The sequence below is a fragment of the Spirillospora sp. NPDC052269 genome (genome assembly GCF_040679435.1).
Classification (GTDB): domain Bacteria; phylum Actinomycetota; class Actinomycetes; order Streptosporangiales; family Streptosporangiaceae; genus Spirillospora.
On the sequence record NZ_JBFAUU010000013.1, the window covers coordinates 57,282 to 114,952 of the forward strand.

Sequence of the window (57,671 nt, forward strand, 5' to 3'; positions counted from 1 at the left end):
TCATCGTCATGCCCATGCCCATGCCCATCACGAACAGCGCGCCGCCGAGGGCCCAGTACGAGGAGTCGACGGTCAGCTGGGTGGCGAACGCCGCAACGCCGACGATCACGGTGGTCAGGCCGACCAGCACGACCTTGCCCGGGCCGAGCTTGTCGGTCAGCTTGCCGCCGACCGGCATGGTGATCATCGCGCCGAAGCCCTGCGGGGCCAGCAGGAGGCCGGCGTGCAGCGCGTTCTGGTGGCGGATCGACTGGTAGTACAGCGGCAGGATCAGCATCGCGCCGAAGAACGCGCAGGCGAACAGCACCATCGTGCCGGCCGCCGCCGCCACCGAGCGGCGCTTGAACAGGCGCAGGTCGATCAGCGGGGAGGTGTTGCCCTTGCGCAGCGCGTGGAAGCCGAACGCCAGGACCAGGATCGCGCCGCCGATCGTGGTGGCCAGCACGTCCGGACGCGCGAAGTCGTTCTTCCCCGCGCCGGTCGCCAGACCGTAGATCAGCGCCGCGAGACCCGGCGACAGCAGGATCAGGCCGAGGAAGTCGAGCCTCTCGCCCGCGCCCGGCTCGTCCTTCTTCAGGATGCGGGCAGCGAGGTACACGGCCACGACACCGATCGGCACGTTGATGTAGAAGATCCAGCGCCAGGACACGTCGTCGACCAGGTAGCCGCCGAGGATCGGGCCGAGGATCGGGCCGAGCAGCATCGGGATGCCGACGATGCTCATCACCTGGCCGACCCGCTGCGGTCCGGCCGCCTGGGTCAGGATCGTCATGCCCGCGGGCATGATCATGCCGCCGCCGAGGCCCTGCAGGACGCGGAACGCGATCAGGGACGGCGCGTCCCACGCGGTGCCCGCGAGCGCGGAACCCGCGACGAACAGGATGATCGAGATGATGTAGAGCCGCTTGGTGCCGAACCGCGACGCGGCCCAGCCGGTGACCGGGATGACCGTGGCGAGCGCCAGCGTGTAGCCGGTCGCCACCCACTGGATCGTCCCCAGGTCGGTCTTGAAGCTTTCGGAGAGGTGTCGGAGTGCGACGTTGACGACGGTCACGTCCAGGATGGACATGATCGCGCCCAGGACGACGACCATGGCCACCGCGAGCACGCCTCGATCGAGACCTCCGCTCGAGGCGCCGGCCTCCGGGGGGCCGTCCGTCGTCTGGGGAGACGCGGGAGCGGTCAAGGAATCTTCCAATCGTTGGGGCCCGCGCGCACGGGCAGCGTGAACGGACACGGGGTGGTCCGGGATCGACCGCGCCAAAATAGTGCAGTCACTGACACTTTCGCGAACCATTAAACCCGGCCGGTTCCCGGAGTATTCCAGCGACCTACGACACTTCTGGCAGCTCTCCACGTCTGGGGACGTCCTGCCGCTCGCAGGTTGATGTGACCTTCGTAACACCGCACTCTCACCCTGCCGTGAGGGTGCCCGCATGCTCGCGGAGCGTGGCCGATCCGGCCCCACCTGAAACAACCGCCGCTCCCGCACCACTACCTGCTGATCGACGATCAGAGAGGAGCCCGGCCGATGAGGCGATGGGCCAGGGGTGCGGTTGCGCTCGCGGTGGTGGCGGCGGTGGCGCCGCCCGGTGGAGGGACGGCGGCGTTCGCCGGGGAGGCGGCGGATTCCGGCGGGCGGGACGCGGTCCTGACGCTGGTGACGGGCGACCGCGTGCACATGGTGACCGGATCGGACGGGAAGCGACTCGTCCGGGTGGAGGCGGGCGCGGGACGGGGGAAGATCGCCTTCTACCGGCAGGCCCGGGCGGGGGAGCTGTCGGTGATCCCGGCCGACGCGGCTCCGCTGATCACGGCGGGGCGACTGGACCCCGCGCTGTTCGAAGTCACCCGCCTGCTGAAGGACGGGTACGGGGACGCGGCCAGGAAGGACATCCCGCTGATCTTCGCCGGGACGTCCGGAGCGCGGGCCGCCGCCCCGGCGGGGACGGGCGACGCCCGACCGCTGGCGGCGCTGAACGGGACGGCGGTCACCGCCCGCAAGGATCGGGCGGCCTCCCTGTGGGCGTCCCTTACGGGCGGCGGACAAAAGATGGTCCCCGGCGTCGGCAAGGTCTGGCTGGACGGCAAGGTCCACGCGACGCTCGACAAGAGCGTCCCCCGGATCGGTGCGCCCGCGGCGTGGAAGGCCGGGTACACCGGCAAGGGCGTGACGGTGGGCATCCTGGACAGCGGCATCGACACGACCCATCCGGACCTGGCCGGTGCCGTGGCGGCGGAGCGCGACTTCACCGGTGGCGGGGACGTCCGTGACGGCAACGGGCACGGGACGCACGTCGCCTCGATCATCACCGGGGACGGTGTCGCCGACGCGAAGTACCGGGGCGTCGCGCCGGACGCCCGGCTGGTCGTGGGCAAGGTCCTCGACGCGGGCGGCTGGGGCAGCGTCTCGTCCCTGGTCGCGGGCATGGACTGGATCGCGCAGCAGCACGTCCGCGTGGTGAACATGAGCGTCGGCGCCTCCCTTCCCAGTGACGGGACCGATCCGCTCTCGGTGGCCGCGAACACGCTCACGGCCCGCACCGGCACGTTGTTCGTCGTCGCCGCCGGGAACGACGGTGCGGACCGGACGGTGCAGGCGCCCGGTCTCGCCGACGCGGCGCTGACCGTCGGGGCCGCCGACGGCGAGGACGCCGTCGCCGACTTCTCGAGCCGGGGGCCGCGCATCGGCGACGGCGCGATCAAACCCGACGTGATCGCTCCGGGTGTCGGCATCACCGCGGCGCGGGCGGCGGGCACCTCGCTGGGCGAGCCGGTGGACGAGCACTACACGAAGCTGGACGGCACCTCGATGGCCGCTCCGCACGTGGCGGGGGCCGTGGCCCTGCTGCTCCAGCAGCATCCCGGATGGACGCCTGCCCAGGTCAAGGCCGCGCTGATGGGCACGGCCAAGACGAAGGACGGCGTCTCGGCGTTCGCTCAGGGGACGGGCCGGATCGACGTGGGCCGGGCCGTGGCGTCCCGGGTCTTCGCCGATCAGGGCAGCGTCTCGTTCGACCTGACAGGGGCCACCCAGACCCGCCGTGTTCAGTTCCGCAACGAGGGCGACGCGCCGGTGCGGCTGGACCTGGCTCTGAAGATGACCGGTCCGGACGGTGGTGCCGCGCCGTCCGGGATGTTCGGCGTCAGCCCTGCCGCGCTGGATGTTCCCGCAGGTGGGACGGTTGAGGCCACGGTCTCTGCCGAGCCCGGAAAGGCCGGCCTGGGCCGGTACAGCGGCACGCTGACGGCCGCGCGTGGAGACGAGCAAGTGCTACACGTGGCCGTTGGCGGCGTCCGTGAAGCCCCGTCGCACCAGGTCCGACTGGCCGGGATCGACCGCAACGGAACCCCGGCCGGGACGACCTTGGAGACGCTGCCGTGGGTGTCCATGACCAACCTGACCACGGGTGAACCGGTCGATACCTACTACAGCGGCAACGGCGTGGTTGGGCGGGTGCCCGCCGGGAAGTACTCGCTGAACGCCATGGTTCCCACCGGGGACGAGGACATGGCGTTGTTCTCGTATCCCGAGGTGACCGTGGGCGACCGCGACGTGGCGATCATCGCCGACGCGCGCCGGGCCAAGCGGGTCGCGATTCGTGTGGACAGTCGGACGGCCGTGCGCGCGGGCGTCGACGAGATCGGCGTCACCCAGACGGTCGCCGGGGCGCAGGAGTCGTTCGGGGTGGGCGTCTCCGGCGCGACCGGCTTCTCCGCGATGCCCACCGAGAAGGTCGCCGGACGTCCTTTCGGCTTCTATCACGTGGAGAACCTGGTGGAGCCCGATGGTCCTCGGGCGTATCACCTGCAGCGCCTGGTCGACCAACGGATCCCGGAACGCCTGGACTACCGGGTCGGGGACGCTGAACTCGCGGCCGTCGACACGGTGTACCACGCCGACCGTCCGCTCACCCGGCAACGCACGACCATCGCGCAGGTGCCAGGTGTCCTCTTCGGGGCGGGCGACGGCGAGTACCCCGTCCAGATGCCAGGGCGGCGTACCGAGCTCTACACCCCGTCCCCCGATCTGCGTTGGATGCGCTTCCTGACCGGAGGAACGGACGAGGACGGTTTCTTCAGCTTGGGGACGGCGCCGTCCACCGACCGTCCGGGGCACACGGCCTACCACTGGAACGTCGCCGCGCTGGGCACGGTCGGCGGTGGGATCCGTAAGGCGAAGAACGGTCAGATGGCCTTCAACGCCTACCCCTTCGCGCCGGCCAACGCCCACAACGAACTGAGCGGCCCGATGACCGTGAAGACCGAAGTGTGGCGCAACGGTGAGCTGCTCGGTACGGAGGACTCCACCGGCCTCTGGGTGACCACGCCGCCCGGCGAGGGGCGCTACACCGTCCGCTCGACCGCTGATCGCAACGTGTCCTGGACTGGACTCGGCACTCATTCCGAGACCGAGTGGACGTTCCCCTACACCCCGACCATGGCGGCCATGGAGGAGCCGCCCCTGTTCGCGGTGCGCGCTGAGGGAGCCTTCGACCAGAACAACCGCGCCCCCTCCGGGACGGCGTTCGAGCTGGCTCTGCGCGTCACGGATGGGCGACTGGAGACGTCCGCCGCACCGCCGCGTCTGACCAGCGCCACCGTCGAGGCGTCCTACGACGACGGCAAGACCTGGCACCCCGCCAAGGTGACGCCGACCGGCGACGACCACTGGAAGGCGTCCCTGACCCACCCGTCCGGTTCGGGAGGTTACGTCTCGCTCCGCATCCAGGTGTCCAACGGCGAGGGAACCTCCCTCAAGCAAACGGTCATCCGCGCCTACGCCCTGGCCTGACGCGTGCGAGGGCGGCCGTGATCATGCACACGGTCGCCCTCACTTATGGCCAAGGGGATCTGCGTCCGTCAGAGCTTTGACAGGGGTACCCATCGTCTCAGCCGACGCCCCAGCTTCTTGCCGCCGATGACCTCCTGGCCTTCGGCGATGTAAACGGCCAGGGTGCGGTTCGATGCGAAAGGCGTCAGGTCGAGAGGCGGCCCGAGGTGACGACTCAGGTAGAGCTCGCGCAGGCGGGGGAGCGAGGCGAGCGGGGAGAGATCGCCGAGGTCGGGACAGCTTCGGAGCCAGAGGGTCTCGAGTCGATCGAGGCCGCGTGCCCAGCGAAAGTCGGCGACGCTCGTCTCCTCCAGGCTCAACATGGCCAGACCCTTGAGAGTGCCGAGGTGGTCGAAGTTCTCCAGGTGCTCACAACTGTCGAGCTCCAAGGAGTCCAGCGGTAGGTCCGCTAGGAAGTCCAGGTCTCTGAGCCAGGGGCAATCCATGAGCTGAAGGCTTTTCAGCTCTGGCGCCGCGGATATGGCGAACCGCGCCACCGACTCGTTCTGGACTCCGCTCAGCCCGAGGGTTCGAACCTTGTCGAGCGGAGGAAGCTGCGCGGGGTCCTGAAGCGCGTGCGCCTGCTGGAGGCACAGTTCACGCAGGTTGTCGTATTCATGCAGGGGCGAGTAGTCGCTGATGTTGGCGCAGTTCCAGAGGCGCAGGGCTTGGAGCGTCGGCATCCTCTCAAGGAAGTCGAGTGACGCCACAGGCACGTCGGACCCGAGGACGAAGTTCTCCAGCCTGGGCATGGGGAGGAGAAACTCCGGATTGGTCTTCTCGATCGACGGCCCATACAACAGCAGGTGAGTGAGCGTGCCGTTGTGATGTTGGAGGAGGTCGAGTTCGGAGCGGTCTCGCACGTAAGCGCTCAGTTTCCGGCGGGCCGGGAGGCTTCGGAGCGCGTGCAGCTGTTCCCGACCACGGACGTGGATCTGGAGGTCCGCAGCCAAACGCCGCACGACGTGATCCGCGAACTCCCAAGCGTCGAAGTAGCCCCAGGCGCGGGCGACCTCGTCTGCCACCTCCAGCCGCGTATCGCCGGCGTAGCGTCCCAGGACGGTCAGGGCCTTGGGGCCGTTGATCAGCCAGGCCGTTTTGATCGCCGCCTTGGCGAGTGTGAGTGACAGGGGCTCGACCGAGTCGGGGAGGGCCTCAAGGACGGCTTCGCCTGCTGTGGCCAGGGAGCGGGCGGCGGCTTCGTCTCTTGGGGGGACCAGGTCCTTCAGGGCCCTGTCGAAGGCTGGGCGTTGGTCGGGTGGGATGGACGGGAGGGTCTCCAGGCAGGCGATCAGGAGGAGTTTCAGGCGTCTGGCTTTGCGGGGTTCGGTGTCCATGCGGGCCAGGAGGCCGGTGACGAGGTCTCTGCGGAGGGGTTCGTTGGCGTGGCCTGCGGCCATGATGACGGTTTCGCGCCATTGGTCGCGGTGGGCCTCGCGGACGAGCAGGTCGATGTCACCGATGTCGGCCGCGTGCTGGGCGGTCAGGTACTCCTGGACGGTCCGGTGGACGAAGTCGATGCGCCCGGGGACGGGTTCGCGGAGGACGCCGCTGCGTTGGAGCAGGGCGTCCAGCACGTCGGGTGCGGTTGCTCCGACGTTGGGCATCGCGGCCAGGCGGTCGGCTATGAGGCGTTCGACCATGGGCTTGGGGAGCTCCACGCGGTTGCTGGTGGAAAGGCTCCAGGCCAGGTCGCGGAGGATGCGGATCTTTTGGTCTGTTTCCAGGGCGACGGTCTGGGCGCTGGTGACGCCTCGCTTGGCGTCGCGGGTTTCGAGGAGTAGGTCCAGCGCGGCCGAGTAGAGGCCCATGCGGTCGCGGGGGAGCGACTCGCGGTCGAGGTTCAGGGCGCAGAGCATGGCGGCCAGGAGGGGCGTGGACGCCAGGGTGCGCAGGTGCGGGGCCGCCTCGAAGCGGGCCAGGAGGCGGGACTCGTAGCCGGGGAGGCGTTCGGGTTCGCAGGGGAGATCCGCGCAGTCGCGAACAGCCGCGTGCCAGTGGCTGATGAGTTCGCGCAGGTCGGCGGGGCCGAGTTGTTCGAGGAAGGCGGTGCCGAAGCCTTCGGCCCGGAGCCAGTCCGCCGTTGCCGCTGCGGGGCGCGAGGTGACGATCACGCGGACGCCGGGGAAGTCGTTGGCAAGGCGGCCTACCCACTCGCGGACGGCTTGGCGCTGCGAGTTCGTGATCTCATCCACGCCGTCCACCAGGACGAGGGCTCGGCCGGACGTCAGGACGCGGTGGACCCAGCCACGCGGCATCAGTCCGGCGAGGTTGCCTGCCGTGTCGTCCAGGAACTCCTCGGGGGACGGGAGTTTGCCACCGGCGTGGCTGCGGAGCTTGATGAGGAAGGGGACGAGGCCGCGCCAGTCGGCGAGTTCGTCGGAGAAGGATCCGCGTGCGGCGGCTATGGCGAGCCAGCGGAGGAGGGTGCTTTTGCCGCCGCCCGCTTCCGCGCGCACGAGGAGGAGGCGGTGGTCCTTGAGGGCGGTCTCGATTCGGACGGTTCCGCCAGTGCGTTCCTCACGCCATTCGGAGCGCGGGACGGGTTCCTGCCTCTGCCGCGCCTTGTCGTGTTCCTGAGAGACGTTGAGGCTGATGTAGGCGACGCTGAGGCTCGTCCTGGGGCGGCTCATCCGTTCGAAGCGGACGCCGAACAATTCGAGGGTGTCGAGGCTTTCGCTGAGCGACGACAGGTAGCGGCGGGTGAACTCGTCGTCCTCGCCGATTCCCTCAGGGGCGGTCAGGGAACGGGCGGGCATACGGGCGAGGAGTGATTCGACCTGTTCGGCCAAGCCGGAGAGGCGGGACAACGTCTCGACGGAGGCGCGGGGTGCGAACTGGGGGAGGTGGGTGAGGACGCGCGCCAGGCAGTCGCAGCACTCGTCCAGCACGACTTCGTAGAGGCGTCCGCCTGCTTCGCCCAGTTGGAAGGACGCTTCGCGCGCGGGAAGGGTGCGGCGTAGTCGGCGGGCCAGTTTGACCGGGTCGGCGTCGTCGGCCATGAGGGCCGTGTCGGAGAGGTCGGCCTTGTCCAGAGTGAGGACGACCTGGGCCAGCACCGCTTCGCGGTCGTTGTCGGTGAGGCCGCGGTATTCGGCGCGGCAGAACTTCAGCAGGCGGTCGGCGACCGCGGTGGCGATGTCCTCGAACTGGGAGACGGCCTTGCGGCGTTTCAGCTCGTCCGCGTAGCCGACCCTGATCAGGTCGATCAGCTCGGCCGAGCGGTCGAGACGGGACGTCCGGCCGGAGAGCATGCGGCCGAGGACGAGTTTCGCTACGGATTTGCCGACGCCCACGGCGGCCAACTCGACGGACATTCGATCAGTATCGCCCGTCGAGTTGGGCCAGTGTGAGGTGTTCTGGGGTCAGAAGGAGGCGGGCAGGCCCAGGGCACGGGCGATCAGCATGCGCTGCACCTCGCTCGTCCCCTCGCCGACCTCCAGGATCTTCGCGTCGCGGTAGAAGCGGCCGACGGCGTACTCGTTCATGAAGCCGTAGCCGCCGAAGATCTGGGTGGCGTCGCGCGAGTTGTCCATCGCCGCGTTGGACGCCACGAGCTTGGCGATCGCGGCCTCCTTCTTGAACGGCTCGCCCTTGAGCAGCTTGGCCGCGGCCGCGTAGTAGGCGAGGCGGGCGGTGTGCGCGCGCATCTCCATGTCGGCGATCTTGAACTGGACCGCCTGGTACTTGCCGATCTCGCGGCCGAACGCCTCGCGCTCGCGGACGTAGCGCAGGCACTCGTCCACGCAGCCCTGGGCCAGGCCGACCGACAGCGCGGCGATGGCGATGCGGCCCTCGTCCAGGATGCGGAGGAACTGGGCGTAACCCCGGCCGCGCTCGCCGACGAGGTTTTCCGCCGGGACGCGCACGTCGTCGAACGACAGTTCGCGGGTGTCGGAGGCCGACCAGCCGACCTTGGAGTACTTGCGGCCGACGGTGAAGCCGGGCGTGCCGTTCGGGACGATGATCGTGGAGATCTCGTTCTCGCCGGTGAACGCCGTGACGGTCACGAACGCCGTGATGTCGGTGCCGGAGTTGGTGATGAACGCCTTGGAGCCGTTGATGACCCAGTGGTCACCGTCCAGGCGGGCGGTGGTGCGCATGCCGCCGGGGACGTCCGAGCCGCCGCCCGGCTCGGTCAGGCCGAACGCCGCGAGCCGCTCGGCCGTGACCAGCTTCGGCAGCCACTCCCGCTTCTGCTCCTCGGTGCCGAACCGGTAGATCGGCATCGCGCCGAGCGAGACGCCGGCCTCCAGCGTGATCGCGACGGACGAGTCGACGCGCGCGAGCTCCTCCAGGGCCAGGCAGAGCGTGAAGTAGTCGCCGCCCATGCCGCCGTACTCCTCCGGGAACGGCAGGCCGAACAGCCCCATCTTGCCCATCCCGTCGACGATCTCGTACGGGAACTCGCCGCGCTCGTACAGGTCGCCGATGACGGGGGCGACGGTCTGGCGGGCGAAGCGCTCGACGGTGCGGCGCAGCTCCTCCTGCTCGTCGGAGAGGGTGAAGTCGATCATCGTTACTCCTTGGGCGCGAGCGCCTGGACGACGCGGGACGGGGACGGGCGGCCGAGCCGGTCGGCCATCCAGAGACTCGTTTCGGCGAGTTTGCGCACGTCGACGCCGGTCTCGATGCCGAGGCCGTCGAGCATCCAGACCAGGTCCTCGGTGGCGAGGTTGCCGGTGGCCGACTCGGCGTACGGGCAGCCGCCGAGGCCGCCCGCCGACGCGTCCACGACGGTGACCCCGGCGCGCAGCGCGGCGAGCGTGTTCGACAGGGCCTGGCCGTAGGTGTCGTGGAAGTGGACGCCGATCCGGTCGAGCGGGATCCCGGCGCCGACGACCTCGCCGATCAGCGCGGTGACCTGGCCGGGCGTGCCGACGCCGATGGTGTCGCCGAGGCTCAGCGCGGAGCAGCCGAGGTCCATCATGCGGCGGGCGACGGACGCGACCTGGGCGAGCGGGACGTCGCCCTCCCAGGGGTCGCCGCACACCATGGACACGTAGGCGCGCACCCACAGGCCCTCGGCGCGGGCGCGCCGGACGACCGGCTCGAACATCGCCAGGGACTCGTCGATCGTGCGGTTCAGGTTGCGCCGGGCGAACGTCTCGGTCGCCGACCCGAAGATCGCGATCTCGGTGACGCCGTTGGCGAGCGCCCGGTCGAGCCCGCGCTCGTTCGGCACCAGCACCGGGTACCGGTTGAGCGGCGAGCGGGGCAGCACGCCGAGCAGCTCCTCGGCGTCGGCGAGCTGCGGGATCCACTTGGGATGGACGAACGAGGTGGTCTCGATCGTGGTCAGCCCGGCGTCCGCGAGCCGGGTGATGAACTCGGCCTTGACGTCGACCGGGACGATCACGCCCTCGTTCTGCAGCCCGTCGCGCGGGCCGACCTCGTACACGGTGACGCGCTCGGGAAGCCCGTCGAGCGGAACGCGCATCTGCCTCAGTCCTCCGACTCGATCACGGCCAGCACCTCGTCCAGGGCGACCTGGGACCCGGCGCGGACCGGCAGGGACGTCACCACTCCGGCACGCGGCGCGGTGACGGTGTGCTCCATCTTCATGGCCTCGACGACGACGAGCGGCTGGCCTTCCGCGACCTCGTCGCCTTCCGCGGCCTTCACGGCGAGGACCGTCCCGGGCATCGGGCTGCGCAGGACGCCGTCGCCGGTGACGGCGGTCGCGCCGGTGCTCTCGGCGCGTTCGTGTTCGGCCAGCGCCCAGGTCCGTCCGCCGCGTCCCAGCCACAGGGTGCTGTCATCGCGCGCGTACGAGAAACGGGTCGTCCGGCCGTTGTAGGTCAGAACCAGCTCGGAACCGGTGTGACGGAGGGATGCCCGTACGGGCTCGCCCCCGCCGACCGAGACCTGCGCGGAGGACGCACGGCCCTGGACGCGCACCTCGACCGGATCGGATCCGGCCGGGGTGATGAGCCACGGGGTCCAGGCCGGGCGTCCGGGACGCCAGCCGTCCGGGATGGCCCACGGATCCGGGTCGTCCGCCTCCAGGGCGAGCATCCGCTCCAGCGCGGCGGCGGCCAGGACCTCGTCCGGGACGTCGCGCAGGCCGGAGGTCAGCTCGTCCAGGGACCGCTCGACCAGGCCGGTGTCCAGATCGCCGGACGCGACGGACGGCTCCGCCAGCAGTTGCCGCAGGAACGCCACGTTCGTCCCGACGCCCAGCAGGTCGTACGAGCCGAGCGCCCGGTCGAGGCCGGTCAGCGCGGCGGCGCGGTCCGGCGCCCAGGCGATGACCTTGGACAGCATCGGGTCGAACGAGCCGCCGACGACCGTCCCGACCTCGATGCCGGAGTCGACGCGGGCGTCCGAGCCGGACGACAGCGCCAGGACGCGGCCGCCGGTCGGCAGGAAGCCGCGCGCCGGGTCCTCGGCGTACACGCGCGCCTCGACGGCGTGCCCGTTGAGCCCGACGTCCGGCTGGGTGAAGCCCAGTGGCTCGCCGGCGGCGGCGCGGAGCTGGAGTTCGACCAGGTCAAGGCCGGTGACCAGTTCGGTGACCGGGTGCTCGACCTGGAGCCGGGTGTTCATCTCCATGAAGTAGTACTCGTCCGGGCGGTCGGCCGGGACGATGTACTCGACCGTGCCCGCGCCGACGTAGCCGACCGAGCGGGCCGCCGCGACGGCGCTCTGGCCCATCCGCGCCCGGGCCTCGGGCGACAGCAGCGGCGACGGAGCCTCTTCGATGATCTTCTGGTGCCTCCGCTGCAGCGAGCACTCGCGTTCGCCCAGGTGGACGGCGTTCCCGTGCGCGTCGGCGAAGACCTGGATCTCGATGTGCCGGGGGTTCTCCACGAACCGCTCGGCGAGCAGCGTGTCGTCCCCGAAGGACGTGCGCGCCTCGCGCCGCGCGGACGCGATCGCCTCCGGCAGCTCCTCGGCCGTCCGGACGAGCCGCATGCCCTTGCCGCCGCCGCCGGCGGACGGCTTCAGCAGCACCGGCAGGCCGACCTCCAGAGCGGCGGCCTCCAGCTCCTCGTCCGACAGGCCCGGTTCGTTCCGTCCGGGGACGACCGGGACGCCCGCGGCCGCGACGGTCTGCTTCGCGCGGATCTTGTCGCCCATCGCGTCGATCGCCGACGCGGGCGGGCCCACGAAGACGATCCCGGCCTCCTCGCACGCGCGCGCGAAGGCGGTGTTCTCCGCGAGGAACCCGTAGCCCGGGTGGACCGCGGACGCCCCGCTCGCGCGCGCCGCGTCGAGCACGGCCTCGATGGACAGGTAGGACGGGATCTCGACGGCCTCGTCCGCGTAGGCCGTGTGGAAGGTGTCGCCCGCCGTGTGGACCGCGACCGTGCGCAGCCCGAGCCGCCGCGCGGTGCGGAACACCCGGACGGCGATCTCGCCCCGGTTGGCGACCAGAACGCTTTCGAACATCAAGTCCCTCACATCCGGAAGACGCCGTAGCCGACCGGCTCCAGCGGCGCGTTCGCCGCGGCCGACAGCGCGAGACCCAGCACCCGGCGCGTGTCGCGCGGGTCGATGACGCCGTCGTCCCACAGCCGGGCCGTGGAGTAGTACGGGTTGCCCTGGTCCTCGTACTGCTCGCGGATCGGCGCCTTGAACTCCTCTTCGTCCTCGGCCGACCAGGCGTCGCCGAGCTGGTCGCGCCGGACGGTCGCCAGCACGCTCGCGGCCTGCTCGCCGCCCATCACCGAGATCCGGGCGTTCGGCCACATCCAGAGGAAGCGGGGGGAGTAGGCCCGTCCGCACATCGCGTAGTTGCCCGCGCCGAACGAGCCGCCGATGACGACGGTGAACTTCGGCACGCGCGCGCACGAGACGGCCGTGACCATCTTCGCGCCGTGCTTGGCGATGCCGCCCGCCTCGTACTCGCGGCCGACCATGAACCCGGTGATGTTCTGCAGGAACACCAGCGGGATGCTGCGCTGGTCGCACAGCTCGATGAAGTGCGCGCCCTTCTGCGCCGACTCGGCGAACAGGATGCCGTTGTTGGCGATGATCCCGACCGGGTGCCCGTGGATGTGGGCGAACCCGGTGACCAGGGTCGTCCCGAACTCCTTCTTGAACTCCTGGAACCGGGAGCCGTCCACGACGCGGGCGATGACCTCGCGCACGTCGTAGGGGGTGCGGGCGTCCGGCGGGACGACGCCGTACAGCTCGCCGGTGGAGAACAGCGGCTCGGCCGGTTCGGCGCCCGTCCAAGGGCGCGCCTCGCGCGGGCCGAGCGTGCCGACGATGTTCCGGACGATCGACAGCGCGTGCGCGTCGTTCTCGGCGAGGTGGTCGGTCACGCCGGAGATCCGCGAGTGCAGCTCGCCGCCGCCCAGCTCCTCGGCCGTGACGACCTCGCCGGTCGCCGCCTTCACCAGCGGCGGGCCGCCGAGGAAGATCGTCCCCTGGTTCCGGACGATCACCGCCTCGTCGCTCATCGCCGGGACGTACGCGCCGCCCGCCGTGCAGGACCCGAGCACCGCCGCGATCTGCGGGATGCCGCGCCCGGACATGGTCGCCTGGTTGTAGAAGATGCGGCCGAAGTGCTCGCGGTCGGGGAAGACCTCGTCCTGCTTCGGCAGGAACGCGCCGCCCGAGTCGACCAGGTAGACGCACGGGAGGCGGTTGTGGAGGGCGACCTCCTGCGCGCGCAGGTGCTTCTTGACCGTCATCGGGTAGTAGGTGCCGCCCTTGACGGTCGCGTCGTTCGCGACGACCACGCACTCGCGCCCGGAGATCCGCCCGACGCCGGTGATGATGCCCGCGCCCGGCGCGTCGTCCCCGTACATGCCGGTCGCGGCGAGCGGCGACAGCTCCAGGAACGGCGAGCCCGGGTCGAGCAGCGTGTCCACCCGGTCGCGGGGCAGCAGCTTGCCGCGCTTGACGTGCCGCTCGCGGGCCCGCTCCGGCCCTCCGCGCGCGGTGGCGTCCAGCCGGTCGCGCAGCTCGGCGGCCAGGGCCTCGTTGTGCGCGGTGTTGGCCTTGAAGGCCTCGCCCGCCGGATCGGCGCGCGTGCCCAGCACAGGCCCGGATCCGGTTCCGCTCCCGCTCACCCGGTCATCACCCGCCCTCGTCGACAGTTAATGAGTATTAACAAGTGCGATGTTAACGCTCATTAACAAGATTCGTCTACACTCCCATCATGACCGACGCGCGCCAGGCCAGCCCCCGCAGGGCCGAGATCCTCGCGGCGGCCGCCGACCTGTTCGCGCGGCGCGGCTTCCACGGCACGTCCATCGGCGACCTCGGCGGCGCCCTGGGCCTCACCGGGCCCGCCCTCTACCGGCACTTCCGGGGCAAGGAGGCCGTCCTCGCCGAGATGCTCGTCGACATCAGCGAGCGCCTGCGCGACGAGGGGGTCCGCCGGGCCGCCGCGTCCGACCCGTCCGCGGCCCTGGACGCCCTGCTCGACTGGCACATCTCCTTCGCGCTCGACAATCCGGCGCTGATCACCGTGCACGAGCGCGAACTCGACAACGTGCCCGAGCCGCAGCGCCACCAGGTCCGGCGCGTCCAGCGCGCCTACGTCGAAGAATGGGTCGCCGTGCTGCGCCGCCTGCGTCCGGACGAGCCGGAGACGCGCATCCGCGCCGCCGTCCACGCCTGCTTCGGCCTGCTCAACTCCACCCCGTACAGCGCGGCCGGGCTCGACCGTCCCGCCATGGCCGGGCTGCTGCACGCCATGGCCCGCGCCGCCCTCTGCTGCTAGACGGGCCGTCAGCACGAGGACGGACGGCCCTTGAGCGCCTCGGCGACGTCGTGGGCGAACGTGTCCGCGTCGGCGGCCGTCCCGTCGAAGATCTTGTTCGAGCACTCGCGGAACGCCGCGGAGAAGGTCGGGTAGTGCTCGGTCTCCGGACGCGGCTGGGCACGTCCGAGCGCCGTCACGACGGCCTGGCCGAGCTCGGTGAGCTGCTGCTGGTTCGGCAGGTCCGGATCACCGGGCGCAGGCGGAAGGCCCATCAGACTCGAACACGACCGTGCCTGGACGTCGGAGGGCGAACGCTTGGCGGGCGTCAGGCCGAGCGCCGAATACCGCGCGGGCGCGAAGCCGCCGCAGGAGAACAGCTGGCGCTGGGCGGCCGTCCCAGAGAGGAAGCGCACCAGGTCGGCACTGGGGCCAGGGCTGGGGGAATGGGCCGAGACCGCGAGATTCTGGCCGCCGAGCACGGTGTGCCCGGGAAGCGGCGCGACATGGAACAACAGCCGGTCGTCGCTCGCGCGCATACGCGGCTCCGTGGCAAGGGACGAGAACGCGTAGGGCCAGTTCCGCATCAGCTTGTCGCCCGAGGCGAACGCGTTGATGGCGTCCTGCTCCTGGTACTGGCGTGACGCCTTGAGGGACTCCTGGACCTTCGTCCTGAGACGGCGGATCGCGGGGAAGACGCGAGAACTGAGGGCCTTCTCGTCCGCGCGCGCGTTGCCGGTGAGGACGTCCGCGGCGCCGTCGTTCCACACGTCCTCCAGGACGTTGACGGTCAGGCCCTCATAGTCGGCGAGCTGCGCGTCGTACCCCTGGTCGAGGAGGGCGGACCAGGACGCGGGCGGTGTCGTGCCGTCGCGGTAGTAGAGGAGGCCGACGTCCAGGTTGAACGGCACGGCGTACTGGGCGCCGTTCCAGCGGCCGGTGCGCAGCGCGGCCGGGATGAAGTCGGCGGTGTCGGACAGGCCGTGGAGCTCCTTGAGGTATCCGGCCTCGGCGAACTGCGCCGTCCACGTGTTGTCCATGATCAGCACGTCGTAGGCGCAGCCGTCCGACTGCTCGACCGCGGCGAGCTGGCTGTGCTGCAGGTCGGTCGAGTCCGACACCTCAACGAGCCGCGCGTGCCGGTGCGGGCGTCCGTCCGGGTAGGACGAGGCGTTCCACTGCTTGATCAGCGCCCGCCGCTGCGCCTTGAGGCTCACGTCCGTCCCGCCCGCGACGACCAGGTCGCCGCGCCCGCAGTCGGCGGCGACCGCGTGGTACGGCGCGCTCGGATGGATCTGCGACACCAGACCCGCCGCCAGGACGGCCAACGCCCCCACCGAGGCGCACAGCAGTACGGCTCGCCGTGAGAAGTGCGTGCCGTGGTGTCGTCCCTCGTGCGTGCGCGGTGCCGGAGGCGGGGGCACGTCTGGGATCCGCCGTTCGGATCCGGCAGCGTTCTTCTGGTCTCCAGGGCTCAGGTCGGGGTCGCCTGCGCTCTTCTGCTCGGGACCGTCGGGGTTTCGCTGTTCGGGCTCGGATGCTTTGGGTTCGGGTGCTTCGGGCTTGGGTGTTTCGGGCTGGGACGCGTCCGGAGGGTCGCCGTCACGGGACGGGGACCGGGCGGGGCGGTTGCGGTCGTCGTCTTCGGTGGTCATCGCAGTCCCGAGAGGAATTGGGCGGCCTGCTCCTGTTCCGGGGCGCCGGTCAGGGCGACGCACCGGCCACGGCCAGGGCCCATCGCGGACGTGAGCTGCTTGATGTGCGCGGTGTCGCAGCCCGCCGGACCGGTGAGGACGACCGTGAGGCGCACGTTCGGATTGGCCGAGCGGAACGGACCGGCCAGCCAGGACGCCGTCCCGGCGGGATTGCTGCCCGTGCTCTCGCCGTCCGTCACGAGGACCAGGTCCTCCCGGCCGCTGGTCAGGCTCGCTCCGGACAGCGCGGCGCGGAACGCCATGTCACCGCCGGTCGTGGTGATCGCCTGGAGCTGGTTCGCGACCGCGTCCTTCTGGTCGGACTGCGCTTCCCGGGCCTGGACGTTCCCGAACGTGTTCGGGCTGCGTGGATCGGCGGACGAGGAGAACACCTGAAGCCCGAGGCGGTCGGAGCCCTGGAGCTGTTCGGTGAGGCTCTGCAGGAACGTCACCGCGCGATTGAGGCGGGTGCCTCCCGAGGCCGGTCCCGTCGGGGCCGCGCGGGCCGTCGGAGCCGACCCGGCCGTCGGAGCCGACCCGGCCGCCTGGTCCATCGAGCCCGAGACGTCCAGCATCAAGGCCGCCGCGACCTTCGGACGCGCGGCCGCGAGCCGGTCCAGCGCGGTCTGCACCGGGGGCGTGCCGTTCAGCCGGACGCCCGGCGGCACCGCGCGCTCGCCCACCATGCCCTGGAGCCGCGACAGGTAGAAGTGCGAGGAGTCGCCCTCCGGCGGCGCGGGGAACGCGCCGTTGCCGTCCCGGAGCCCCTGCTCGGTCAGCGGATGCGCCGTCAGCCAGGACCGCAGGTCGCCGATCGCGTCGCTGCGTGCGCGCGTGTCCTGCCCGCGCCAGGTCAGCTGGACGAAGGGGTAGTCCATGGTCGGCAGGTCGACCGCGTAGTACGGGTGCAGCCGCCAGTGTCCGGCCGGGTCGGTCGTCGGTTCGGCCGGGCCGCAGCGGTCGCCGAGGGCGCGTCCGGCGTCGTAGTCGGCGAGCGCCTGCTCGGGGACGGCCACCGCGACGTCCGACGGCGGCTCGGCGCCCTGCAAGGCCTGCGCCCGGAACCGGCACAGCAGCGTCACCGCGTCGGGCGCGACGAGGTCGGGCGGGCTCGCGAACTTCTCGTCCGCGGCCGGGGACGTCCCGGGCTGCGCGTCGTACAGCGTGGGCGTGACCTCCAGCGCGGTCGACGACGTGTCCGGAACCGGACGGGCGATCCCGCGCAGCTTCACGCCGGACTGCGCGATCTGGGTCAGCAGCGCGCCCGTGCTCGCCTTGAGCGGCGCGCTGTAGGGGCTCGAGACCGCCGCGTCCGCCTTGGTGAACAGCGCGAGCACCATCGGCGAGGTGCCGAGCGAACGGTTCAGCTGCCGGAAGCGCGGATCCCCGCCGGCGCCGACGCCCGTGCTGGCTCCGGCCTGGCCTCCGCCCGAGGCCGGGAGGCCGCCGATGCCCGGCCGGCCGCCGTTGGTGTCGGTCTGGCCGCTGTGCGGGACGAAGTCGAGTTCGGCGCTGGTCGCCGGGATCCACACGTCCGGCTGCGGGCCGAGAAGCTGCTGGTCGTCACCCGTGTCGTTGCGTCGCCAGAGCCGGCTGAACGCGTCGTAGAGCGAGACCGGGCCCGGCTCCGGGACGACCGTGACCGTGTACCGGCGGCATCCGCCGTCGGTGCGGTCGGCGACGAACTCCGACGCGGCCGCGCGCAGCGGCGTCAGCATCTCCGGAGCGGTCAGCACGCGCACCTCCAGCGGCTGCCCGCACGGCTGGGCCGCGTCCCGCAGCGCCAGCACGCCCAGGACCGCGAGCAGCACGAGCACCATCGCCGCCGCCCCCGCGAGCAGGCACGCCAGCCCCTTCGCCGCCCACGCCAGCGACGTCGTCGCACCCGCGAGGACGTTGTGGACCACATCCGGACGCGACCGCCAGACCAGCACCGACACGGCGGCCAGCACCGCGAGCGTGACGATCGAGTTGAGCCAGAGGTACCCGTGGAAGAGGGTCACCAGCAGGCCGACCAGGATGGACGAGCACAGCTCGAACGCCATCACCTCGGTGAGCCGCCGCAGGGGCGTGCGGCCCTCTTCCGTCGCCGGCGGGCCGTGCTCGCCGGGGGGCTGGGTGCTCTCGGTCTCCGGACCGTTCATCCTGGCCTCGTCGTCGCGTGCCGTCCTCGCGGCACGTGCTGCCGGTGACCGCGGGGCGCGGATGCGTCGGACCGGTCACCACGCCCGATCCGTCACCGCGCCGTCAGTCACCGCTTGCTGTCGCGGAATCGCTCCCAGCGTAGTGAGCCCGATGGGGTCGTGGACCGAAAACCCGCGACCATGATCGGCCGTTTGTCACGGCCTGGCCGGTTCAGGCCGCCGCGCCGCGCGGAAGTCCGGAGCCGGACCTCCGCGCGGGCTCGTTGAGAGCGGCCGAGGGTCAGCGGGCGGCCTCGCGGCGGGCTTCGAGGAGGCGGGTGTAGTCGTGCGCGCCGGTCAGGACGGCCCGGTGAACGGCCCGGGCGATGCGCGCGCCCCAGACCGAGCGCGGCCCGGCGAACGGCTCCGCCTCGCTCGTGCCGCTGAGGTAGGACGTGCCCTCGCCCTTGGGCGCGGGCACGTCCACGCCGCCGGGGGCGGGGACGCCAACGCCGCTCGGGTCGGGCGCGGCCACGCAGATCGCGTCGGACGCGGTGCCGGTGCCCTCGTATCCGGCTTTGAGCAGCGCCTGGGACTTGGCCTCGGTCGCCGTCATCACCGCGTTGACCAGCGCCGCGTCCGTCAGCGGGACGGGCACGGACACCACGATGTTGATCGTCCCCGGTCGCAGGACGGCGCCGTCCAGCCGGATCGGGGCGAGTTCGGGGTCGTCCGCGTCGGCGGGGGCCGCGGCCCAGGTCGGCACGCGCAGGCCGACGGTCGCGGACACCTCCACACCGCCGTCCTCGGCACGCTGCGTCCGCTCGACGGACGCGGCCGTGAGCATCCCGACGCCCGGCCCTTCGAGCCCGTACCCGGCGGCGAGTTCGAGAAGGTGGTCGATCGGGTCCATGCGCGAGTACCCGCCCGCGACCTGCGCGTTCAGCACCCAGTGCGCGGACGTGATGCCGCCGCCGAGCATGGCCGACGAGATCATCCGGCGGCCTGGGCCGGGGCGCCAGACCGTGGACGCCAGGCGTGCGCCGTCCTCCTCACGCCAGTGCAGGTCGACTCTCACCCGGCGGCTCCCTCGGCAGGACGGTTCGGACGTTCCGGACGCAGCCCCTCGGGACGCGGATCCCCCGGACGCGGATCCGCCTCCCGCGGGTCCTCCGGACGCGGACGTTCGAGCGCCAGCAACGGGCGCCCCTCCGCATCATGGGCCACGCTGACGTGCGCGTCGAAATGGGCCGCGATCGTCTCGCGCGTCAGGACGTCCGCGGGCGGGCCGGACGCGGCGACGCGACCGTCCGAAAGCAGCACCAGGCGTTCCGCGTACTGCGCCGCTAGCGTCAGGTCGTGGATCGTCGAGACGACGGTCAGGCCGTCCGCGAGGCGCAGCCGGTCGACCAGCTCCATGACCTGCTGCTGGTGGCCGATGTCGAGCGCGGTGGTCGGCTCGTCCAGGAGCAGGACGGGCGTCTGCTGGGCCAGCGCCCGCGCCAGGACGACCCGCTGCCGCTCGCCGCCCGACAGCTGGTCGAGCGTCCGCGCCGCCAGCCCGGCGAGGTCGAGTCGCTCGAGCACCTCGGCGGTCACCGAGCGGTCGTGCGCGCTCTCACGTCCGAAATGCGGGATGTAGGGGGAGCGCCCGAGCAGGGCGTAGTCGAACACCGTCATCGCGGGCGGCAGTTGGGGGCTTTGCGGGGCGTAGGCGACCAGCCGTGCCCGCTGCCGGGGACGCATCGACCGCAGGTCCCGTCCGGACACCTCGACCGAGCCGTGACCATCGCGCAGGCCCAGCACGGCCCGCAGCAGTGTCGACTTCCCGGCGCCGTTCGGGCCGATCACCGCCGTCCAGGAACCGCCCGCGACCTCCATGGAGACCGACCGCAGGACCCGCCGTCCGCCCAGCTCGACGTCCAGGTCGCGCACCGAGACCGTCATACGTCCACCTGCCTGCGGGTCGCGCGGAGGACGAGCACGAAGAAGGGGCCGCCGACGAACGCGGTGACCACGCCGAGCGGCAGTTCGGCGGGTGCGACGACCGTCCGCGCGACCAGGTCGGCGAGTTCCAGGAAGGCGCCGCCGACCAGCAGTGACAGCGGCAGGACGATCCGGTAGGACCCGCCCGCCATCCGCCGCACCAGGTGCGGGACGACGATCCCGACGAACGCGATCAGGCCGCTCACGGCGACCGCGCAAGCGGTGGCGAGCGACGCGGCGAGCAGAACCAGGAGCCGCACTCGCGCCGCTGACATCCCGAGCGTCGTGGCCTCCTCGTCGCCCACGGCGAGGACGTCGAGCAACCGGCCGTGAGTGAGCAGGACGATGACCGCCATCAGCGCGTACGGCGCGACCATCCGCAGCTGGCCCCAGTCGGCCGTGCCCACGCCCCCGAGGATCCACGCGAAGATCCGCTGGAGCTGCTGCGAGTTCGCCTGCTGCAGGAACGTCTGGACGGCCGACAGGAAGTTCGCCACCGCGACCCCCGCGAGGACGAGCGTGCCCGTCCCGCCTCCGGGGCCGCCGCGCGACGCCACCCGGCCCAGGCCGTAGGCCATCAGCACGCCGGTGATGGCGCCCGTGAACGCCGCGACGGGCACGGCGAAACCGGGCGCCCCGGGCAGCGCGACGATCGCGAGCGTCGCCCCGACCCCGGCGCCGGCTGCCGCGCCCAGCAGGTAGGGGTCGGCGAGCGGGTTGCGGAACACGCCCTGGTATCCGGCGCCCGCGATCGCGAGCAGCCCGCCGACCAGCGCCGCCATCAGGACGCGCGGGAGCCGCAGCTGGAAGAGCACGTTGTGCTCGACCGTGCTGAGCCCCGAGTCGACGTGGACGAACGGGATCGTGTCGGCGAGCGCCTTCAGGACCCCGGACACGGGCAGGTCGGCCGCCCCGACCAGCAGCGCGCCCGCCATCGTCGCCAGGAGCCCGGCGACCGCGACCGCGAGCTGGACGGGCCGGAGCCGCGCCCGCTGCTCACGGCGGACGCGGGGAACGAGCCCGCGCGACCGTGAGCGCGGGCCGGCGGACGTCACGTCGAGGCCGCTGTCACGTGGTGACGCAGCCAGGCCGGTGCCGCTGAGCAGCGGCGCCGGGCGGCCGGTGCCGCGCCGGGGAGCTTCGAGGCCGGTGCCGCGGGACGGCGGGCCGGGGTCGAAGCCGGTGCCGGCACGCGGCACCTCGGGGCCGAGGTCACTTGGAGGCCGACGCCTTCTGCACGGCGGCGGCGATGGACTTGACGAACTCGGGCAGCCTCGGGCCCCAGCGGGACGCGATGTCGTCGTCGAGCGCGACCGTGTTCTGCTTCTTCACGGCGCTCAGGTCCGACCAGCCGGGACGCTTCCCGACGGCCACCGGCGACTGGCCGCAGCACTTGGTGTCGGCGAGGAAGATCATGTTGGGGTCGCGCTTCAGCAGGTACTCCTGCGACAGCTGCGGATAGCCGCCGGACGCCTTGTCCGCGCCGTCGGCGATGTTCTCCAGCCCGAACAGCCCGTACACCTGGCCGATGAAGGTCTTCGAGGTCACCGTGTGGAGCTGGTCGTCGAGCTCGTGGTAGTAGCTCAGCTTGTTCCCGCCGGTGGCCTTGCCGGCGCTCGCCACCGTCTTCTGGATCTCGTCGCGCATCTGGCCGGTCAGCTTGGTCGCCTCGGCGGTGTGCCCGGTGGCCTTGCCGAGGTCCTGGATCTCGTCGTACACCTGGTCCAGCTTGGTCGCGGCGGGCTCCAGCAGGACCGGGACCTTCACCTTGGCCAGCGCGTCGACGATGCCGTCCATGTCGTCGGACAGGACGACCAGGTCGGGCTTGGCCGCGATGATCGCCTCGGCGTTCGGCTTGAAGCCGCTGAGCTTGGAACGCGGCGCGTCCGCCGGGTAGTCGGACAGCTCGTCCACGGCGGTCACCTGCTTGCCCGCGCCGATCGCGAACAGCGTCTCGGTGTGCGTGGGGGAGAGCGACACGATGTGCTGCGGCGTCGACGGGATGGTGACGCTGCCGTTGGCCGCCTGGACGACCACCGGTCCGCCGCCGGAGGCCTTGCCCTTGTCCTTGGCCGAGTCGCCGGAACCGCCGCAGGCGGACGCCAGCGCCATGACGCCGATCACGAGGGACGCGCCGAGCGCGCGCACGGGTCTCACAGCCTGCCTCCAGGGGGCGAGGGGCGGCACGCGGCCCGCGGGGACGGACCGGCCCTACCGCGGGGTCGAAGTCGTCGGCGTGCGGCAAGGCGACCTGGCTCGACCTCGGGGGAGGCCATCACAGTTGCGGGACAGCGCCGGGATCTCACCGGACTTCGCTCAGCGCACGCTGATCTGCAACGTTATCAGCAGGCGGACGATCCGGGACACGCCCGGCGCTTGACGGAGTGAGTACTCACTCCGTAGCGTGGAGGTGGTTCGGATCCTCACCTTGGGAGATGCGCCGTGACCATCAGGCTCAACCACACGATCGTTCCCGCCGCCGACAACGAGGCCGCCGCGCGCTACCTCGCCGACGTGCTCGGCCTGGAGTACGGCGGCCTCCATCCCGTCGCCAGGCACTTCGCACAGCTCCGGATCAACGACGAGCTGACGCTCGACTACATGACCATCCCGGACGCGCCCGGCCACCACCTGGCCTTCGACGTCGACACCGCCACCTTCGAGACGGCCGTGGCCTACCTGCGCGCGCACGATCTGCCGCATGGCGCCGGCCCTGGCACCCACACGAACGGCCAGGTGGACGAGCATCGCCCCGGGGGCGGCCGAGGCGTCTACTTCGCCGACCCGTCCGGCAACCTCTACGAACTCATCACCACGGCCTGACCCGGATTCAGCAGGGGGCGCACGCGCGCGCAGAACGCCTCGACGGCGGCCGGATCGGGTTGCTCGTTCTTGGCGAACATCGCCCTTTGCAGAGCCGGGCCGAACGCGTCGAACCGCTCCATGTCCGTCCTGCGGACGGGCTGCACCACGAAGTGGATGTGGCCCGGCTCCCCGCGCGCGTGCGACCACAGGCACACGTACACCTGCTCCGGCCGGACGAGTTCGGTGACCGCGGCCGAAACCCGGCGGAGCAGTGGCCCGAGCGCTGCGCTTTCCTCGTCGTCCAGGTCGGCGACGTGCAGGACGTGGCGCAGCGGCTTGACGACGAGCGTTCCGACGCCCAACGGGCCGACGGCATGTTCGACCACCCACCCGGCATGCTCGGCGACGCGTCCACCGGGAAGGGGGCGCCTGCCGGACGCCAGATCACAGGCCAGGCATCCCTCGTGCGCGTGCGCCCTGCTCACGGCTCGCGGACGGGGTCGGAGGCCACCCGGTCGCGAGCCTCGCTGAAGAAGTCGTGGATGGCCGTCGCGCCGGGCAGCAGCCGCAGCGGACGCGCCGACCCGAAGGGCGCGTTCCAGAACGTTCCGACCCGCGTTCGCCAGGGCCCCGCATAGGCGTAGGGCTCGGACAGGTAGCCGTCTCCGGGGGAGACGCCGTAGTTGACCTCGTCCACGGTGACGGCGATGTCGAAGTGCTCGGGCCACAGGATCGGCCGATCTCCCGGCGCGAGCCTCTGCAGTGCCTCCAGGCCCCAGGCGAAGGCGCGCTCGATGATGGCGGCCTCGCCCACCTCCAATCCGATGGTGTCGTCAGGGTCGAGCCCGCTGCCCTCCTTGTAGACGCCCTCGGGGCGCCCGACCTCCACGTCCGCGGCCGAGGCCACTTCGCGGAACGTCAGCCCGTTCATCGGCACCGCTCGCTCGCCCACGAGGAGCTCCGTCCCGCGCACGCGCAGGAAGGGCCGGGCCACCGTGCCGAAACCCGCGTCCGTCACGGACAGCTCAATCGATCCGCTCGTCCGGAACTGCGGTCCCGCGAGAACCATCTCGGCGACGCCGTGCAGTGCGCGTCGCGTAGTTTCCGCCATCATTCCCGTCATCTCTCCGCCGTCCTCTGCCCGTGGCTCCGCAAGTCCATGTCCATGGCTCCGCCCTGCGGACCGGGTCCAACCTCACGCCCTGGCTATTGGCAACCGCCCGGATACAACGCTAAGGCCCAGGCACCTCGACCACTCGGTCATTGATGTGTTCACCATAGAAAGCCACCTGCCCGGCCATGATTTCTCGCATGGTCGCGCCCCTGGGCACCCCGTAGACGACCCCTGGAAAGTCCATCTGTTGTTGAATTTCCCAAATGTCGCTATGGCGATCTGGCGAGAAGATCCGCGCCGGCACGCCGACCGCCACCCAGTGACCCCTAGGCCCGCGCACGAGGGCGTTCTCCATCACCACGACGTCGGAGCCCAGAGTCACCTCGCCGTCCTCGGCGCTGAGCACCGCGCCATGCAGCACCTGGGCGTTCTCCCCGAGCGTGACCGCTCCGCACAACACCGCGGTCGGTGCGACGTACGCCGATGCGGGGACGACAGGACGGCGGCCCTGATGCTCGATCAGCATGCGAATCCTCCCTGACGTTCGGGTTATCCACAGTTGCGCGGGTGACTTTCGATCGGGGCCCGGGTGCCGTGACGATGGATGGCATGACCGCTCTGACCTGGACGAGAACGTCCGACCACACGATCCGTCCGCTCCTCGACGGCCGGCCCAGCCGGCTCTCCGATGTCCTTCCCGCCGGAGCCGTGATCGCACGCGGCACGGCCGCCTGGCTCTGGGGACTGGACGTCCTGGCCCACGGCATCCGCCGGGACGAATGGGAACTCGACCTCATCCTGCCGCCGGAGACCGCGCCGCCCGATGCCGAGCCCGACCCCCGCTGGGTGCCGCTGCCGTCGGGACACATGACCACACGTGGGGACGTCCGGCTGACCACGCTCACACGCACCGCCCTGGACTGCGCGCGCTGGCTGCCCCGCCTGGACGCCGTCGCCGCCGTGGATCAGTTTCTCCGGGCCGGCGTCCGGGAGCCCGAGATGCGGGCGATGGCTCGCGATCTGCCCGGCTACCACGGCGTCCGGCGGCTGTCCGAGGTCCTCCGCCTCAGCGACCGGGGCGCGGCCTCTCCCGGTGAGAGCCGGATCCGCGTCCTGATGATCCGCGCGGGCTTCCCCCGTCCGCGCACGCAGATCCCCGTTCCAGGCCCGCACGGCGAACGGCTCTACATCGACCTCGGCTACGAGCAGTGGCGCGTGGGCATCGAGTACGACGGCGAGCGCCATCACACCGGCCGACACGCCCGCGCCCACGACGACCACCGCCGCCGCTGGCTCCGCAGCCGGGGCTGGCAGATCATCCCCGTCACCAAGGACGTCGTGCCGCGCCCCGGGCCCTATCTCGAAGCGCTCCTCACCGCGCTTCTCGACCACGGCTGGCAGCCGGACGACAACACCATGGACCGCCTGGCCACCCACCTGGCCCGCCTCCGCAACGGCACCTCCCGCCGCGCCCAGGCAGCCCACCTGTCCGAGCCGCCGTCCGTCCCGAGCATGAAGCCGCCGTCAGTTCCGAGCCTGGAGCCGCCGAACGACATGAGTCTGGAGCCGCCGTCGCTGTCCATCCCGGGCCTGAAACCGCCGTCCAGGGAGTCAACGTCATGAAGGACCGTCCCCTGACCGGTGCCGTCGTGCCCACACCACTCAAAATTCTCCACAAGCGGTGAAACGCAGGGAACGGGCGGGGTTCGCGCCAACCGCCTTCGCGGGCAACCCGGGAAGGGGTAGGGGAGGGGCTCTGGGAAGGGTGACAACTCCTGGCGATCAGATCGCGGGCGCCGCGACGGGCAGGCGAAGAGCGCGGTAGGCGATGAGGCCGATGGGAACGGGAGCCCAGTAGGTGATGGCGCGAAAGAGGAGCACGGCCTGGAGAGCCGGAGTGGTGGGGGTGTCGAGCGCCGCCAGCGCGGTCAGCAAGGCGGCCTCGGTGGTTCCCATGCTGCCGGGGAGGGGGATCGCCGCGCCCGCGGCTGCTCCCAGGAGGTAGGCGGTGAGCAGGGGGAGCGTGTCCTCGGCGCTGGCCATCGTGCCGGGCACGGCCTGGACGCTCAGCGCGAACGCCACGGCCAGGACCAGGGTGGTGCCGGCCGAGCAGAAGAGCGTGAGGGCCAGGTCGACCGGACGGCGACACAGGTCGCTCAGGCCCGTCAGGGTCCGGACGACGGCAGGCGAGCGGACGGCGCGACGCCCCCAGCGAAGCGCGACCGGCAGCAGAACCAACACGACCGGAACCAGCAGAAGTGCGAACGGCCAAAGGAGGTGCGGGTTGAGATGATCGCCGCCACCCAGCGCGAGGACGCCCGCAATGAGCAGGAGGTCGGCGGGGGCGCCGGCGGCTTGAAGGACGGCGACGGCCACGAGCGCGCCCGCCAGAGGCATGCCGCGAGTCACCAGGTAGCGGGTGTTCACAGCGGCGCCGCCGAGCCCGCCTGGAGTGACCCGGTTGGCGGCGGCCGCGGTGAACTGGGCCAGGAGCGTCCGGTGCAGGGGGAGCGCCGTCCCGGCCGCGCCCCTCAGTGCGACCGCGGCGAAGACGTAGTGCAGAACCGAGAGCACCGCGAGAGGAGGGAGGAATTCCCAGCGCGCGTCGCCGAGTGCCACGAACGCGTTGAGGGCATGGCTGACGCCCTGGGTGAGAACCAGTGCGGTGATGATCCCGGCCAGGGGCACGAGCGCGAGCGCTATCCGGATCCAGCGGGACTGGTCGACGGCCGTCCGCACCCGAAGGAACAGCGCGATCGTCGCGCCGGGCCTGGGGGCGGCGTCACCGGCCGGGGCGGGGATCCCGGTGGGCGTCGCGGACGCGGCGCCGGCGGCGATGTTCTCCACACTGGTGTTGTCGGCGATTTCGGTGACATTCATGCGGCGACTGGATTCACTTTGGGAAAACGGTGGCCACAGAATGGGAATGATCGCCGGAGGGTGCCGCTATGCGGCGGGTTGATACCGGTCTTCGCGTGTTTGTGCGCCGATGTAGCGGAGCATCCGCCGCAGGGCGCGGTGGTTGAGGCCGCTCGGGACCATCCGGTACCCCTGCCGGTGGGCGAGCGCGAGCGCGCCGAACCGCGCCTGGTCGAGTGGCGTCCAGGGGATGTCGAAGCGGTCGCGGACGAGCGTCGGCAGGCAGCCGAAGGTGATGAGGCGCAGCGGACGCTCGGCGACGAACCGTCCGGCACGCTCGAGCCTCGCCCCGCCGACCGGCATCAGCGTGACCGTGTCCGATCCGTACTGCGCGATCTCCAGCGCGCGCGCCGCGGCGGGCGTGAGCTCGAGGCGCTCGGCGCAGACGCGCCAGAACTTCGCCCGGAAGGCGGCGTGGTCGGGCGGTACGGGACGCATGCTCACCCCGTACCGCGAATACCAGGCGACGGTCTCGGCATAGAGGCGCTCGCGGCACTCGGCCGTGAGGGTCTCCGGGTGGAACATCTCGACCGACCTGAAGATCTCCCAGGTGAACGTCGCGTGCGCCCACCAGAAGGTCTCGGGCTCGAGCGCGTGGTACCGCCGGTTCCGCTCGTCCACGCCGCCGATGGCGCGGTGCAGGTCCCGGATGCCCCGGGCGCGCTCCGGACCGTCCGGCGCGAGGATCGTCGCCCAGATCTGCGGCACCGACCGGTGGATGCGGTCGAACGGCGCGTCGAAGAACGCCGAGTGCTCCGACACGCCCGCACCGATACCGGGATGCATGAGCTGCATCAGCCCGGCCGCCGCACCCGGCAACAGCGACCGCAGGTCACCGGCGTAGTGCCGCAGCAAGGACGGGGTCTCGGCGCCTCCGTTCCCGAACGGGCTCGCCATCGCACCTCCCGGTAACCATCCACTTATCAGACTGGAGCCCCTTGAGACGAAAGTCAATATTTGTCTCACCCCCACCCCGACCTGCCACCAGCCCACCCCCCATCCCCCGACGCCCGACGCCCGACGTCCGGTGCCCGGTGCCTGGCGTCCGAGGGCCGACGCTCGACGCTCGACGCTCGGCGTCCGGTGCCCGGTGCCCGGTGCCCGGCGTCCGGTGCCCGGCGCCCGAGGGCCGACGCTCGACTTCCGGCACTCGGCGTCTGAGGTTCGGCGTCTGAGGGGGGACGTCCGAAGCTCGGCGCTCGATGTTGCGGTTTCGAGGCTCAGCGCTCGGCGTTCGAGGCCTGGACTTTGGGGCCGGGTTCGAAGCTTGGCGGCTGGCGCTTGGTGTTCGACGCTGGCAGTGGGATGACGTCTGGCGCGGAGCGACTTCGGCGGTCGCGGGCCAGGTCGGCGCGGCCGGGTTGGCTGTTGGTGGTGTGGCTGGCTACCAGGGCCAGGCGGCTTCTTCGCAGGTGACGATGGCGCAGGGCCGGATCTCGGATCTGGCGTTGCGAAGGTAGGCGACACCGCGTTCCGCGACCTGTGCGAGTCGGAGGCGATCGAGGCCGAGGATGCCGGGTGGGGTCCGGAGTTCCTGGCGGAGCGGGCGCAGCGAGTCGGTAGTCCTGCCGTTCGACAAGTCGCTGCTGTTCCCCCCGGTTGGGGGTGGGGTGTCGCGCTGCCGTGCTGGCGGACGTCGGCCAGTGCCGTCCGGAGGAGCGGGGCGCGGTTCGGGTGCTGGGGATGGTGCTCGGATGGCGGGGCGTGCCGTCCGGCGAGGGGGTGGGGACCGGACGGCACGCGCTCGGGGGGGGGTGTTCGGAGGTGCGAGTGCTCACTCGGCCTGCTAGGTACCAAGGCTGTCTGATCGGCAGCTCGGCGGTTCCCGCTAGGAGGCTGGTTTGTAGATGGCTACGGCGCAGGCGCTGCCTAGGCCGATGTTGTGTTGGAGGGCGACGCGGGCGTTCTCGACTTGGCGGGCGTCGGCTTTGCCTCGGAGTTGCCAGGTGAGTTCGGCGCACTGGGCTAGGCCGGTGGCGCCCAAGGGGTGGCCCTTGGAGATGAGGCCGCCGGATGGGTTGACGACCCAGCGGCCGCCGTAGGTGGTGTCGGCGGCGTCGACGAGTTTGTGGCCTTCGCCGGTCGGGGCCATGCCGAGGGCCTCGTAGGTGATGAGTTCGTTGGCGCTGAAGCAGTCGTGGAGTTCGATGACGTCGACGTCCTCGATGGCGACCTCGGCTTCGGTCAGGGCCCGGGCGGCCGCGCGTTGGGTGCAGCCGAAGCCGACGACCTCGATGGACGAGTTGTCCTCGAAGGAGTCGGCCGTGTCGGTGGCAATGTGATGTCCGGCGATCTCGACGGCCTGGTCCCAGAGGTCGTGCTCGTCCACGAAGCGCTCGGAGGCGATGACGGCGGCGGCCGCGCCGTCTGAGGTGGGGGAGCACTGGAGCCTGGTGAGCGGGTCGAAGATCATCGGCGCGTTCTTCACGTCGTCCAGGGAGTACTCGGTCTGGAACTGCGCGTACGGGTTGTTCGCCGAGTGCTTGTGGTTCTTCCAGCCGATCCACGCGTAGTGCTCGGGCGTGGAACCGTACTTCTCCATGTGCTCGCGTCCGGCGTTGCCGAACATCTGGGGCATGGGCGCCTTGTCCATCTCCCAGGGGCGTCCCGCGGTCATGGAGCGCAGGTGATGGTCGATGATCGTCACGGACGAACTGCCCACGCCCGCGCCCAGCGATCCCTTCTGCATCTTCTCCATGCCGAGGGCCAGGACGCAGTCGGCGAGCCCGCCGCGCACCGACTGCCGCGCCAGGTACAGCGCGCTCGAGCCGGTGGCGCACGCGTTGGAGACGGTCATGACAGGAATTCCGGTCATGCCCACTTCGTACAGGGCGCGTTGGCCCATCGCCCCGTACACCGACCCCGCGTAGGCCTGCTCGACCAGGCCGTAGGCGACGCCCGCGTCGGCGAGCGCCTTGGTCACGGCCTCCTTGGCCATGTCCGGGTACTCCCAGTCGCGGGAACCGGGCTTCTCGAACTTGGTCATGCCCACGCCGACGACGAAGCTGCGGTTGGCCATCGGGCTCGCCTCCAGATGCCGAATCGGGTTCGGGAACACGATAACCCGAACGACCAATCGAGCGCTCGCTTGGGTCTAGGGGCCCTTCGTGGATCCGCGCGTTGCCCACGTCGACGGCCGAGGGTGTGCGGACGGCGAAGGGGGCGCGAGGTGGTGGCCGTTCGCGGGTTGGCGGTGGTGCTGACCCGCGAACGGTGGGGTGGGGTCAGGTGTTCATGGACTCGCGGAGGGCGGTGGTGAAGGCGGTGACGTCGGCTTCGGTGGTGTCGAAGGCGCACATCCAGCGGACCTCGTCAGAGGGGTCGCCGTGGTAGAAGAACTGTTCGCGCAGGAGTTCGGCGGGCTTTTCGGGGAGCCGCGCGAAGACGGCGTTCGCGTCGACGGGGCGGACGATCTCGACCCCCGGGACGTCCCGCACCTGGTCGGCGAGGAGCCGTGCCATCGCGTTCGCATGACGGGCGTTGCGCTGCCACAGGTCGCCGTCGAGGAGCGCGACGAACTGGGCCGAGAGGAATCGCATCTTCGACGCGAGCTGCATGCTCGACTTGCGCAGGTAGTCCGGGCCGCGCACCGCGTCCTGGTTCAGGACGACGACCATCTCGCCGAGCATCATGCCGTTCTTGGTGCCGCCGAACGACAGGACGTCCACGCCCACGTCGGTGGTGATCGCGCGGAGCGGGACGTCCAGGGACGCGGCCGCGTTCGCGAGGCGGGCGCCGTCCATGTGCAGGAACATGCCGCGCTCGTGCGCGCACGAAGCGAGTGCGGCGATCTCGTCCGGTGTGTAGACGGTGCCGACCTCGGTGACCTGGGTGATGGACACGACGGCGGGCTGGGAGTGCTGCACGTTCCCGAAGCCCGTCGCGCGGCGGGCGACCGCCTCCGGCGTCAGCTTCCCGTCCTCGGCGGGCACCGGCACCAGCTTCAGGCCGCCGACATGCTCGGCCGCGCCGCACTCGTCCTGGTTGATGTGCGCGGACTCGGCGCAGATCACCGAGCTCCACCGTTCGCACATCGCCTGCAGGCCGACGACGTTCGCTCCGGTTCCGTTGAAGACCGGGAACGCGGTGGCGTGCGGGCCGAAGTGGCGTCCGACGACACGGTCGAGGCGCTCGGTCCACGCGTCCGATCCGTAGGCGACCTGGTAGCCGGTGTTGGCCTCGGCGAGCGCGGCCATCACCTCCGGGTGGACGCCCGCGTGGTTGTCGCTGCCGAAGCCGTGGTGGACGTCAGAAGAGCTCAAGGCGGGATCCGTTCACTTCGGAGGCAGGCCGGTTCCAGAGGCCGCAGACGGTCTCGGCGAGGTCGTCCACCGTCGTGAGACCCGGCTTGGCCTCACCGACCAGCGCCTTCACGACGAGGATCGTGGCGGCGCCGCCGCCCGCGGAAGCGGCCTCGTTCGCGGACGTGAAGGAGGCGGCCATCGCGAGGGTCCAGGTCTCGGCCGCGGCCTTGGCCGCGCCGTAGGCCGCCGAGCGCGCGTCGGGGCGGCGGGCGGCGGGCTGGGACACCATCGCGAAGCGTCCGGCGGGCGCGTCGCGCAGCGCGTCGTGGAAGGCGAGCGTGGTGTGCTGGAGCGTCCGGACGACCTGGTCGTGCAGGAACGTCCAGTCCGCGAGGTCGGTCCCCTCGAAGGACGGCGCGCCGCGCCAGCCGCCGACCAGGTGGATCAGCCCGTCCACGCGTCCGTGCCCGGAGATCACGTCGTCGGCGAAGCGGCGGGTCGCGTCCGGATCGAGCAGGTCGACGGCCGTGGGGACGACCTGCGGGGAGTCCCATGGGTGGACGCTGCGTCCGGCGGCGATGACGAGCGCGCCGTCCTTGGCGAGCCGCTCGGTCACGGCACGGCCCGCGGCGCCGTTCGCCCCGGTCACGACGATCACTCGGCCGTCAGCACTGGAGGTTTCGGTCATGACCGCATTCTGCCCGTCCGGCGGACCGCCTGACGGATCCCGGGTCGTGCGGACGGACGCGCCGGAACCCCGGGGTCAGCTGGCGGCGGGCATCTCGGAGAGGTGGGCGACGTCGTTGTAGACGACCGGGGTGAGGCGGTCGCCGCCGCGCCGCCAGCGGGTCATCGAGGCGTTGGCGATCGAGTCCTTCTCGATCTCCAGGACCTCCTGCTCGGTGAGGCCCTCCACCAGGTAGCGCGTGGTCACGACGATCGCGTCGTGCGCGACGACCAGGACGCGCTCGCCCGCCGCCTCCTGGTCGAGATCGCGGTAGAAGGAGCGGAGCCGCAGTGCCAGGTCGGCCCAGGACTCGCCGGCGGGCGGCCGGTAGTAGAACTTGCCGAGCTTGAGCTTGCGCTCGAACTCCTCGGGGTGGCGCCGCCGGATGCCCGCGCCGGTCAGGCCCTCGAGGATGCCCTGGTCCCGGTCGCGCAGCCGCTCGTCGATCTGGACGGGCAGGTCGAACGGCGTCTCGTCCAGGGCGATGCGGGCGGTGTCGAGCGCGCGCTTGAACGGGGACGAGTAGACCAGCGTGGGGCGCTCGTCGGCGGGACGGGCGGCGAGCCAGCGTCCGAGGTTGGCGGCCTGGGCGCGTCCGAGGTCGGACAGGGGCACGTCCGCGTCGCGCTCGGCGACGCCGCTCTCCTCGAGCCCGTGCGCGTGCGCGTCGCGCCAGGCGATGTTGGCGGTGCTCTCACCGTGCCGGGTCAGGTTCAGCCATTCCAGCGCCTTCACAGGCGCCATGATTCCACGTCCGATCCGTCCGTCTCGACCCCGGTTCCGCGCCGTTCCGCGCGCCGCCTCCTTCCACCGACGTCCGGACGCGCCGCGCCGGGACCTCCGGAACGGCTCGCGGCCGGGATGTTCTACAGCGCGTAGTACCCTTGGCCCCCTATGACGAACGCCCTGGCCACCGTGATCATCGTGGTGTCGCTGCTCGCCGCCGCCTACAGCCTGTGGAGCGCCTGGCGGGACAAGGCGATGGGCGTGCCGCACCTGGTCGCCCTCGGGGTGCTGGAAGTGCTCCTCATCACACAGGCGGTGGTGGGGTTCGTGAAGGTGTCGGGCGGCGAGGGCCCGCACAGTTCGGCGACCTTCGTGGGCTACCTGCTGGCCATCCTGCTGATCCCGCCCGCGGGCGCGGGCTGGGGGCTGCTCGAACGGTCCCGGTACGGGCCCGGCGTCATCGTCGTGGCCTGCCTGGCCGTCGCCATCATGATCGTACGTATGCAGCAGCTGTGGCAGGGGACCAATGTCTGACCGTGCGGAAGCGACCACGCGGAGCGGCCCCGGGCGGCTGCTCGTCGCCGTCTACGCGCTGTTCGCGCTGGCGGCCGGCGCGCGCGCCGGGGTCCAGATCGGCACCAAGTTCTCCGAGGCCCCGGTCGCCTACCTGCTGTCGGCCGTCGCCGCGGTCATCTACGTCCTGGCGACGGTGGCGCTCGCGCTCGGCGGGCGGACGTCGCGGCGGGTCGCCGTCGCCGCGTGCTCGGTGGAGCTGCTCGGCGTGCTCGTCGTCGGAACGCTGAGCCTCGCCGACGCGTCCGCGTTCCCGGACGCGACCGTCTGGTCCGGCTTCGGCCGCGGCTACGGATACGTACCGCTCGTCCTGCCGATCGTCGGGCTCGTCTGGCTGTGGCGCACCTCCCGGACGGACGGCCAGGCCTCCGCTCCCACCGCCGCCAAGGACACGGCCCCCGACACCGGGTCCACCTCCGCCTGACCCGAACGCACCAGGTCCGCGTGCATCAGCTCCATGTGCACCCGGTCCGCGTGCGTCAGTCTCATGTTCGCCTGGTTCGCGTTCGCGTGACCTGCGTTCGTCCGCCGGACGGGGTGCCACGTGTGGCGTGTGGGCGGTGTGCGGGGCGGCCCGACCCGGGAGGTCGTCCGGATCGAAGCGGTCGCCCCGCACACCGCGAACCCCCTCCCCGGGGTCCTCGCCGGCGCCGCTCGGACGGGGTCCGGCGGCGTCCGGACGGCGGTGACTCACGCGTTCCTCACGCGGCGGTCATCGGGCTGCGGCCGACGGGCAGCGCGTGCACGGTGGCGCGGGCCAGCTTCTCGACCTGCTCGTGGGAGTACTCGGCGGTGGGGTGTTTGCGGATCCAGCGGAGCATGCGGAACGGCGTGGCGAACACGACGCCGTCGGCTTCGAACGGTGAGCGGGCGAGGCGTCCGCCGTGCACGATCAGCAGCGGCCGGACGACGACCTTCTCGCCGGTCTCCTCGGTGAGCAGCCGCTCGATGGTCTCGGCGGAGCCGTTCAGTGTGGCCATCAGCTTGGTCATCGTGCGGCCGTCGACGAAGACCTTGCCGCCGTAGGGGGCGATCTCGGTCTCCGGGTGCCACGCCTCGTTGTGGATCAGCCAGATCCCGCCCGGGCCGACCAGGACCTCGTCGGCCTGCTCGTGGTCCGGGACGGTCCGCGCGTGCAGCACACGGTGGCCGCGCCGTTCCAGGGTGTACCGGAGCAGCCGGTCGGTGCGCTGGTCGCCGCGCAGTCCGCGCCGCCACACGCTCGAGGCGTTGTATCCGCGCCAGTGGAAGTAGAAGTCCAGAAGTGAAACCACGGCGGCCATCACGATGCCGAACACGGCGTTCACGAGGGCCCCGCACAGAATGAGCGTCAGCGCCGCGAATATGATGCGGTTCCGAAGCCTGGTCTTTCGTCCGCGTTCCCAAAGCTCCGCGTACACGGCCTGTGGCGTTCCGCCAGTGAACGCCGTCCTGTCGCGTAGATAGATGGAGCTGCCGCCCATCGCCCGTCCCTCCCTCGCACCTGCGGTGACGACTCCGATTATGGAGATACCCGCGAGATTGGGACAGCCCGTCATGGGGTGACGGAACTGAGGCCGAAACGCTACCGAAGCGCAAGAGATATTGCTATGGGGGAGTTCCGCCGAAGGTTCTCCTGTGTGCTCTTGACCTTGGGTTTAGAACGTTCTACGCCGGAATGGCGAAATGCTCGGTGAAACTATCGCCGCAAGGGTCGGTTCCGGTTTCGCGGTCGTGATCTTGCTCACAGTAGGCGCACGGTGCCCGGTTCGCGGCGCTCCGTAGGGCCCGCCACACTGGACGGATGCACGCCGACCGCCGCGCCGCCCTCGCCGGACTGCCCGTCCGGACCGTCGTCCCCGCCCTCCGACGGGCGCTCGGCGAGCGGGGCGTCGCCGTGCTCGCGGCCCCGCCCGGCACCGGCAAGACGACCTACGTTCCGCTCGCGCTCGCCGGGCTCCTCGACGGCCCTGAGCAGGCCGGACGCGTCGTCGTTCTCGAGCCGCGCCGCCTCGCCGCCCGTGCCGCCGCGCGCCGCATGGCCTGGCTGCTGGGGGAGAGGGTCGGCGAACGCGTCGGGGTGACCGTCCGGGGTGAGCGGCGGCCCGGCTCGGCCGTCGAGGTCCTGACGACCGGCGTGCTGCTCCAGTGGCTGCAGAACGACCCCGAGCTGGAAGGGGTCGGCACGGTCATCCTGGACGAGTGCCACGAGCGGCACCTGGACGCGGACACGACGCTCGCGTTCCTCCTGGACGTCCGCGCGACGCTCCGCCCCGACCTGCGGATCGTCGTCGCGTCCGCGACCGCGGACACGGGCCCCTGGGCGGACCTGCTCGGCCGTGAGGACGACGCCCCCGCGCCCGTCGTCGAGGCCGAAGCCGTCCTGCATCCCGTTGAGGTCGTGTGGGCGCCGCCGGAGCGTCCCGTCCGGCCGCCGCACGGGATGCGCGTCGACCCGGCGCTGCTCGCGCACGTCGCCGAGACCGTCCGGCGGGCGCTGGCCGAACGCGACGGCGACGTGCTCTGCTTCCTGCCGGGCGTCGGCGAGATCGCGCGGGTCTCCGGGATGCTCGGCGGGGTCGCCGCGGACGTCCTCCAGGTGCACGGGCAGGCCCCGGCGGCCGTGCAGGACGCCGTGCTCGCCCCTGCGGACGGACGGCGGCGCGTGGTGCTGGCGACGTCGGTGGCCGAGTCGAGCCTGACCGTCCCCGGGGTCCGGATCGTGGTGGACGCCGGGCTGGCCCGCGAGCCGCGCACCGACCACGCGCGCGGACTCGGCGCGCTGACCACCGTCCGGGTGTCGCGCGCCGCCGCCGACCAGCGCGCCGGACGCGCCGGACGCGAGGCCCCCGGTGCCGTCTACCGCTGCTGGACGCAGGCCGAGCACGACCGGCTGGCGGCCCGTCCGCGTCCGGAGATCGAACTCGCCGACCTCACCGCGTTCGCGCTGCACGCGGCGAGCTGGGGCGATCCGTCCGCGGCCGGGCTGGCGCTGCTCGACCCGCCGCCCGAAGCGGCGATGTCGGCGGCCCGCGCGACGCTCGTCGCACTCGGCGCGACCGACGGCGACGGCCGGGTGACCGATCGCGGAGAGCGGCTCGCGGGGCTCGGCGTCCATCCGCGGCTGGCCCGCGCCCTGCTGGACGGGGCGTCCGCCGTGGGCGCGCGGACGGCCGCGCAGGTCGTGGCGCTGCTGTCCGAGCCTCCGCCGCCCGGCGCGTCCGACGACCTGACCGCCGTCTGGCGGCGGCTGCGGCGCGAGGGCCCGCCCGCCGACGCGCACGCCGCCCGGTGGCGTGACGAGTTCCGCCGTCTGGAGCGCGCGATCCCGGCGACGAACGCCCGGGGAGGCGGGGACGACGCGTCCGCCGGGCTCGTGGTGGCGCTCGCGTTCCCGGAGCGGGTGGCCCGGCGGCGGGGCGGCGGGTACCTGATGGCGTCGGGGACCGGGGCCGATCTGGCGGACGGCTCGGCGCTGACCGGCGCGCGGGCGGAGTGGCTGGCGGTCGCGGTGGCGGACCGTCCGACCGGGGCGGCGTCGGCGCGCGTCCGCCAGGCCGTCGTGATCGACGAGGACGTCGCCCGCCGCGCCGCCGCGCCGATGCTCCACTCGGGCGAGGAGGTGGCCTGGCGGGACGGCGACGTCGTCGCGCGCCGGGTCGAGCGGCTCGGCGCGATCGAGCTGTCGGCGCGTCCGCTCCGCGACCCCGACTCCGAGCTGGTGCGCGGCGCGCTGCAGGACGGCCTGCGCGCCCAGGGCTCCGCCTTGCTCCGCTGGACCGAGGCGGCGAACGCCCTGCGCGAGCGGCTCGCCTTCCTCCACCGCGAGCTGGGCGAACCCTGGCCCGCCATGGACGACGCCGCGCTGGCCGAGCACGCCGGAAGGTGGATCGACGCGTCCGGGGCGCGTCGCCGCGCCGACCTGGCGAAGATCGACGTGACGTCGGCGCTGCGCGGACTCCTGCCATGGGAGTGCGCCGCACGGCTGGACGAGTTCGCTCCCGAACGCGTCGAGGTGCCGTCCGGCTCGCGCGTGCGCGTGGACTACTCGGGCGAGCACCCGGTACTGGCCGTCAAGCTGCAGGAACTGTTCGGCTGGGACGCCACGCCCCGCATCGCGGGCGGCCGTGTCCCGCTGGTCGTGCACCTGCTCTCGCCCGCCGGACGCCCCGCCGCCGTGACGTCCGACCTCGCCTCGTTCTGGCAGGAGGGGTACAAGGCCGTCCGCGCCGAGCTGCGCGGCCGCTACCCGCGTCACCCCTGGCCGGACGATCCGACCCAGGCGACCGCGACCCGCCGCGCCAATCCCCGCCGCTAAGACGTCTCAAAGCCGCCTGCCCCACTGCGCGACCCACCGGCTGAGACACGCCCTGGTCGGCGTCAGCCCTCGGCCTGGTCTCGGCGGGTGGTGATCAGGGCCTCGATGCCGTCCAGGATGCGGGCGAGGCCGAACTCGAAGGCGTGCTCGGGCCCGACGGCCCCGTCGTACACCTCGGCCGCCGCCGGGCCGACACGGTCGCCGAGGGGGTAGCGGCCCGGGGGGACGTGCTCCTCCAGGAACGGCGCGGTCGCCTCCCACCACTCCCGGTCGGTCAGGCCGGTGCGGCGCTCGGCCCGCGCGCGGTTCACCGAGATTCGCGCGGTGCTCTCGGCGAGGGCGTTGATCAGGGTGACTGCCGAGTCCATCTCCAGGTCGGTCAGGCCGATGCCTTCGATGGCGCGCAGCTCGTCCTCGTACTTGTCGAGCAGGTGGGGGCCGAGCGGCGGACGCGCCGTCGCGACCTGGAGCAGCCACGGATGCGCGTGGTAGAGCCGCCAGTTCTCGCGCGCGACGTGGGCGACCCGGTCGCGCCACCCCGCCGCTCCATCCCCCGCCGCCCGGCCGCCGGGAGCCTTGTCGCCGGGCGGGACGATCTCGCCCATCGCCCGGTCGAGCATGGCGTCCAGCAGCTCGGCCTTGCCGGGCACATAGGTGTAGACCGACATGGGGGAGACGCCGAGGTCGTCGGCGATCCGGCGGATCGACACCGCCTCCAGGCCGTCCGCGTCGGCGATCTCGATCGCCCGGCCGACGAGCCGCTCGGGCGTCAGCTTCGGACGCGGCCCGCGGCGCGGCCTCTCCCGCACGCCCCAGAGCAGCTCCAGGCTGCGGCGCGGGTCGCCGGCGCCGGTGTACTCGGTCGTCACGTCCCCATCCTCGCAGAGATCGCCGGAGGTTCCCGAAAAACTTTGTACAGCGTACGGAAATCTGTGGCAGTCTTAACTCTGTACGACGTACAGAGTTGGAGGCCGAATGACGACCGCTGTGGTGGCCAAGTCCCTGAGCAAGCGCTATGGCGACACCGCCGCCCTGGACGGGCTGTACCTGGCCGTCCGCACCGGGACCGTGCACGGGTTGCTCGGGCCGAACGGCGCGGGCAAGTCGACGACCGTCCGGATCCTCGCCACGCTCGCCCGCCCCGACGGCGGCCGGGCCGAGGTCGACGGGCACGACGTGGTCCGCGACGCCGCCCGCGTCCGCGCCCGGATCGGGCTGGTAGGGCAGCACACCGCCGTGGACGAGGTGCTGACCGGACGCCGCAACCTCGTGATGTTCGGGCGGCTCGCCCACCTGACCAGCCGCGCCGCGCGCCGCCGCGCGGACGAGCTGCTGGAGTCCTTCGGCCTCGCGGACGCCGCCGACCGCCCCGCCGGGACCTACTCCGGCGGGATGCGCCGCCGCCTCGACCTCGCCGCCGGAATGCTGCTCGCTCCCGCCGTCCTCTTCCTGGACGAGCCGACCACCGGGCTCGACCCGCGCGCCCGAGCGGAGGTCTGGCGGGCCGTCCGCGACCTGGCGGACCGCGGCACCACCGTCCTGCTGACCACGCAGTACCTGGAGGAGGCCGACCGGCTCGCCGACGACATCTCGGTGATCGACCGCGGCCGGGTGATCGCGTCCGGCACCCCGGAGGGGCTGAAGGCCGAGCTCGGAGGCGACCGCTTGGACGTGGTGATCGCCGACCCCGGGGACCTGGCCGCCGCGTCCGCCGCCGTCGAGCGGGTCACCGGCTTCCGGCCCGAGGCCGACGAGGACGCGCTGCGGGTGTCGTCGCCGGTCGCCGACCGGGTCGGCGCGCTGTCCGGGACGCTCCGCGCCCTGGACGACGTGCACGTCACCGTCGCCGACATCGCCGTCCGCCGCCCGACCCTCGACGAGGTCTTCCTCCGCCTCACCGACCGCCCCGAGAAGCCGATCATGAAGGAGACCGCCCGATGAGCGCCGCGACGCTGCGCTGGACCGTGCTGGACGCCTGGACGATGACCGTCCGCGAGCTGGAGCGCCGGGTGCGGCGCCCGGGCGCGCTGATCGCCGCCCTCGCCTTCCCGATCATGGTCGTGCTGATGATGGGCTACCTGTTCGGCGGCCAGATGGACGCGCCGGGCGGGAACTACCGCGAGTTCATCATGCCGGGGATGTTCGCGCTGACCATGGCGTTCGGCCTGGAGGGCACGTTCACCGCGATCGCCGCCGACGCGTCCCGCGGGATCACCGACCGGTTCCGCGCGCTGCCGCTGTCGGCGTCCGCGCCGGTCGCCGGGCGCTGCGCGGCCGACCTGGTGGACGCCGTGCTCGGCCTCGCGGTGATGGCGCTCTGCGGCCTGGCGATCGGCTGGCGCTGGCACGACGGGGCCGTCCGGGCGCTGGCGGCGTTCGGGCTGCTGCTCCTGCTGCGCGCCTCGCTGGTGTGGGCGGGCGTCTGGCTCGGCCTGATCGCCAAGGGCCCGGAGTCGGTGATGGTCATCCAGGTGCTGGTCTGGCCGGTCGGCTTCCTGTCGAGCGCGATGGTCGACCCGTCCACGATGCCGGGCTGGCTGGGCGCGATCGCCGAGTGGAACCCGCTGTCGACGACGGTCACCGCGTGCCGCGACCTGTTCGGCCAGCCGGGCTGGGAGGCCCACTCCTGGCCCGGACGGCACGCGCTCGCGCTGGCCCTCGCGTGGCCGCTGGTGATCACGGCGGTCTCGCTGCCGCTGGCCGTCCGCCGCTACCGGCGGCTCAGCTAGGGCGGCAGGGGCCGCTAGGGGAGGAGTGAGACCCGGTGCCGGGCGAGGGCGAGTGCCGGGTAGCACTCGTCCGGCACCGTCTGCGCGCCGCCGAGGACGGCGCGCAGGCGCTCGCCCACGGCGGCGGGCGAGAACGGCTGGACGGTGCACAGTTCGGCCTGCATGGCCTGGCGGGCCGCGGTCATCAGCGCCGGGACGTCCCCGACCGGGACGATCTCGGTCGGCGTGTCCCCGTAGCCCAGCCGGACGGCGATCGCGTGCAGGTCGCGGCCGTCCGGGTAGCGGAACTCGCAGACGATCCGGTCGCCGTCGAGCGGGCCCTCCTGGATCAGCCAGACCTGGCCGGGCGCGACCGCGCCGAGGTCCCGCGCCCAGGACGGTTCGTCCGCGTCCATCCCGTCCGCGGCCTTCGCGGCGATCTTGCGGACCTCAGCCGGGCCGATCGCGGCGAGCCCGCGCAGGAACGTCCGCGCGCCCGGGGTTCCCGCGGCGCGGAGGGACGTGACCAGGTCGCCCAGCGCGGCCCGGCGGCCCTCGGCGTGCGGGGCGGCGGCCTCCAGCGTGCCGAGCTGCGCCGACACCCACACCTCGGCGGGCAGGGCGGCGGGCAGCGCGGGCAGCTCGCCGGCGGCCCGCACGAACACCTCGTACACCTCGCGCAGGCCGGGCAGCAGCAGTCGGGGTCCCTGGACGGGTCGGGTCGCGGTCACGGCCCCAGCGTACGGTCCGCGCTCTACCGGTCGGTAACCCGGCCAGGCGGGGACCCTTGCCTTTTGGATAGGTCTTACTGACTTCATGGCTCCGACCGGCGCTTTGTAGCGTCCAAACCGGCAACGGAGGCATCAGAAGAGAGCGGAGGCGCCACCTATCCCTGACGTCACAGAGCGCTCCTCCACAGAAGGCGACACTCACTCCAGCGTGGAGCGATTGTGGGCGACCGCCCCACGCGCACGGAGGAACGAAGGCGGGATGGGCGTGAATCTGGAGGAAGTCCTGGTCTACCGACTGTTGCTCGCGGTGGACATCCAGGGCTACAGCAGGCTCGACGCGCGCCGGCAGCTGGCCGCGCAGCACGACCTGGCCGACGTGCTGGACAAGGCGGCGGCCGCCGCCGGGCTGAGCCGGTCCGACTGGACCGAGCAGGTCGGCGGGGACGGCGAGCTGGCCCTGCTGCCCGCCGGGACCGCCCCGGCCGTGGTGGCGGGCGATCTCGTGATCGGCTTCGAGTCCGCGCTGCGGGAGGTGAACACCGCCCGCGACGGCGCCGGGCCGCTCGACAGCGAGCGCGGCGGAGGGCGGCTGCGGGTCCGGCTCGCGCTGCACCACGGCACGCTGACCCCCGGCCCGTTCGGCCCCGCCGGAGACGCTCCGGTCGTGGTCCAGCGGCTGCTCGACTCGACACCGCTGCGCCGCCTGCTGGACGACCCGCGCCGCGACCTGGCCGTGGTGGTCTCGGACGCGATGTTCGACGACGTGGTGCGCTCGGGCTTCTGCGCTCTGCCCCAGTCGGCGTTCGAGGCCGTCCGGATCACCGCCAAGGGCGCGGTGTTCCACGGGCACCTGCTGACCCGCCCGCCGGAGCCGCGCGTCCGGCCGCTCCGGGAGCGTCCGGTCCGCGCGGCCGAGGGCGACCCGCCCGTCCGGCTGACGGACCTGACGCTGCTCACCGGGGTCGGCGGACGCGGCGACGGCCTCAACTGACAGCCTGGAGGGGACGTCCCGGAAAGTGCCCGCCCCGCGCCGGGAAGCGCGGGGCGGGCCCGGGGGTTGTCGCAGGAGACCATCGGAGCGAGGACGGCGGAGGCCGACATGGCGGACGAGACGGGGCTGCGGAAGCTGCTCGGGGAGCGCAGTCTGGGCGCCCTGGTGACGCTCAAGAAGGACGGGCGGCCCCAGCTGTCCAACATCGTCTTCCAGTACGACCCGGACCGGGACCTGGTCCGGATCTCGGTCACCGACGACCGGGCCAAGACCCGCAACCTGCGCCGCGACCCGCGTGCGAGCCTGCACGTGAGCAGCGAGGACGGCTGGTCCTGGACGGTCGCCGAGGGCACCGCCGAGCTGTCGGAGGTCGCCGCGGACGTCCACGACGCCACCGTCGAGGAGCTGGTCGACCTGTACCGCTCCATCCGGGGCGAGCACCCGGACTGGGACGAGTACCGCCGGGTGATGGTCGAGGAGCGGAGGGTCGTCGTGCGGCTGCCCGTCGAGCACGTCTACGGGCAGCCGCTCCGCTGAAGGTTCGCCGGACGGCGTCTACTCGGAGAGCAGGGCGGCGAGCACCCTGCTGTCGCCCCGCTGCCAGACCGTCCCGACCTCGCCGAAGCCCGCCTCGTTCAGCACCCGGACGTGCGTGGACAGCAGGTGCGACTCCGAGCCGTGGTGCGCGGCGGCCGAGTCGTCGCGGGCGGTCTTCAGCGGCCCGAGGTCGGGGTCGACCGCGGCGGCGTCCCACCAGTCGCCCCAGTCCTCGGGCGGGGTGTCGCCGAAGCGGCGCGCCTTCTCCCGGAGCTGGATCGCGCGGTCCAGTTTCGACAGGCCGGGAGCCCGGTCCTCAACACCGAAGTTGTCGCCGTTCAGGAAGAGCGCGCCCGGACGCAGAACGGTCGCCAGCTCGCCGTAGGTGACGGTGAGCTCGTCCTCGGTGATCCAGTGCAGCGCGGTGGTGCTGACCGCCGCGTCCGCCGGACGGTCCAGGCCGAGCGCCTTCGTCCAGCCGGGGACGCGCAGGTCGGCGTCGACGAAACGGAGGTTCGCGCGCCCGGAATGGACGGACCGGCCGAGCGTGAGCAGCAGCGGGTCGGTGTCCACGGCGACGACCGTGGCGTCCGGCAGGCGGTCGAGCAGGCGGGCCGCCAGCGAGCCGGGGCCGCAGCCGAGGTCCAGCACCAGCGGGTCCGGGCGGCCCGCGGCCTCCAGGGCGTCGATCAGGGTGGTGAAGCGTTCCTCGCGGTCCGGCAGGTAACCCTCCTGCTGCCGGTCCCAGCGGGTGATCCAACGGTCGGCGACGGTCGGGGTGAGCGTGCTCATGAACCCTCCTGTAACTGCCGTGTAGGCTTTCGGTGGTCACATCGTGCCCCGAGAGGATGTAACTGGTCAAGTGGAATTCAACAGTCACTCAGATCGGGTCGTCACCGCGGCGGTCGAGCTGGTCAACTCCCTCACCCCCGGCGAGCGGCGCGGACGTCCCTACACGCCCCCGTCCGACCTGGGCGAACGCTCCGCCGCCGCGCTCGCGATCTGGGGTGAGGACACCGAGGACGCGCGCTTCACCGAGGCGCAGCTGGACGAGCTTGCCGTCGTCGCCGCCCGGTTGCGCGAGGTCTTCGAGGCCGTCGCGGACGGCGACGTGGACGGCGCGGCCGAGCGCGTCAACCGGTTGCTGGAGGACACGCAGGCCCGTCCGCGGCTCGCCCGGCATGACGGCGAGCCCTGGCATTTGCACTTCCACGGCGCCGACGACGGGCTGACCGCCGAGTACGGCGGCCCCTGCGCGACCGGCCTCGCGGTCGTCCTCGGCGGCGAGCTGTACGACCGGCTCGGGGTCTGCACCGCGCCCGCGTGCGACCGCGTCTACGTCGACACCTCGCGCAATGGCACCCGCCGCTACTGCTCGACGGCGTGCCAGAACCGGGTGAAGACCGCCGCGTTCCGCGCCCGCCAACCCCGTCCGTAACCGGCCAGCTCCTCATCGCCTGCCCCACCGTCCCGCCGTGTCACGCTGGCGGCCCGGGCGGCACGACGGTGGGAGGGCCGGATGTGCGGAGACCGCACTGACGCTGTGGACGTGCCCGAGACGGTTCGGCGCGCGTTGGCGGAGTACCGGGCGCTGCTCGCGGCCCACGGCCCCACCTGGGGCGAGGACCCGATCCACTACGTCCGGCAGCTGGACGTCGCGCCGTTCGTCCCGGACGAGCGGGACTACTTCGTCGCCTGGTTCCTGAAGGCGGTCGAATGCGCCGAGGGATCGACCGGCCCGCACATCGAGGCCGCGCTGAACAGCGTCGACATGCACGAGATCCTGCGGGACGTCCTGGGCGGCGAACTGCCCGACAACCTGGCCGCGCTGCGCCTCACATCCGGCGGCGCGCACGTCGAGGCCCACCCGCGTCCGGTCTTCGCCGCAGGGACCCGGCACGCGACCACGCTGCTGCTCGACTCGTCCCGCGACGAGGCCGTCCGCGTCGAGATCGACAGCGTCGTCTACGACCTCAAGCCCTTCGGCGCGAGCCTCGTGCCGATCGCGAGCGACAGCAAGGTCGTCGTGGACGACGTGTCCGTCCCGCTCGACGTCGTCACCCGCGAGGTCGCGGTGGCGCGGCTCCGCGTGCGCGCGGGCCTGCCCTGCCGCTGGACGGTCGTCGGCGACGACGGCCACGGCTGGTATCCGCCGGACGCGCCCGACCGGCACGACGCGCACGCCCAGCCCTACTTCCACGGCGACGATCTCGTCCTGGACGTCCCCGCCGAACCCCTCACCGTCCGGGTCACGCGCGGCGCGGAGTACGAGATCGTCGAGACCCGCGTCCACCCCGCCCCGGACGAGGAACTGACCGTCGACCTGACCCCGCCCCGCCGCTACGACGCTCCCGCGCGCGGCTGGTACGGCGGCGACATGCACGTCCATATGAACTGGGCCGGAAACAGCGTCGGCACGCCCGAGCAGGCCGCCGCGATCCAGCAGGGCGAGGACCTGCATGTCCTCAACCTCGTCGCCGGGAACGTCTCGTCCGTCCGCGTCTACGACCGTGAGGCGCTGGACCACTGGGCCGGGGCCGACGCCCCCTGGTCCACCCCTGGCCACATCGCCCGCTTCGGCGTCGAATACCGCAACGACCTGCTCGGACACCTCTACGCGTTCGGCATGGACCGTCCGCCCGAGCTGTTCCACACGGGCTTCCTCGGCTCCGACGACTGGCCGCCGAACGCCGAGGGCGTCAGGCGGCTCACCGAGCTCGGCGCGATCGTCGGCTACAGCCATCCGTTCCACCTCGCGGTCAGCGAGGACGGCGATCCCAGTGAGGCGCTCTCCGACGGACGCAACTGCTCGGCCCGCGAGATCGTCGCCGACGCCGCACTCGGCCTCGTGCACAGCCTGGACGTCCTGAACCACTCCGACGTCCACGCGACCGCGCGCGTCTACCGGCGGCTGGTCGGCGCCGGGAACCGCCTCGCCGTCACCGCCGGGAGCGACACGCAGATCTCGTTCACCCGTCGCGGCAACCAGTCCAGCCCGCCCGGCTGGGAACGCGTCTACGCCCGCGTCGACGGTGTCCTGACCGCCGCGTCGTTCGCGGACGCGATCCGGCGCGGACGCACCTTCGCGACCACCGGCCCCTGGCTCGAACTCGAGGTCGACGGCCACGGCCCCGGCGACACCCTCGATCTTCCGGCGCCCGGCGGGACGGTCACGGCCACGGTCCGCGTGGTCGGCGAGGAGGTCGAGTCCGTCCAGCTGCTCACCGCGGACGGCGTCGTCGCCGAGGGCCCGCCGGACGAGCTGACCGTCCGGCTCGACATCGCCGAGCCGACCTACCTGATCGCCGTGGCGTCCGGCCCGGAGCACATCCGGTCGATGCACCGCTCCGGCGTCTACGCCCAGACCAGCGCGGTCCACGTGCACGTCGCCGGGCGCCACGTCGCGCGCGAGGACGACGTCCGCTGGTGCCTGGGCTTCCTCGACGGCTTCGAGCACATGATCCGCGACCGCGCGCGGCTCAGCGACGACGGGCAGCTCGCCGACCACATCGACCTCATCGAGGCCGCGCGGGCTGTCTACCGCGCCCGGCTGGGCTGAGAACGCCCGTGGAAATGGGCGCGGGACGGAGGCACCCCGCAGTTCCTCCGTCCCGCGCGTTCAAGGGGCCCCGGCTCAGGTGAGGTCGGGGCCGTAGACCTCCCAGAGCTCGCCGGCGAAGAACCGGCCGAACTCCATCAGCGCCGTCGTGCCGTGCGGCCCGCCGGTGCGGAAGGTGGTGAGCTGCCGCGCGAAGTCGGTCAGCTGGATGTGCAGCACGCCCGCGCCGACGACCTCGGCGTCCGGCTCGTCCTCCGGCCGCACGTGCCCGGCGAGCAGGCGCGTGTAGAGCGTGGACGTGTCCGGCCAGATCCGGGTCGGCGGGCCGTGCAGGACGTTCTTCTCACCGGTCAGGGTGAGGTCGCGGCCCCGGTCGTCGGTGAAGAACAGCCGGTACCGCATCACCCGGCGCTGCGCCTCGCCGGTCGGCGCGAACAGGTTGAACCAGCCCTGCGTGACCGGACGCCGCCCGCCGCATCCGGCGGCCTCGATCCAGCCTTCCGCGGTCGCCTCGTGCTCGCGCTCGGAGAGGAACCGGTGCACGTCGTCGGTGCTGATGGTCAGCCGGAACGCGACAGGCTCCCGGCCCTCGTGCACCTCGCCCGCGCGCGGTTCCGGGGTGCCGAAGGTGACGTGGCCCTTCATCTGCTCGGTGAAGGACAGCGACGTACGCCCCGCCGCGTGCTGGGACCGGTCCCCGGGTCCCGTCCGCGGCCCCGGCTCCGGGGTGTACGCACTGCCGCTCACCGCCCCGTGCTGCGGGCCCGCCGAAGGGATGGGCCCGGCCCCCGCGCTTCTGGAGGCGGCCCCCACGCCTGCCCCGACGCTCGCGCCCACACCGGCGACGATGGTGGCCGCGGGCGCGCTCGCGGCCTTCGTCTCGGACTTCGTGGAGGACGCGCTGGTGGTGGACATGCTGCTCTCCAACAGGTGGGTGCTCATGCGGTCGGCGAACGCCGCGATCGTCAGCGAGGGGTTCGGGCCGACCGGCCCCGGCATGACCGAACCGTCCGCGATGTGCAGTCCGGGATGGCCGTAGACCTCGCCGTAGGGGTCGCACACGCCCACGCCCTCGTGCGCGCCCATCGGCACACCGCCCAGCGGATGGACGGTGATGATCCGCTTGCGGAACCACATCGGGTTGTCGGCGTACTCGGCGCCCAGGACGTCGGCGATGCTCTGCATCGTCTTGCGGACGCGCTCGAAGTAGGCCTCGCTGGTCTTGGTCGTCCAGTCGGCGTAGAGCCGGCCGTGCTTGTCGAGGTCGAGGCGGCCGTCGGGGATGTCGCGGCCCATGCCGAGCAGCGGCAGCGAGCTGACCGTCAGCGAGCCGTCGCCGACGAGCCTGCTGAGCTCGGCCGACAGGTGCGTGTCCGGGACGTCCTTGAAGAAGTCCAGGAACCGCTCGGCCAGGAACTTCACGATCCGCTCGATCTGGCCGGGGACGTCGAGCCCCTGGACGGCCCAGTCGACGAAGCCGGGGTAGCCGCCGTCCTGGATGTAGGCGCCGCGGCCCGCGCCGGGCACGCCGTCCACGTCGTCCGGCAGCCGGATCGCGCTGGTGATGACCGGGCCGCGCGCGGCGTCCAGCGGACGCACCCGGTTGCGGTCCTTGGCCTTGAGCAGGAACGTCAGCAGGTCGCCGTTGCCGCTGAACCGGGTGCCGAGCGCGTCGGTCAGCCCCGGCAGCGCCGCGCGCGAGCGCAGCAGGATGCGCGCGGTCCCGTACGTCCCGGCCGACAGGATCAGCCGGTCGCAGCCGATCGTCTTCAGCGCCCGCTTGTGCGCCTTCGACTCCATGTCGTGGACGATGTAGTCGACCTCGTACCCGCCGCCCGGACGCGGCCGGATCGCCTTCACCTCGTGCCCGGTGCGGATGTCCGCGCCGTGGTGCGCGGCGGCCGAGATGTAGGTGTGGTCGAGGGTGTTCTTCGACCCGTCGTTGCAGCCGATGTCGCACTCGCCGCACAGGTTGCAGGTGCGCCGTGGGACGCCGTGGATGTTGCCGAAGGACGGCTCGGCGATCGGCAGGCCGACCGCGGGCTCCCCGCCCGCCTCGGCGGCGAACCGGACCGCGAGCGGCGGCAGCGTCACGTCCAGGCCCAACTCGGCGGCCGCGTCCTGCATGGCGTGCGCCTTGGGCGTGTTGTCGAACGGCGCGCGGTCCAGGGGGAAGGGCGTCGGCTCGAGCATCTTCTCGACGGCGTCGTAGTGCGGGTCGAGGTCGGCGCGGGAGATCGGCCACGACTCGTAGGAGCCGTCCGGCATCTCCTCGTGCACGAACCAGCGCTCGTCCTTGCGGAGCAGCACGTTGGCGTAGATCAGCGAACCGCCGCCGAGGCCGGACGACACGACCGAGTCGCAGCCGTCGAAGCGCCACACGTCGAACATGCCGTACAGGCCCGCGCGGGGTTCCCAGAACGCCCGGCCCATCTCGGCGGGAGAGCGGGGGAAGGCGCCGGGCGGGTAGGGGCGGCCGCGCTCCATCAGCACCACCGACCGCCCGGCCTCGGCCAGCCGGTACGCGCTGACCGACCCGCCGAATCCCGAGCCGACGACGACCGCGTCGACCTGCTCCATGCTGTTGCTCCTGCTCTTTCTCACTGTCGGACGCGACGGCGCCCCGGCCCGGCCAGGCGGCCTAGGCGGAGTGCCGCTTGAGGAAGTCGACGACGCGGGGGAACACGTCGAGGTGCGAGTTCTTGCCGATGAGGGGGTCGAGATGGCCGTAGCCGGGCAGCACCGCCAGTTCGTGGCGGCCGGGCGCGGCCTTCTCGAGGATCTTGTGGAAGTGCACGTTGGAGTCGGTGAAGACCCGGTTCCTCTCCGGCGCGAGGAGCAGCAGCGGCGTGGTCACCTCGGCCGCGCTCGCCAGGTAGTCCTTGGGCAGCGCCGCGTACTTCGGGTCCTTCGGCGCGAACTTCACCGCGCGCCCGGCCCCGACCATCCTGCGGACGTGCCGGTAGTAGTGCAGCCCGGACGCGCAGCAGATGTCGGCGACGCGCTCGTGCGTGACGGGCAGCAGGTTCTCGTGCTCGTACATCGCGGGCTTGCCCGCGCCCCACTGGAAGCTCTGCATGTGGCAGGCGCGCTGGTCGCACTCACCGTGGAACAGCGACACCAGCCGTGACAGCATCCAGCCGCGGGTGAACGCCGGGGCCTCGCCGAACCGCGGGTCGATGTACGGCAGCCCGGCCACGTACTCCAGGAACGTCGGGCCGAACGACAGCTTCAGCTTGGAGAACGCCGGCACCCGCGGCGTGAGCGAGACGCTGTTGCAGGTCAGGGTGGTGATGTCGGTGACGGTCCCGGCGAACAGGGCCATCGTGAACGACACCGAGCCGAGGCAGTGCGCGATGACGTGCAGCCGCCGGTCGCCGATCTCGCGGCGGATCACCTCGATCGCCGCCGGGAAGTCGTACAGCGCGATGTCGTCGAGGGTGTACCGGTGGGTCTCGGTGTCGTAGGGGAACCGGCCGCTCATCCGGAAGTCCAGCGCCCACACGTCGGTGAACCCGGCGTCCAGCAGGTGGGTGGTGAGGTTCTGGTGCTCCGGCATGATGAACACGTCGCTGGCGGAGGTGAGGCCGTGCACCAGCAGCACGACGTCGTCGCACTCGGCGCGCTCGAACCTGGTGAGCTCCAGGCCGAGGCCGTCCTCGGTCGCGAACGGGAACACCGTGACGTCGGCGTCCTTGACGCCCGCCAGTGTCCGCCGCGGAATCGTCGTCTGTGTCATCCCCGCCTCCCCGCCTCCGTATTCACCCGCAAGAATGATGCTGCCGGGCACTGACCGGCGGCATCGTGGGAAACCCTGACTTGTCCCGGAAGCCCGGACCCGGTGGCACTGACATGCCTGTGCGCACCGCATCCACCGCGCCCCGGTGTGTGCTGAACTCGTCCTTCATGGGACGACGGCGTCGCGCGTCCGGTTGGGACGTCCGGCGGCCCGGATGTCCGGCCCGACGTCCGAAACCGTTCCCGAAACGACGTTCGCCCTAGTATCCGGCTAATTCAGGACAGGCGTCGCGGCGGGGTCAGTCCCGGCCGGAATCGCCGCGGTTGAGAGCGCTGACGACGCCGACCCGGGACGAGACGCCGAGCTTGGTGAAGATGTGCGACAGATGCGTCTCCACCGTCCGGACGCTGACGAACAGGCGCTCGGCGATCTGCGAGTTGGTGTAGCCCTCGGAGACCAGCGACGCCACCTCGTACTCGCGCTTGGACAGCCCGCTCGGCCCGGAGCCGCGGCCGCCGGGCGCGGGCACCCGCACCCCGGCGCGGCGCTGCTCGCGGGCCGCCTGACCGTGCAGCGTCCGCGCCCCGCACGCCTGGAACGTGTCGGCGGCGATGCGCAACTGCTCGCGGGCGGCCTTGCGGTCCCCGGCCTCGGCGTAGGCGGTTCCGGCGCGCAGCCGGGCGCGTCCGGCGTCGATGCGCTCACCGGCCGCCTCCAGCGCCTCCGCGGCGGTGATCGCGGTGCGGGCGGCCTCGGCGGGTTCGGTGCTCAGCAGGGCGTGCGCGCGGGCGAGGTCCGCGAGCGCGTTGTTGGAGTCCACGCCGTCCAGCCGCATGTGCTGGGCTCGCTCGGCCCACTGGAGCGCGGCGTCCCGCCGGCCCCGGCCCGCCTCGACCTGCGCGAGCGTCTCCGCGCAGGACAGCAGCGTGCGCTGGTCGAGCGTGGGGGTGTCGAATCCGTTGGCGGCCGTCATGACCGCCTGGACGCCCTCGTCCTGGCGGCCGAGGCCGAACAGCGCCATCGCGCGCGCGTAGTGGGCCATCGACCCCCACCACTCGCCGGCGCCCGCGCCGGTCGCGATGGCCTCGTCGGCGTGCCGCAGCGCGGCCTCCTCGCTGCCCGACCAGGTCGCGACCAGGCTCTGCTGGGTCAGCGCGAACACGATCTGCTGCCCGGACGCGACCAGCCGCGCCTCCTCCACCGCGTCCTCGGCGGCGGACGCGGCCTGTGCCAGGTCCCCGAGCGTTCCGTAGGAGCGCGCCAGTCCGGCGAGCAGGTTGGGGACCACGTACAACTGGCCGGTGTCACGGGCGACGTCGAGCGCCCGCTCGAAGTGCCGCGCGGCGTTGCGGAACCGGCCGAGCATCGACTCGGCCCAGCACAGCCAGGCGATCGCGTCCATCCAGTCGGCCAGGTGCTCGTTCGGAGCGGTGTGCAGCAGCCGGTCGGCGACCTCGGCGTAGCGCAGCGCGTCGGCGACGCGTCCACCGGCGAACGCGGGCATCGGGCGCAGCGCCGCGACCGCGACCCTCAGGCTCGGCTCCCAGTCGTCGGAGTCGTCCGGCATCAGGTCCAGGACGGCCTGCGCGGCGCGGAACTCCAGCCGCATCGTGCGCTCGGCGACCAGCCGCATCCGCAGCGGGATCGCGGCGGGGGAGCGCGGGTCGGGCATGTTCCGCAGCTCGTCCAGCAGCAGCGACCGGGCCTCGTGCGGACGGTCCAGCTGGCGCTCCATCAGCGCGGCGAGCCGGGCCGCCTTCGCGCGCCGGCCGTAGTCGTCGGAGGGCAGCAGCCGCAGCAGCGTGCGCGCGGTCTCGCGGCCCTCGGTGAGCGCGCCGCCGACCGACTGCACCTGCGCGAGCTCCATCAGCAGGTCGATCCGGGACGGCAGGCCCTCGCCGCCGGGCGCGTTCTCCGGCATCAGCCGCAGCGCCGCCTTCAGCCAGTGCGCGGCGGTGACCGGAGCCTGCGTCGCGTACGCGCGTCCGGCCTCCACGAGCGTGGCGATCGCCGGCCGGTCCCCGACGCGTCCGGAGCGTTCGACGTGCCGGGCGCGGACCGCGGCGACCGCTCCGATCTCGGCCAGGTAGGTCGCGATGCGGGCGTGCGCGGCCAGACGCCAGCCCGCCGCCGCCGAACCGTACGCCGCGTGCCGGACGAGCGGGTGCCGGAACCGGAACCGTCCCGCGCCCGGACGGACGATGTCGCGGGCGACCAGCTCGTCCAGCGCCGACAGCGAGACCGGGTCGGAGACCTCGGCGGCGACGGCCGCGAGCGCCGGGGCGAACTCGTCCGCGGCGACCGCCGCGCCCTGCGCCACGCGGAGCGCGTCGGGGGACAGGCCGCTCAGCTCCATCTGCAGCGCCGCGCGGACGGCCGGCGGCAGGCCGCCCTCCTGCGGCCCCTCGGCGAGCGGCTCCTCGCTGCGGGCGAGCGCCTCGAGGTAGAACGGGTTGCCGCCGCTGGCCTCGAACAGCTCGCGGCAGCGCGTCGAGGTGACCTTCGGGCCGAGCAGCTGCGCGACCTCGTCCTCGGTCAGCGGACGGACCCGGACGCGGTGCCCGCACGCGCCCTGCACCGACGCCTCGACGAGCGCCGCGAGCCGCGCCGACGCCTGCGCCGGACGGAAGGCCACCGCGATCATCACGCGGGCGCGCGGCGGATGCCGGACGAGGTAGTCGAGCAGTTCGATCGTCGCCTCGTCCGCCCAGTGCACGTCGTCCAGGATGAGGACGAGGCCGTCCTCGGCGGCGAGCTGCTCGAGCAGCCGGCGCACCGCGCGGTACAGCTGGTAGCGGGCGACGGGGGTGTTGCCGGTGATGGTCGGCATCGTGCCGTGCACGACGGCGGCGAGCGCGGGGAAGACCGGCAGCAGGAGCTTCACGGTCGCGGGACCGAGCTCGGGGAGGTGCTCCTCGAGGTGGTCGTCGAGCGCGTCCACGACCGCGCCGAACGGCATCTCCTGCTCGAACTCGGCGGCCCGTCCGGACGACACGGCGAGCTTGCGCGCGACCGCGCCCGCGGTCAGTTCGCCGAGCAGTCGCGTCTTGCCGGCGCCGGGCTCTCCCGCGAGCGCGACGAACCGGAACACACCGGCGGCGGCCTCGTCGAGGCTCTCGTCGAGGACCTGGAGGACGTCGCCCCGTCCGACCAGCGGAACCTGGCCGGGACGCACGTCATCGCGCTCGTTCGGACCGCGCCCCGTCGCCGGGCCGCCCGGACTGTGCCCGGCCGGGCGCGGACGGTCCGCGCGCTGCTGGTCCGTACGACCATCCATGTCCACACCCCACCAGAGACAGGCGGTCGATACGCCGTGTTGGTACTCTTGTCGCGAATGCGTCGATCGCGGGGGCCACTCTACCGAGTGGACGGTCGGTTCGAGTGATCAGCTCCCCCTCGATCGCCACAGTGCTATCAACCGTCCTCAGGACACGGGTGTCAACCGTCTGAAGTGGACCGTGCCTTAGTCGTCATCTTCTTCCGTCCGGTTCCGACAGGGTTCACCCGGACGCGGCGTCCGTCCTCGGACGCGCGATGACCAGCGCCGACCTGGCGGGCACGAGGGTGACGTTCTTGAGCCGCCGTTTCTCGTCCTCCGGACGCGCCGCCGTCAGCGTCACCCGGCGCAGAACCTCGGCGAGCACCACGCGCATCTCCAGAAGTGCGAGCTGCGCGCCCGCGCAGTAGCGCCGTCCGCCGCCGAACGGAATCCACGCGCGGTTCGCGCGCGCGACCGCCTCGGGGGACGACACGCCCGCGATGAACCGTTCAGGCCGGAACCGCTCCGGGGATGGGAACGCCTCCGGGTCGCTCAGCACCAGCGGGATCGACGCGGACAGGTACCAGCCCGCCGGGATCTCGTAGCCGCCGATCTTCGCCGTGTCGTCCAGCAGTCTCGGCGCGCCGAGCACGACCGGCCGCGCGCGCAGCCCCTCCTTGACGACCGCGTCCAGATAGGACGTCTCACCGCGTCCGGCGGACGACCCGGACGTGAGCTCGGCGACGAGCGATCCCATCGCGCGCGGCGTCCGGACGAGTCGTTCGAACGTCCACGCCAGCGACGTCGCGGTCGTCTCGTGCCCGGCGGCGAGCAGCGTCATCAACTCGTCGCGGATCTCGCGTCCGGTGAGGGGCGCGCCGTCCTCGTCGCGCGCGGCGACCAGTTGCGACAGGACGTCGGGGGCCCCGGCCGTCGCGTCCGGTTCGGCGCGGCGGCGGGCGATCTCGTCGTAGAGGATCGCGTCCACCTCGTCCCGCGCGCGGGCGTACTGCGTGGTGGGCAGCGCGCCCGCGCGCAGCAGCAGCGGCGAGGAGAGCGCGCGCTCGCGGACGTTCGGCGGGATGCGGACGAGCGCCGCCGACCCCGCGACCCGCATCAGCCGGGGCAGCAGCGTGCGCAGCGCGCCGAGGCGCCGCGCGTCCTCGATGCCGAACACGACGCGCATGATGACCTCGAGGGTGATCCGCTCCATCGCGGGACGCAGCGGCATGGCGACGCCGACCGGCCAGCGCCCGGCCTCGGCCGCGGCGATCTCGGCGATCCGGTCCGACCAGGCGGCGACCGCGCGGCCGTGCAGCGGCGGGCTGACCAGGCGGCGGTGCCGCCACCACGGCTCGCCGTCCAGGCAGAGCAGCGACTCCTCGCCGACGATCGGCCCGATGAACGCCCGCCGCATCTCGCCCGCGCGGCCCGGCCCGCCGTCGGTGGCGAAGACCTCCTCGGCGAGTTCGGCGTTCGCGACGCAGACCTCGGGCGGGAGCCCCGGGTACCGCAGGGTGAAGATCGGGCCGAACCGGCGGCGGCCCGCCTCGTAGAAGCCCAGCGGGTCGGCCATGAGCCGGGCGACCTGGACCGCCGGGGGCATGCGGAAACCGGGAGGCAGGGGTGCGGAGGGCACGCTGGAGTGCGCGGCGGAGGGCATGGCGGGGCTCCTGTACGGGGTGGCGATCCCCCGATCGTGCCCGGGCCCCGGGGTCGTCACATCGTGGGAAACCCCGACATCTTTTCGGGCCCCGCTTTCGGGGCATGGTCGAGGGATCGGATACAACCGAGACCCATGTCCGTGCGCACCGATCCGCGGACGGGATCCGCGCATGCGTTTTGTATCTATAAGGGGGGAATGTGACCGTACCCAACGTGCGGCTCAACAATGGCGTCGAGATGCCGCAGCTCGGCTTCGGGGTCTGGCAGGTCGCCGACGACGAGGCGGAGAAGGCCGTCGGCGTCGCCCTGGAGAACGGCTACCGGAGCATCGACACGGCCAGCGCCTACGGGAACGAGGCGGGCACCGGACGCGCCCTGCGCGGTTCCGGGATCGGCCGCGACGACCTGTTCGTCACCACCAAGCTGTTCAACTCCGACCACGGCTACGACTCCACGCTGCGCGCCTTCGACGCCAGCATGGAGCGGCTCGGCCTGGACGTCCTGGACCTGTACCTGATCCACTGGCCGGTGCCGTCGCACGACAAGTACGTGGACACCTGGCGGGCGTTCGAGAAGCTCTACAACGACGGCCGCATCCGCGCGATCGGCGTCTCCAACTTCACCGTCGGCACGCTGGAGCGGCTGTTCTTCGAGACCGAGGTCAAGCCGGTCCTGAACCAGGTGGAGCTGCACCCGAACTTCCAGCAGGCGGAGCTGCGCGCGTTCCACGACGAGCACGACATCCGCACCGAGGCGTGGAGCCCGCTCGGCCAGGGCAAGGGCCTGCTGGACGACCCGGACCTCGCCCGCATCGCCGAGGCGCACGGCAAGACCCCGGCGCAGGTCGTGCTGCGCTGGCACGTCCAGATCGGCAACGTCGTCATTCCGAAGTCGGTCACGCCGTCCCGGATCGCCGAGAACATCGACGTGTTCGACTTCCAGCTGAGCGACGCCGACATGGCCGCGATCGCGGGGCTGGACTCCGGCGGGCGCATCGGCCCCGACCCGGCCACCTTCGACTGGATGGGCTGACCAGGGGCTCCTTCAAGGGCTTCATGGGTTTCACGGGCTGAACCGGCGGGCTCGTTCACCTGCCGGGCGATCAAGGTTGTCCGGGACGTCACCGCCGGGTTCCCGGTCGGGACACCGTCGGGTCGGTACGTTCCGGGCACACCTCACCCCCATGAAAGGGAGCCCGACAGATGATCCGTCGAGCCCGAGCCCTCGCGGCGGCCGCGGCCGTCCTGGTGCCGGTCGCCGCCCTCGCGGCCACCACCCTGCCCGCAGTCTCGCCCTCGGCCGCCACCTCCGCGCAGGCAGAGCCCGCCCTGACCGCCGCCCGCGGGCCGCTGATCATCGGCCACCGGGGCGCGTCCGGGTACCGTCCCGAGCACACGGAGGGCTCCTACGAGCTGGCCGTGCGGATGGGCGCGGACTTCATCGAGCCCGACCTGGTCGCCACCAAGGACGGCCGGCTCGTCGTCCGGCACGAGAACGAGATCGGCGGGACGACCGACGTCGCGTCCCACCCGGAGTTCGCGGGCCGCAAGACGACCAAGACCGTCGACGGCACGAAGATCACCGGCTGGTTCACCGAGGACTTCACGCTCGCCGAGCTGAAGACGCTGCGCGCGGTCGAGCGGCTGCCCGAACTCCGGCAGCGCAACACCCTCTACAACGGCCGCTACCAGGTGCTGACCCTCCAGGAGGTCATCGACCTGGCCAAGCGGTTCACGCGCGAGTACCACCGCAAGATCGGGATCGTCCCGGAGACCAAGCACCCGACCTACTTCCGCTCGATCGGGCTGCCGCTGGAGAACACCGTCGCCGCCACGATCAAGCGGAACGGCTTCGACCAGGGCGGGCGGACGGTCGTCCAGTCCTTCGAGCCGTCCAGCCTGCGGATCCTGCACAAGGCGCTGCCGCACGTGACCGTCCTGCAGTGCATGTCGGCCAGCGGCTCGCCCTATGACACGGTCGCGACCGGCCAGGGGCCGACGTTCGCGGAGATGGCCAGGCCCGAGGGCCTGAAGACCGTCCGGACCTACGCCGACTGGATCGGCCCGGAGAAGTCCATGGTCGTCCCGCCGAAGGCGGACGGCTCGCTCGGCACCCCCGGACCGCTGGTCAGGGACGCGCACCAGGCCGACCTCAAGGTCGTCCCCTACACCTTCCGGAACGAGAACAACTTCCTGCCGACCGACCTGCGCAACGGGACCAACCCCGGCGACTACGGGCGGATCTTCCAGGAGTACGACACGTACTTCAAGGCGGGCATCGACGGGATGTTCACCGACAACTCCGACACCGCCTACCGCGCCCGCCAGGACTTCCTGGGCGAGCGCTCCTGATCCACCGGCTCAGCCGGCCCCGGGGTCCCGCCACATCAGCCACACCGGCGGGGCCCCGTTCCCCGGGAGCCGCAGCTCCTTGGTCACCTTGAACCCGAACTTCTCGTAGTACGGGACGTTGCTCTCCTTGGACGACTCCAGATAAGCGGCCGCCCGGGACTCGTCGCACCGGTCGAGCCGCGAGCGGAGGAGGACCGTCCCGAGACCGTTGCCCTGCGCCTGAGGATCAGTGCCGATCATCGACAGGTACCAATGCGGTTCCTTCGGATGTTGGCCTTCGACACGTCCCAGGGCCCGCAGGGCGGCCGGCAGGCGCGTCCCGAACGCGCGCACGAGCGGGACGGCCTGACGCGCCTGCGCCGAGAGCGGCGTCCGCCACGCGCCGGGCGGATCCCACAGCGCGGCCGCCTCGATGTCGTGGAAACGTC

At 72.2% G+C, this 57,671-nt stretch carries 45 protein-coding genes (2 of these 45 cut by a window edge); 15 read left to right on the forward strand and 30 right to left on the reverse strand.

The genetic code is table 11. From position 1 onward, the window contains the following. A protein-coding gene (locus tag AB0L06_RS27005) for a DHA2 family efflux MFS transporter permease subunit (RefSeq protein ID WP_500233898.1) crosses the window boundary here: on the reverse strand, positions 1 to 1,108 show its 5' portion. It extends 365 nt beyond the left edge of the window; 1,108 of the gene's 1,473 nt are visible here — the first part of the coding sequence; the start codon lies at positions 1,106 to 1,108; the stop codon falls past the left edge of the window. Positions 1,109 to 1,531: 423 nt separating this feature from the next. On the opposite strand from AB0L06_RS27005, the gene AB0L06_RS27010 reads away from it, so the two are divergent. Beyond that, complete coding sequence (locus AB0L06_RS27010; protein ID WP_500233899.1) at positions 1,532 to 4,795, forward strand: S8 family peptidase; 3,264 nt, start codon at positions 1,532 to 1,534, stop codon at positions 4,793 to 4,795. A 68-nt stretch (positions 4,796 to 4,863) separates the two neighbouring features. Here the strand turns inward: AB0L06_RS27010 and AB0L06_RS27015 are convergent, their stop codons facing one another. Genes AB0L06_RS27015 through AB0L06_RS27035 form a run of 5 tightly spaced genes read right to left on the reverse strand, consistent with a single transcriptional unit; the run spans position 4,864 to position 13,830 of the window. Further along, positions 4,864 to 8,151, reverse strand: coding sequence for an NACHT domain-containing protein (locus AB0L06_RS27015; protein ID WP_500233900.1), 3,288 nt, complete (start codon positions 8,149 to 8,151; stop codon positions 4,864 to 4,866). Between the two features lie 48 nt (positions 8,152 to 8,199). Then, positions 8,200 to 9,351: an acyl-CoA dehydrogenase family protein gene (locus tag AB0L06_RS27020; protein ID WP_500233901.1), complete on the reverse strand. Its 1,152-nt coding sequence runs from the start codon at positions 9,349 to 9,351 to the stop codon at positions 8,200 to 8,202. A gap of 2 nt (positions 9,352 to 9,353) precedes the next feature. Continuing rightward, complete coding sequence (locus AB0L06_RS27025; protein WP_500233902.1) at positions 9,354 to 10,274, reverse strand: hydroxymethylglutaryl-CoA lyase; 921 nt, start codon at positions 10,272 to 10,274, stop codon at positions 9,354 to 9,356. A 5-nt stretch (positions 10,275 to 10,279) separates the two neighbouring features. Then, positions 10,280 to 12,229: an acetyl/propionyl/methylcrotonyl-CoA carboxylase subunit alpha gene (locus AB0L06_RS27030; protein ID WP_500233903.1), complete on the reverse strand. Its 1,950-nt coding sequence runs from the start codon at positions 12,227 to 12,229 to the stop codon at positions 10,280 to 10,282. Positions 12,230 to 12,237: 8 nt separating this feature from the next. Next, entirely contained in the window at positions 12,238 to 13,830 is a 1,593-nt protein-coding gene (locus tag AB0L06_RS27035; RefSeq protein WP_500234110.1) for a carboxyl transferase domain-containing protein, read from the reverse strand. A gap of 119 nt (positions 13,831 to 13,949) precedes the next feature. On the opposite strand from AB0L06_RS27035, the gene AB0L06_RS27040 reads away from it, so the two are divergent. Beyond that, positions 13,950 to 14,516 carry an SACE_7040 family transcriptional regulator gene (locus AB0L06_RS27040; protein WP_500233904.1) on the forward strand — a complete coding sequence of 189 codons (567 nt, stop codon included), beginning with the start codon at positions 13,950 to 13,952 and terminating at the stop codon, positions 14,514 to 14,516. Positions 14,517 to 14,524: 8 nt separating this feature from the next. On the opposite strand, the gene AB0L06_RS27045 is transcribed toward AB0L06_RS27040, so the two are convergent. From AB0L06_RS27045 to AB0L06_RS27070, 6 genes are all read right to left on the reverse strand, one after another. After that, positions 14,525 to 16,150 carry an extracellular solute-binding protein gene (locus AB0L06_RS27045; RefSeq protein ID WP_500233905.1) on the reverse strand — a complete coding sequence of 542 codons (1,626 nt, stop codon included), beginning with the start codon at positions 16,148 to 16,150 and terminating at the stop codon, positions 14,525 to 14,527. Continuing rightward, the gene (locus AB0L06_RS27050; protein ID WP_500233906.1) at positions 16,147 to 18,333 is read right to left on the reverse strand and encodes a vWA domain-containing protein; all 2,187 of its coding nucleotides are present in this window, start codon (positions 18,331 to 18,333) and stop codon (positions 16,147 to 16,149) included. The genes AB0L06_RS27045 and AB0L06_RS27050 overlap by 4 nt, the downstream gene beginning before the upstream one ends. 280 nt (positions 18,334 to 18,613) lie before the next feature. Further along, the gene (locus AB0L06_RS27055; RefSeq protein WP_500233907.1) at positions 18,614 to 19,390 is read right to left on the reverse strand and encodes an adenosylcobinamide amidohydrolase; all 777 of its coding nucleotides are present in this window, start codon (positions 19,388 to 19,390) and stop codon (positions 18,614 to 18,616) included. Then, positions 19,387 to 20,259: an ABC transporter ATP-binding protein gene (locus AB0L06_RS27060; protein WP_500233909.1), complete on the reverse strand. Its 873-nt coding sequence runs from the start codon at positions 20,257 to 20,259 to the stop codon at positions 19,387 to 19,389. The genes AB0L06_RS27055 and AB0L06_RS27060 overlap by 4 nt, the downstream gene beginning before the upstream one ends. After that, complete coding sequence (locus AB0L06_RS27065) at positions 20,256 to 21,233, reverse strand: FecCD family ABC transporter permease (protein ID WP_500234111.1); 978 nt, start codon at positions 21,231 to 21,233, stop codon at positions 20,256 to 20,258. The genes AB0L06_RS27060 and AB0L06_RS27065 overlap by 4 nt, the downstream gene beginning before the upstream one ends. Positions 21,234 to 21,510: 277 nt before the next feature. Next, complete coding sequence (locus AB0L06_RS27070; protein ID WP_500233910.1) at positions 21,511 to 22,455, reverse strand: ABC transporter substrate-binding protein; 945 nt, start codon at positions 22,453 to 22,455, stop codon at positions 21,511 to 21,513. A gap of 285 nt (positions 22,456 to 22,740) precedes the next feature. Between AB0L06_RS27070 and AB0L06_RS27075 the strand changes: the two genes are divergently transcribed. Beyond that, positions 22,741 to 23,121 carry a VOC family protein gene (locus AB0L06_RS27075; RefSeq protein WP_500233911.1) on the forward strand — a complete coding sequence of 127 codons (381 nt, stop codon included), beginning with the start codon at positions 22,741 to 22,743 and terminating at the stop codon, positions 23,119 to 23,121. Here the strand turns inward: AB0L06_RS27075 and AB0L06_RS27080 are convergent. The 3 genes from AB0L06_RS27080 to AB0L06_RS27090 form a co-directional block, all read right to left on the reverse strand. Beyond that, entirely contained in the window at positions 23,097 to 23,588 is a 492-nt protein-coding gene (locus AB0L06_RS27080; RefSeq protein WP_500233912.1) for an HIT family protein, read from the reverse strand. The two genes, AB0L06_RS27075 and AB0L06_RS27080, sit on opposite strands and share 25 nt — an antisense overlap. Then, complete coding sequence (locus AB0L06_RS27085) at positions 23,585 to 24,121, reverse strand: hypothetical protein (protein ID WP_500233913.1); 537 nt, start codon at positions 24,119 to 24,121, stop codon at positions 23,585 to 23,587. The genes AB0L06_RS27080 and AB0L06_RS27085 overlap by 4 nt, the downstream gene beginning before the upstream one ends. A gap of 214 nt (positions 24,122 to 24,335) precedes the next feature. Further along, complete coding sequence (locus AB0L06_RS27090; RefSeq protein ID WP_500233914.1) at positions 24,336 to 24,743, reverse strand: hypothetical protein; 408 nt, start codon at positions 24,741 to 24,743, stop codon at positions 24,336 to 24,338. Between the two features lie 83 nt (positions 24,744 to 24,826). Here AB0L06_RS27090 and AB0L06_RS27095 point away from each other — a divergent pair, with 83 nt between their 5' ends. Then, complete coding sequence (locus AB0L06_RS27095) at positions 24,827 to 25,840, forward strand: endonuclease domain-containing protein (RefSeq protein ID WP_500233915.1); 1,014 nt, start codon at positions 24,827 to 24,829, stop codon at positions 25,838 to 25,840. A 159-nt stretch (positions 25,841 to 25,999) separates the two neighbouring features. Here AB0L06_RS27095 and AB0L06_RS27100 read toward each other — a convergent pair whose 3' ends face one another. From AB0L06_RS27100 to AB0L06_RS27125, 6 genes are all read right to left on the reverse strand, one after another. After that, positions 26,000 to 27,097, reverse strand: coding sequence for a lysylphosphatidylglycerol synthase transmembrane domain-containing protein (locus tag AB0L06_RS27100; RefSeq protein WP_500233916.1), 1,098 nt, complete (start codon positions 27,095 to 27,097; stop codon positions 26,000 to 26,002). Positions 27,098 to 27,163: 66 nt separating this feature from the next. Further along, positions 27,164 to 28,033 carry an oxygenase MpaB family protein gene (locus AB0L06_RS27105; RefSeq protein ID WP_500233917.1) on the reverse strand — a complete coding sequence of 290 codons (870 nt, stop codon included), beginning with the start codon at positions 28,031 to 28,033 and terminating at the stop codon, positions 27,164 to 27,166. A 931-nt stretch (positions 28,034 to 28,964) separates the two neighbouring features. Further along, complete coding sequence (locus tag AB0L06_RS27110) at positions 28,965 to 30,155, reverse strand: lipid-transfer protein (RefSeq protein WP_500233918.1); 1,191 nt, start codon at positions 30,153 to 30,155, stop codon at positions 28,965 to 28,967. Positions 30,156 to 30,360: 205 nt separating this feature from the next. Further along, a complete protein-coding gene (locus AB0L06_RS27115; protein WP_500233919.1) occupies positions 30,361 to 31,398 on the reverse strand; it encodes a threonine aldolase family protein in 1,038 nt (345 codons plus the stop codon). Continuing rightward, entirely contained in the window at positions 31,385 to 32,068 is a 684-nt protein-coding gene (locus AB0L06_RS27120; protein WP_500233920.1) for an SDR family oxidoreductase, read from the reverse strand. Before AB0L06_RS27120 ends, AB0L06_RS27115 begins: the two co-directional genes overlap by 14 nt. A gap of 75 nt (positions 32,069 to 32,143) precedes the next feature. Then, positions 32,144 to 32,851, reverse strand: a complete 708-nt coding sequence (locus AB0L06_RS27125; protein ID WP_500233921.1) for a histidine phosphatase family protein — start codon at positions 32,849 to 32,851, stop codon at positions 32,144 to 32,146. Positions 32,852 to 33,001: 150 nt separating this feature from the next. Here AB0L06_RS27125 and AB0L06_RS27130 point away from each other — a divergent pair, with 150 nt between their 5' ends. Then, the gene (locus tag AB0L06_RS27130) at positions 33,002 to 33,367 is read left to right on the forward strand and encodes a hypothetical protein (protein ID WP_500233922.1); all 366 of its coding nucleotides are present in this window, start codon (positions 33,002 to 33,004) and stop codon (positions 33,365 to 33,367) included. After that, a complete protein-coding gene (locus AB0L06_RS27135) occupies positions 33,360 to 33,830 on the forward strand; it encodes a hypothetical protein (RefSeq protein WP_500233923.1) in 471 nt (156 codons plus the stop codon). The genes AB0L06_RS27130 and AB0L06_RS27135 overlap by 8 nt, the downstream gene beginning before the upstream one ends. Positions 33,831 to 34,107: 277 nt before the next feature. Here AB0L06_RS27135 and AB0L06_RS27140 read toward each other — a convergent pair whose 3' ends face one another. Continuing rightward, positions 34,108 to 34,713, reverse strand: coding sequence for a nuclease-related domain-containing protein (locus AB0L06_RS27140; protein ID WP_500233924.1), 606 nt, complete (start codon positions 34,711 to 34,713; stop codon positions 34,108 to 34,110). Positions 34,714 to 35,189: 476 nt separating this feature from the next. Here AB0L06_RS27140 and hrpB point away from each other — a divergent pair, with 476 nt between their 5' ends. Next, a complete protein-coding gene (gene hrpB, locus AB0L06_RS27145; protein WP_500233925.1) occupies positions 35,190 to 37,703 on the forward strand; it encodes an ATP-dependent helicase HrpB in 2,514 nt (837 codons plus the stop codon). A 62-nt stretch (positions 37,704 to 37,765) separates the two neighbouring features. Here the strand turns inward: hrpB and AB0L06_RS27150 are convergent, their stop codons facing one another. Beyond that, the gene (locus AB0L06_RS27150) at positions 37,766 to 38,572 is read right to left on the reverse strand and encodes a TetR/AcrR family transcriptional regulator (protein WP_500233926.1); all 807 of its coding nucleotides are present in this window, start codon (positions 38,570 to 38,572) and stop codon (positions 37,766 to 37,768) included. Positions 38,573 to 38,678: 106 nt separating this feature from the next. On the opposite strand from AB0L06_RS27150, the gene AB0L06_RS27155 reads away from it, so the two are divergent. Both AB0L06_RS27155 and AB0L06_RS27160 read left to right on the forward strand, forming a co-directional pair. Further along, positions 38,679 to 39,644, forward strand: coding sequence for an ATP-binding cassette domain-containing protein (locus AB0L06_RS27155; RefSeq protein ID WP_500233927.1), 966 nt, complete (start codon positions 38,679 to 38,681; stop codon positions 39,642 to 39,644). Further along, on the forward strand, positions 39,641 to 40,432 hold the full coding sequence (locus AB0L06_RS27160; protein WP_500233928.1) for an ABC transporter permease: 792 nt from the start codon (positions 39,641 to 39,643) through the stop codon (positions 40,430 to 40,432). The genes AB0L06_RS27155 and AB0L06_RS27160 overlap by 4 nt, the downstream gene beginning before the upstream one ends. Positions 40,433 to 40,446: 14 nt before the next feature. On the opposite strand, the gene AB0L06_RS27165 is transcribed toward AB0L06_RS27160, so the two are convergent. Next, a complete protein-coding gene (locus tag AB0L06_RS27165; protein ID WP_500233929.1) occupies positions 40,447 to 41,142 on the reverse strand; it encodes a hypothetical protein in 696 nt (231 codons plus the stop codon). Between the two features lie 265 nt (positions 41,143 to 41,407). Between AB0L06_RS27165 and AB0L06_RS27170 the strand changes: the two genes are divergently transcribed. Continuing rightward, entirely contained in the window at positions 41,408 to 42,133 is a 726-nt protein-coding gene (locus AB0L06_RS27170; protein WP_500233930.1) for a hypothetical protein, read from the forward strand. 108 nt (positions 42,134 to 42,241) lie between these two features. Then, positions 42,242 to 42,670: a PPOX class F420-dependent oxidoreductase gene (locus AB0L06_RS27175; RefSeq protein ID WP_500233931.1), complete on the forward strand. Its 429-nt coding sequence runs from the start codon at positions 42,242 to 42,244 to the stop codon at positions 42,668 to 42,670. A gap of 18 nt (positions 42,671 to 42,688) precedes the next feature. On the opposite strand, the gene AB0L06_RS27180 is transcribed toward AB0L06_RS27175, so the two are convergent. Then, positions 42,689 to 43,462 carry a class I SAM-dependent methyltransferase gene (locus AB0L06_RS27180; protein ID WP_500233932.1) on the reverse strand — a complete coding sequence of 258 codons (774 nt, stop codon included), beginning with the start codon at positions 43,460 to 43,462 and terminating at the stop codon, positions 42,689 to 42,691. Positions 43,463 to 43,532: 70 nt separating this feature from the next. Between AB0L06_RS27180 and AB0L06_RS27185 the strand changes: the two genes are divergently transcribed. Both AB0L06_RS27185 and AB0L06_RS27190 read left to right on the forward strand, forming a co-directional pair. After that, positions 43,533 to 44,108 (forward strand): CGNR zinc finger domain-containing protein, encoded by a 576-nt coding sequence (locus AB0L06_RS27185; protein ID WP_500233933.1) that lies wholly within the window; start codon positions 43,533 to 43,535, stop codon positions 44,106 to 44,108. A gap of 111 nt (positions 44,109 to 44,219) precedes the next feature. Next, positions 44,220 to 46,229 carry a CehA/McbA family metallohydrolase gene (locus AB0L06_RS27190; protein ID WP_500233934.1) on the forward strand — a complete coding sequence of 670 codons (2,010 nt, stop codon included), beginning with the start codon at positions 44,220 to 44,222 and terminating at the stop codon, positions 46,227 to 46,229. A gap of 75 nt (positions 46,230 to 46,304) precedes the next feature. On the opposite strand, the gene AB0L06_RS27195 is transcribed toward AB0L06_RS27190, so the two are convergent. From AB0L06_RS27195 to AB0L06_RS27210, 4 genes are all read right to left on the reverse strand, one after another. Then, positions 46,305 to 48,809, reverse strand: a complete 2,505-nt coding sequence (locus tag AB0L06_RS27195) for a GMC oxidoreductase (RefSeq protein ID WP_500233935.1) — start codon at positions 48,807 to 48,809, stop codon at positions 46,305 to 46,307. A 61-nt stretch (positions 48,810 to 48,870) separates the two neighbouring features. Then, positions 48,871 to 49,968 (reverse strand): alpha/beta hydrolase, encoded by a 1,098-nt coding sequence (locus tag AB0L06_RS27200; RefSeq protein ID WP_500233936.1) that lies wholly within the window; start codon positions 49,966 to 49,968, stop codon positions 48,871 to 48,873. Positions 49,969 to 50,266: 298 nt separating this feature from the next. Next, the gene (locus tag AB0L06_RS27205) at positions 50,267 to 53,245 is read right to left on the reverse strand and encodes a helix-turn-helix transcriptional regulator (RefSeq protein ID WP_500233937.1); all 2,979 of its coding nucleotides are present in this window, start codon (positions 53,243 to 53,245) and stop codon (positions 50,267 to 50,269) included. Positions 53,246 to 53,468: 223 nt separating this feature from the next. Beyond that, positions 53,469 to 54,890 carry a cytochrome P450 gene (locus AB0L06_RS27210; RefSeq protein ID WP_500233938.1) on the reverse strand — a complete coding sequence of 474 codons (1,422 nt, stop codon included), beginning with the start codon at positions 54,888 to 54,890 and terminating at the stop codon, positions 53,469 to 53,471. Between the two features lie 239 nt (positions 54,891 to 55,129). Here AB0L06_RS27210 and AB0L06_RS27215 point away from each other — a divergent pair, with 239 nt between their 5' ends. Continuing rightward, positions 55,130 to 55,924: an aldo/keto reductase gene (locus tag AB0L06_RS27215; RefSeq protein ID WP_500234112.1), complete on the forward strand. Its 795-nt coding sequence runs from the start codon at positions 55,130 to 55,132 to the stop codon at positions 55,922 to 55,924. 170 nt (positions 55,925 to 56,094) lie between these two features. Beyond that, positions 56,095 to 57,243 carry a glycerophosphodiester phosphodiesterase gene (locus AB0L06_RS27220; protein WP_500233939.1) on the forward strand — a complete coding sequence of 383 codons (1,149 nt, stop codon included), beginning with the start codon at positions 56,095 to 56,097 and terminating at the stop codon, positions 57,241 to 57,243. 9 nt (positions 57,244 to 57,252) lie between these two features. Here AB0L06_RS27220 and AB0L06_RS27225 read toward each other — a convergent pair whose 3' ends face one another. Next, a protein-coding gene (locus AB0L06_RS27225) for a GNAT family N-acetyltransferase (RefSeq protein ID WP_500233940.1) crosses the window boundary here: on the reverse strand, positions 57,253 to 57,671 show its 3' portion. It continues 229 nt past the right edge of the window; 419 of the gene's 648 nt are visible here — the last part of the coding sequence; its start codon lies off the right edge, out of view — the gene reads right to left on this strand; the stop codon is at positions 57,253 to 57,255.

Coding starts and splice junctions, on each gene's coding strand:
- AB0L06_RS27010 (WP_500233899.1), top strand. CDS start 1,532: ATGAGGCGATGGGCCAGGGGTGCGGTTGCGCTCGCGGTGGTGGCGGCG.
- AB0L06_RS27015 (WP_500233900.1), bottom strand. CDS start 8,151: ATGTCCGTCGAGTTGGCCGCCGTGGGCGTCGGCAAATCCGTAGCGAAA.
- AB0L06_RS27020 (WP_500233901.1), bottom strand. CDS start 9,351: ATGATCGACTTCACCCTCTCCGACGAGCAGGAGGAGCTGCGCCGCACC.
- AB0L06_RS27025 (WP_500233902.1), bottom strand. CDS start 10,274: ATGCGCGTTCCGCTCGACGGGCTTCCCGAGCGCGTCACCGTGTACGAG.
- AB0L06_RS27030 (WP_500233903.1), bottom strand. CDS start 12,229: ATGTTCGAAAGCGTTCTGGTCGCCAACCGGGGCGAGATCGCCGTCCGG.
- AB0L06_RS27040 (WP_500233904.1), top strand. CDS start 13,950: ATGACCGACGCGCGCCAGGCCAGCCCCCGCAGGGCCGAGATCCTCGCG.
- AB0L06_RS27045 (WP_500233905.1), bottom strand. CDS start 16,150: ATGACCACCGAAGACGACGACCGCAACCGCCCCGCCCGGTCCCCGTCC.
- AB0L06_RS27050 (WP_500233906.1), bottom strand. CDS start 18,333: ATGAACGGTCCGGAGACCGAGAGCACCCAGCCCCCCGGCGAGCACGGC.
- AB0L06_RS27060 (WP_500233909.1), bottom strand. CDS start 20,259: ATGACGGTCTCGGTGCGCGACCTGGACGTCGAGCTGGGCGGACGGCGG.
- AB0L06_RS27065 (WP_500234111.1), bottom strand. CDS start 21,233: ATGGCGGGCGCGCTGCTGGTCGGGGCGGCCGACCTGCCCGTGTCCGGG.
- AB0L06_RS27090 (WP_500233914.1), bottom strand. CDS start 24,743: ATGCTGATCGAGCATCAGGGCCGCCGTCCTGTCGTCCCCGCATCGGCG.
- AB0L06_RS27095 (WP_500233915.1), top strand. CDS start 24,827: ATGACCGCTCTGACCTGGACGAGAACGTCCGACCACACGATCCGTCCG.
- AB0L06_RS27100 (WP_500233916.1), bottom strand. CDS start 27,097: ATGAATGTCACCGAAATCGCCGACAACACCAGTGTGGAGAACATCGCC.
- AB0L06_RS27105 (WP_500233917.1), bottom strand. CDS start 28,033: ATGGCGAGCCCGTTCGGGAACGGAGGCGCCGAGACCCCGTCCTTGCTG.
- AB0L06_RS27110 (WP_500233918.1), bottom strand. CDS start 30,155: ATGGCCAACCGCAGCTTCGTCGTCGGCGTGGGCATGACCAAGTTCGAG.
- AB0L06_RS27120 (WP_500233920.1), bottom strand. CDS start 32,068: ATGACCGAAACCTCCAGTGCTGACGGCCGAGTGATCGTCGTGACCGGG.
- AB0L06_RS27125 (WP_500233921.1), bottom strand. CDS start 32,851: ATGGCGCCTGTGAAGGCGCTGGAATGGCTGAACCTGACCCGGCACGGT.
- AB0L06_RS27130 (WP_500233922.1), top strand. CDS start 33,002: ATGACGAACGCCCTGGCCACCGTGATCATCGTGGTGTCGCTGCTCGCC.
- AB0L06_RS27135 (WP_500233923.1), top strand. CDS start 33,360: ATGTCTGACCGTGCGGAAGCGACCACGCGGAGCGGCCCCGGGCGGCTG.
- hrpB (WP_500233925.1), top strand. CDS start 35,190: ATGCACGCCGACCGCCGCGCCGCCCTCGCCGGACTGCCCGTCCGGACC.
- AB0L06_RS27155 (WP_500233927.1), top strand. CDS start 38,679: ATGACGACCGCTGTGGTGGCCAAGTCCCTGAGCAAGCGCTATGGCGAC.
- AB0L06_RS27160 (WP_500233928.1), top strand. CDS start 39,641: ATGAGCGCCGCGACGCTGCGCTGGACCGTGCTGGACGCCTGGACGATG.
- AB0L06_RS27175 (WP_500233931.1), top strand. CDS start 42,242: ATGGCGGACGAGACGGGGCTGCGGAAGCTGCTCGGGGAGCGCAGTCTG.
- AB0L06_RS27180 (WP_500233932.1), bottom strand. CDS start 43,462: ATGAGCACGCTCACCCCGACCGTCGCCGACCGTTGGATCACCCGCTGG.
- AB0L06_RS27195 (WP_500233935.1), bottom strand. CDS start 48,809: ATGGAGCAGGTCGACGCGGTCGTCGTCGGCTCGGGATTCGGCGGGTCG.
- AB0L06_RS27200 (WP_500233936.1), bottom strand. CDS start 49,968: ATGACACAGACGACGATTCCGCGGCGGACACTGGCGGGCGTCAAGGAC.
- AB0L06_RS27205 (WP_500233937.1), bottom strand. CDS start 53,245: ATGGATGGTCGTACGGACCAGCAGCGCGCGGACCGTCCGCGCCCGGCC.
- AB0L06_RS27210 (WP_500233938.1), bottom strand. CDS start 54,890: ATGCCCTCCGCCGCGCACTCCAGCGTGCCCTCCGCACCCCTGCCTCCC.
- AB0L06_RS27215 (WP_500234112.1), top strand. CDS start 55,130: ATGCCGCAGCTCGGCTTCGGGGTCTGGCAGGTCGCCGACGACGAGGCG.
- AB0L06_RS27220 (WP_500233939.1), top strand. CDS start 56,095: ATGATCCGTCGAGCCCGAGCCCTCGCGGCGGCCGCGGCCGTCCTGGTG.